Annotated in this window: 47 protein-coding genes (1 of these 47 only partly in view); 28 read left to right on the top strand and 19 right to left on the bottom strand. The window is 66.1% G+C overall.

Annotated elements, in window-relative coordinates; genetic code table 11:
- The 3 genes from ACIBW7_RS23900 to ACIBW7_RS23890 all read left to right on the top strand — a co-directional run.
- Positions 1 to 482, top strand: the 3' portion of a protein-coding gene (locus tag ACIBW7_RS23900; protein ID WP_397049728.1) for a carbon-nitrogen hydrolase family protein. 370 nt of this gene lie to the left of the window's left edge; 482 of the gene's 852 nt are visible here — the last part of the coding sequence; its start codon lies beyond the left edge, outside the window; it ends in the stop codon at positions 480 to 482.
- Between the two features lie 11 nt (positions 483 to 493).
- The gene (locus tag ACIBW7_RS23895; protein ID WP_397049726.1) at positions 494 to 1,138 is read left to right on the top strand and encodes a phosphoribosyltransferase; all 645 of its coding nucleotides are present in this window, start codon (positions 494 to 496) and stop codon (positions 1,136 to 1,138) included.
- A gap of 211 nt (positions 1,139 to 1,349) precedes the next feature.
- The gene (locus ACIBW7_RS23890) at positions 1,350 to 4,742 is read left to right on the top strand and encodes an AAA domain-containing protein (protein ID WP_397049724.1); all 3,393 of its coding nucleotides are present in this window, start codon (positions 1,350 to 1,352) and stop codon (positions 4,740 to 4,742) included.
- A gap of 120 nt (positions 4,743 to 4,862) precedes the next feature.
- Here the strand turns inward: ACIBW7_RS23890 and ACIBW7_RS23885 are convergent, their stop codons facing one another.
- Positions 4,863 to 6,050, bottom strand: a complete 1,188-nt coding sequence (locus tag ACIBW7_RS23885; protein WP_397049722.1) for an amino acid deaminase/aldolase — start codon at positions 6,048 to 6,050, stop codon at positions 4,863 to 4,865.
- A gap of 39 nt (positions 6,051 to 6,089) precedes the next feature.
- A complete protein-coding gene (locus ACIBW7_RS23880; protein ID WP_397049720.1) occupies positions 6,090 to 6,569 on the bottom strand; it encodes a TetR family transcriptional regulator in 480 nt (159 codons plus the stop codon).
- Between the two features lie 419 nt (positions 6,570 to 6,988).
- On the opposite strand from ACIBW7_RS23880, the gene ACIBW7_RS23875 reads away from it, so the two are divergent.
- Positions 6,989 to 7,735, top strand: a complete 747-nt coding sequence (locus ACIBW7_RS23875) for a tyrosine-protein phosphatase (RefSeq protein ID WP_397049718.1) — start codon at positions 6,989 to 6,991, stop codon at positions 7,733 to 7,735.
- Position 7,736: 1 nt separating this feature from the next.
- On the opposite strand, the gene ACIBW7_RS23870 is transcribed toward ACIBW7_RS23875, so the two are convergent.
- Both ACIBW7_RS23870 and ACIBW7_RS23865 read right to left on the bottom strand, forming a co-directional pair.
- Positions 7,737 to 9,005: a class I adenylate-forming enzyme family protein gene (locus tag ACIBW7_RS23870; RefSeq protein WP_397049716.1), complete on the bottom strand. Its 1,269-nt coding sequence runs from the start codon at positions 9,003 to 9,005 to the stop codon at positions 7,737 to 7,739.
- Between the two features lie 165 nt (positions 9,006 to 9,170).
- On the bottom strand, positions 9,171 to 9,965 hold the full coding sequence (locus ACIBW7_RS23865) for an enoyl-CoA hydratase/isomerase family protein (protein ID WP_397049714.1): 795 nt from the start codon (positions 9,963 to 9,965) through the stop codon (positions 9,171 to 9,173).
- A 38-nt stretch (positions 9,966 to 10,003) separates the two neighbouring features.
- Here ACIBW7_RS23865 and ACIBW7_RS23860 point away from each other — a divergent pair, with 38 nt between their 5' ends.
- The 6 genes from ACIBW7_RS23860 to ACIBW7_RS23835 all read left to right on the top strand — a co-directional run bounded on the left by ACIBW7_RS23860 (position 10,004) and on the right by ACIBW7_RS23835 (position 21,257).
- Positions 10,004 to 11,029: a glutathione S-transferase family protein gene (locus ACIBW7_RS23860; protein ID WP_397049712.1), complete on the top strand. Its 1,026-nt coding sequence runs from the start codon at positions 10,004 to 10,006 to the stop codon at positions 11,027 to 11,029.
- Positions 11,030 to 11,141: 112 nt separating this feature from the next.
- Positions 11,142 to 11,873 carry a hypothetical protein gene (locus ACIBW7_RS23855; protein ID WP_357470981.1) on the top strand — a complete coding sequence of 244 codons (732 nt, stop codon included), beginning with the start codon at positions 11,142 to 11,144 and terminating at the stop codon, positions 11,871 to 11,873.
- A complete protein-coding gene (locus tag ACIBW7_RS23850; RefSeq protein ID WP_397049709.1) occupies positions 11,870 to 12,844 on the top strand; it encodes an ABC transporter ATP-binding protein in 975 nt (324 codons plus the stop codon). The genes ACIBW7_RS23855 and ACIBW7_RS23850 overlap by 4 nt, the downstream gene beginning before the upstream one ends.
- Complete coding sequence (locus ACIBW7_RS23845) at positions 12,841 to 13,623, top strand: ABC transporter permease (protein WP_397049707.1); 783 nt, start codon at positions 12,841 to 12,843, stop codon at positions 13,621 to 13,623. The genes ACIBW7_RS23850 and ACIBW7_RS23845 overlap by 4 nt, the downstream gene beginning before the upstream one ends.
- A gap of 110 nt (positions 13,624 to 13,733) precedes the next feature.
- Positions 13,734 to 17,387: an ABC transporter ATP-binding protein gene (locus ACIBW7_RS23840; RefSeq protein WP_397049984.1), complete on the top strand. Its 3,654-nt coding sequence runs from the start codon at positions 13,734 to 13,736 to the stop codon at positions 17,385 to 17,387.
- 96 nt (positions 17,388 to 17,483) lie between these two features.
- Positions 17,484 to 21,257: a multifunctional oxoglutarate decarboxylase/oxoglutarate dehydrogenase thiamine pyrophosphate-binding subunit/dihydrolipoyllysine-residue succinyltransferase subunit gene (locus tag ACIBW7_RS23835; protein WP_397049705.1), complete on the top strand. Its 3,774-nt coding sequence runs from the start codon at positions 17,484 to 17,486 to the stop codon at positions 21,255 to 21,257.
- Positions 21,258 to 21,410: 153 nt separating this feature from the next.
- Here the strand turns inward: ACIBW7_RS23835 and ACIBW7_RS23830 are convergent, their stop codons facing one another.
- From ACIBW7_RS23830 to ACIBW7_RS23820, 3 genes are all read right to left on the bottom strand, one after another.
- Entirely contained in the window at positions 21,411 to 22,388 is a 978-nt protein-coding gene (locus tag ACIBW7_RS23830) for a hypothetical protein (protein ID WP_397049703.1), read from the bottom strand.
- Positions 22,389 to 23,756: 1,368 nt separating this feature from the next.
- Positions 23,757 to 25,394: an alkaline phosphatase D family protein gene (locus ACIBW7_RS23825; protein WP_397049701.1), complete on the bottom strand. Its 1,638-nt coding sequence runs from the start codon at positions 25,392 to 25,394 to the stop codon at positions 23,757 to 23,759.
- Between the two features lie 311 nt (positions 25,395 to 25,705).
- Entirely contained in the window at positions 25,706 to 26,332 is a 627-nt protein-coding gene (locus ACIBW7_RS23820) for a TetR/AcrR family transcriptional regulator (protein ID WP_397049699.1), read from the bottom strand.
- 68 nt (positions 26,333 to 26,400) lie between these two features.
- Between ACIBW7_RS23820 and ACIBW7_RS23815 the strand changes: the two genes are divergently transcribed.
- The 4 genes from ACIBW7_RS23815 (at position 26,401) to ACIBW7_RS23800 (ending at position 31,709) form a co-directional block, all read left to right on the top strand.
- Entirely contained in the window at positions 26,401 to 27,942 is a 1,542-nt protein-coding gene (locus tag ACIBW7_RS23815; RefSeq protein WP_397049697.1) for a flavin-containing monooxygenase, read from the top strand.
- Entirely contained in the window at positions 27,939 to 28,769 is an 831-nt protein-coding gene (locus tag ACIBW7_RS23810) for an SDR family NAD(P)-dependent oxidoreductase (protein WP_397049695.1), read from the top strand. Before ACIBW7_RS23815 ends, ACIBW7_RS23810 begins: the two co-directional genes overlap by 4 nt.
- Before the next feature lie 27 nt (positions 28,770 to 28,796).
- On the top strand, positions 28,797 to 29,723 hold the full coding sequence (locus ACIBW7_RS23805; RefSeq protein WP_397049693.1) for an alpha/beta hydrolase: 927 nt from the start codon (positions 28,797 to 28,799) through the stop codon (positions 29,721 to 29,723).
- 195 nt (positions 29,724 to 29,918) lie between these two features.
- The gene (locus ACIBW7_RS23800; RefSeq protein WP_397049691.1) at positions 29,919 to 31,709 is read left to right on the top strand and encodes an AMP-dependent synthetase/ligase; all 1,791 of its coding nucleotides are present in this window, start codon (positions 29,919 to 29,921) and stop codon (positions 31,707 to 31,709) included.
- A 69-nt stretch (positions 31,710 to 31,778) separates the two neighbouring features.
- Here ACIBW7_RS23800 and ACIBW7_RS23795 read toward each other — a convergent pair whose 3' ends face one another.
- Positions 31,779 to 32,654 carry an alpha/beta fold hydrolase gene (locus tag ACIBW7_RS23795; RefSeq protein WP_397049689.1) on the bottom strand — a complete coding sequence of 292 codons (876 nt, stop codon included), beginning with the start codon at positions 32,652 to 32,654 and terminating at the stop codon, positions 31,779 to 31,781.
- Between the two features lie 87 nt (positions 32,655 to 32,741).
- Here ACIBW7_RS23795 and ACIBW7_RS23790 point away from each other — a divergent pair, with 87 nt between their 5' ends.
- Positions 32,742 to 33,299: a CGNR zinc finger domain-containing protein gene (locus tag ACIBW7_RS23790; protein ID WP_397049687.1), complete on the top strand. Its 558-nt coding sequence runs from the start codon at positions 32,742 to 32,744 to the stop codon at positions 33,297 to 33,299.
- A gap of 57 nt (positions 33,300 to 33,356) precedes the next feature.
- Entirely contained in the window at positions 33,357 to 35,225 is a 1,869-nt protein-coding gene (locus tag ACIBW7_RS23785) for a molybdopterin-dependent oxidoreductase (protein WP_397049685.1), read from the top strand.
- Positions 35,226 to 35,405: 180 nt separating this feature from the next.
- Here ACIBW7_RS23785 and ACIBW7_RS23780 read toward each other — a convergent pair whose 3' ends face one another.
- The 3 genes from ACIBW7_RS23780 to ACIBW7_RS23770 form a co-directional block, all read right to left on the bottom strand.
- A complete protein-coding gene (locus ACIBW7_RS23780; protein WP_397049683.1) occupies positions 35,406 to 36,887 on the bottom strand; it encodes a DHA2 family efflux MFS transporter permease subunit in 1,482 nt (493 codons plus the stop codon).
- Positions 36,888 to 36,944: 57 nt separating this feature from the next.
- Complete coding sequence (locus ACIBW7_RS23775) at positions 36,945 to 37,637, bottom strand: PadR family transcriptional regulator (protein WP_397049681.1); 693 nt, start codon at positions 37,635 to 37,637, stop codon at positions 36,945 to 36,947.
- A 217-nt stretch (positions 37,638 to 37,854) separates the two neighbouring features.
- The gene (locus ACIBW7_RS23770; RefSeq protein ID WP_397049679.1) at positions 37,855 to 38,754 is read right to left on the bottom strand and encodes a glycine betaine ABC transporter substrate-binding protein; all 900 of its coding nucleotides are present in this window, start codon (positions 38,752 to 38,754) and stop codon (positions 37,855 to 37,857) included.
- A 210-nt stretch (positions 38,755 to 38,964) separates the two neighbouring features.
- On the opposite strand from ACIBW7_RS23770, the gene ACIBW7_RS23765 reads away from it, so the two are divergent.
- From ACIBW7_RS23765 to ACIBW7_RS23750, 4 genes are read left to right on the top strand one after another with little or no spacing between them, the layout of a single operon-like run.
- Positions 38,965 to 39,897, top strand: coding sequence for an ABC transporter substrate-binding protein (locus ACIBW7_RS23765; RefSeq protein ID WP_397049982.1), 933 nt, complete (start codon positions 38,965 to 38,967; stop codon positions 39,895 to 39,897).
- Positions 39,858 to 41,054 carry an ABC transporter ATP-binding protein gene (locus ACIBW7_RS23760; protein WP_397049677.1) on the top strand — a complete coding sequence of 399 codons (1,197 nt, stop codon included), beginning with the start codon at positions 39,858 to 39,860 and terminating at the stop codon, positions 41,052 to 41,054. Before ACIBW7_RS23765 ends, ACIBW7_RS23760 begins: the two co-directional genes overlap by 40 nt.
- The gene (locus ACIBW7_RS23755; RefSeq protein WP_397049675.1) at positions 41,051 to 41,713 is read left to right on the top strand and encodes an ABC transporter permease; all 663 of its coding nucleotides are present in this window, start codon (positions 41,051 to 41,053) and stop codon (positions 41,711 to 41,713) included. The genes ACIBW7_RS23760 and ACIBW7_RS23755 overlap by 4 nt, the downstream gene beginning before the upstream one ends.
- Positions 41,710 to 42,426: an ABC transporter permease gene (locus ACIBW7_RS23750; protein WP_397049672.1), complete on the top strand. Its 717-nt coding sequence runs from the start codon at positions 41,710 to 41,712 to the stop codon at positions 42,424 to 42,426. Before ACIBW7_RS23755 ends, ACIBW7_RS23750 begins: the two co-directional genes overlap by 4 nt.
- Positions 42,427 to 42,429: 3 nt before the next feature.
- Here ACIBW7_RS23750 and ACIBW7_RS23745 read toward each other — a convergent pair whose 3' ends face one another.
- A complete protein-coding gene (locus ACIBW7_RS23745; protein ID WP_397049670.1) occupies positions 42,430 to 42,867 on the bottom strand; it encodes a MarR family winged helix-turn-helix transcriptional regulator in 438 nt (145 codons plus the stop codon).
- 89 nt (positions 42,868 to 42,956) lie between these two features.
- Between ACIBW7_RS23745 and ACIBW7_RS23740 the strand changes: the two genes are divergently transcribed.
- Together ACIBW7_RS23740 and ACIBW7_RS23735 are read left to right on the top strand one after the other, a co-directional pair.
- Positions 42,957 to 43,592 carry a maleylpyruvate isomerase family mycothiol-dependent enzyme gene (locus tag ACIBW7_RS23740; protein ID WP_397049668.1) on the top strand — a complete coding sequence of 212 codons (636 nt, stop codon included), beginning with the start codon at positions 42,957 to 42,959 and terminating at the stop codon, positions 43,590 to 43,592.
- A 151-nt stretch (positions 43,593 to 43,743) separates the two neighbouring features.
- Positions 43,744 to 44,160, top strand: a complete 417-nt coding sequence (locus ACIBW7_RS23735; protein ID WP_063047190.1) for a CBS domain-containing protein — start codon at positions 43,744 to 43,746, stop codon at positions 44,158 to 44,160.
- Between the two features lie 66 nt (positions 44,161 to 44,226).
- Here ACIBW7_RS23735 and ACIBW7_RS23730 read toward each other — a convergent pair whose 3' ends face one another.
- From ACIBW7_RS23730 to ACIBW7_RS23715, 4 genes are all read right to left on the bottom strand, one after another.
- Positions 44,227 to 45,423 (bottom strand): NADP-dependent malic enzyme, encoded by a 1,197-nt coding sequence (locus tag ACIBW7_RS23730; RefSeq protein WP_397049666.1) that lies wholly within the window; start codon positions 45,421 to 45,423, stop codon positions 44,227 to 44,229.
- Positions 45,424 to 45,897: 474 nt separating this feature from the next.
- Positions 45,898 to 47,469, bottom strand: a complete 1,572-nt coding sequence (locus ACIBW7_RS23725) for an FAD-binding protein (RefSeq protein ID WP_397049664.1) — start codon at positions 47,467 to 47,469, stop codon at positions 45,898 to 45,900.
- A 51-nt stretch (positions 47,470 to 47,520) separates the two neighbouring features.
- The gene (locus ACIBW7_RS23720) at positions 47,521 to 47,781 is read right to left on the bottom strand and encodes a hypothetical protein (protein WP_397049662.1); all 261 of its coding nucleotides are present in this window, start codon (positions 47,779 to 47,781) and stop codon (positions 47,521 to 47,523) included.
- A gap of 2 nt (positions 47,782 to 47,783) precedes the next feature.
- Positions 47,784 to 48,638: a PHP domain-containing protein gene (locus ACIBW7_RS23715; protein WP_397049660.1), complete on the bottom strand. Its 855-nt coding sequence runs from the start codon at positions 48,636 to 48,638 to the stop codon at positions 47,784 to 47,786.
- 62 nt (positions 48,639 to 48,700) lie between these two features.
- Here ACIBW7_RS23715 and ACIBW7_RS23710 point away from each other — a divergent pair, with 62 nt between their 5' ends.
- Positions 48,701 to 49,777 carry a magnesium and cobalt transport protein CorA gene (locus tag ACIBW7_RS23710; RefSeq protein WP_397049658.1) on the top strand — a complete coding sequence of 359 codons (1,077 nt, stop codon included), beginning with the start codon at positions 48,701 to 48,703 and terminating at the stop codon, positions 49,775 to 49,777.
- A 3-nt stretch (positions 49,778 to 49,780) separates the two neighbouring features.
- Here ACIBW7_RS23710 and ACIBW7_RS23705 read toward each other — a convergent pair whose 3' ends face one another.
- The 3 genes from ACIBW7_RS23705 to ACIBW7_RS23695 are packed head-to-tail and all read right to left on the bottom strand — an operon-like array spanning position 49,781 to position 51,827.
- The gene (locus ACIBW7_RS23705) at positions 49,781 to 50,362 is read right to left on the bottom strand and encodes a suppressor of fused domain protein (RefSeq protein ID WP_084509616.1); all 582 of its coding nucleotides are present in this window, start codon (positions 50,360 to 50,362) and stop codon (positions 49,781 to 49,783) included.
- A 4-nt stretch (positions 50,363 to 50,366) separates the two neighbouring features.
- The gene (locus ACIBW7_RS23700) at positions 50,367 to 50,858 is read right to left on the bottom strand and encodes a general stress protein (RefSeq protein ID WP_327093533.1); all 492 of its coding nucleotides are present in this window, start codon (positions 50,856 to 50,858) and stop codon (positions 50,367 to 50,369) included.
- A gap of 12 nt (positions 50,859 to 50,870) precedes the next feature.
- Entirely contained in the window at positions 50,871 to 51,827 is a 957-nt protein-coding gene (locus ACIBW7_RS23695; RefSeq protein ID WP_397049655.1) for an HpcH/HpaI aldolase/citrate lyase family protein, read from the bottom strand.
- Positions 51,828 to 51,891: 64 nt separating this feature from the next.
- Here ACIBW7_RS23695 and ACIBW7_RS23690 point away from each other — a divergent pair, with 64 nt between their 5' ends.
- From ACIBW7_RS23690 to ACIBW7_RS23670, 5 genes are all read left to right on the top strand, one after another.
- Positions 51,892 to 53,199 carry a magnesium transporter MgtE N-terminal domain-containing protein gene (locus tag ACIBW7_RS23690; RefSeq protein ID WP_397049653.1) on the top strand — a complete coding sequence of 436 codons (1,308 nt, stop codon included), beginning with the start codon at positions 51,892 to 51,894 and terminating at the stop codon, positions 53,197 to 53,199.
- Entirely contained in the window at positions 53,189 to 53,782 is a 594-nt protein-coding gene (locus ACIBW7_RS23685; protein ID WP_397049651.1) for a DUF1003 domain-containing protein, read from the top strand. The genes ACIBW7_RS23690 and ACIBW7_RS23685 overlap by 11 nt, the downstream gene beginning before the upstream one ends.
- 358 nt (positions 53,783 to 54,140) lie before the next feature.
- Entirely contained in the window at positions 54,141 to 55,385 is a 1,245-nt protein-coding gene (locus ACIBW7_RS23680) for a lytic murein transglycosylase (protein WP_397049649.1), read from the top strand.
- Between the two features lie 140 nt (positions 55,386 to 55,525).
- Complete coding sequence (locus tag ACIBW7_RS23675; protein WP_397049647.1) at positions 55,526 to 56,389, top strand: lytic transglycosylase domain-containing protein; 864 nt, start codon at positions 55,526 to 55,528, stop codon at positions 56,387 to 56,389.
- Positions 56,390 to 56,409: 20 nt separating this feature from the next.
- Positions 56,410 to 57,546 (top strand): Mrp/NBP35 family ATP-binding protein, encoded by a 1,137-nt coding sequence (locus ACIBW7_RS23670; protein ID WP_397049645.1) that lies wholly within the window; start codon positions 56,410 to 56,412, stop codon positions 57,544 to 57,546.
- Positions 57,547 to 57,671: the final 125 nt, after the last annotated feature.

The raw sequence follows: 57,671 nt of genomic DNA, 5'->3' as shown, positions 1-57,671 counted from the left end.
CGACATACCGCAAGGTGCATCTCTACGACGCGTTCGGATATCTCGAATCCGATGTCGTCGAGGCGGGTGCGATCGAGGCTCCGGCCACCTTCACGGTCGGTGGTGTGACATTCGGCATGCAGACCTGTTTCGATCTTCGCTTCCCGGAAGGCTGCCGTCGCGTCGCCGCCGCCGGAGCCCAGGTGCTGGTACTGCCCGCGCAGTGGATTCCCGGTCCGGCGAAGGTCGATCAGTGGACGACGCTGCTGCGCGCGCGTGCCATCGAGAACACGGTGTACGTGGCCGCCGCCGATCAATGCGCGCCGCGCGGTGCGGGCGCCTCGATGATCATCGATCCGGCGGGTGCCGTCCTCGCCGAACTCGGCGACGAACCCGGCGTACTCACCGCGGATATCGACCTCGAACAGCTGGCCGCGGTCCGCCGTACCAACCCCAGCCTGGCATTGCGACGATTCGCGATCACCGAGCGCGCACCGGAGTAGCGTTAATTCGGATGATCTACTCCGATCGGACAGCGGCCGGTCGCGCGCTGGGTTTGGAACTCGGCCACCTGCGTGCGATGCAGCCGCTGGTGCTCGGACTGCCTCGCGGCGGGGTTCCGGTCGCAGCCGCGGTGTGCGGGGTCATCGGGGGCGATCTCGACATCATGCTGGTCCGCAAGCTCGGTGTGCCCTGGCAGCCGGAACTGGCGATGGGCGCAATCGGCGAGGAAGGGATCCGGGTCCTCAATCAGGATGTGTTGTCGCACACCGGGATAACGACGCGCCAGATCGCCGAGATCGAGGATGTGGAACGCGCCGAACTCGAGCGCCGACGCGAGATGTGGCGCGGTGATGCCAAGCCGATCCCGATCTCCGGCCGCACGACGGTGATCGTGGACGACGGCATGGCGACCGGGGCGACGGTGGCCGTCGCCTGCCGGGTGGCCCAGCTGCACCAGCCGACGCGGATCGTGGTCGCGGTGCCGGTGTCGTCCACCGAGGCGTTGCGCCGGGTGGCCGCCGAGGCGGATGAGGTGGTCTGCCCGTGGGTGCCGCGCTCGCTCGGCGGTGTCGGCATGGCGTACCGCGACTTCCATCAGTTACAGGACGACGAAGTCACTGTGCTACTCGCTGCGAAGCAGTCGCGTCGGGGTTGAGTTGGCGGAGTGAGGTGCGCCAACAGGTCTTCGAGGAGGCCGCCGTCGATTGTGGTCGCGCGCTGGCTGCGTGGTCGGACCGCACCAACGGCTGGAACCGACGACGCCCGAGAAGGGCAATGTCCGCTACTCGGCTAAGCGGCGCTGGACATGCTTTAGCTACAGTGTTGCCGTCCGTGTCCGGCGAAGACACAGGAGGCCGCGTTTGATCGTGTTCGGTGATCGTGTCGTCTGTTCCGCCGTCGACCTGGTGCGCGCGGCGCAGTGTGAATTCGAGTTGCTGCGTGCCCTCGATACCGAACTGGGCACCATCGCGGGCGCGGCGGATGTGGCGCCGGATCATGCGCGGCGCAGCGCATTCGACGATGCGCGCGCACGCAGGCTCGCGGACTTCCGTGATCGGTTCGGCAGTCCGATGGTGGAGATCCATTGCGCCGCGCACGATCCGGCGGCCGATCCCGAAAGCTATATCGCCGTGCTGCGGGCCGCCAATGCCGAGACGGTCGCGGCACTGCGGGCCGGTGCGCACGTGATCCACGGTGCCACCTTCTTCGACGGAAAATTCGTCTGTACCAGCGATTTTCTGGTTCGGGCCGGTCATCGGGTGCGCTATACCGTGCACGGCACCGCGGCGGGACCACCGGATCGGATCGACGCGGCACTCGAACTCGCCGCCTGCGCCGACGCTTTGGACCGCAGCGGCGCGCTCACCGCTCCCCTGGTCCGGTTGTACCTGGACGAGAACAGCGAGACCCTCGCGCTCACCGATCTGCTGCCGGTGTATCTGGCTCGGCGCGGTCGGGTGGAACGGATCCTGGAAGACAAACTGAGCGAGTTGCTGCCCGTGCAGTGGGGCGATCCACGCTATCTCGCCTGCGGCCACTGCCCGACCTGCACCAGCGCGATCTCGGCGGCACGTGACCTGCTGCTGGTCGCCGGTATGCCGCGCACCGCGCGGGCCAGGTTGCGCGAAGCCGGGGTGAGCACCATCGACCGGCTGGCGAGCAGCACCGCGACCGTGCCCGGCCTCCCGCCGCGTACGTTCAGTGCATTGCATCGTCAAGCCGAAATCCAGCTGGCTCGAGAAGATTCCGGGCAGCCGACCCACACGCTGGTCGACGCGATCGCGCTGGGCGCGCTGCCGCCACCGTCACCGGAGGATCTCTCACTCACCATCGAAGAGGGCCCATCGGGTCGGCTGCTCGGTATCGAGGTCGGCGGCAACGGCACCGTCCATCTGGCCTTCCGCGCCCCTTTCGGCGCAGCGCGCGCACCGTATCGGGCGATGACCGATATCGCCGACGAGGAGGCCGGACAGCGGCGCGCATTGGACGAGGTGCTCGACTTCGTCGCACAAAGGCTGCGGATGTATCCGGATATGCGTGTGTACCACTACACCTCCGGCGTGCGCTCGGCGCTGCTGCGATGGACCGGTCGGTACGGTGTCGGTGAGGAGACCGTCGAGGATCTGCTGCATGCCGGTGTGCTCGTCGATCTCTATCCGATCGTGCGCAATGCCCTGCTGATCGGGGAACGCTCCTATCGGCTGAGTCGACTGCGGCGGCTGCTGCCGAATGCCGCGGGCCAGGAACGCGATTGCGTCACCGTGCTGCGGCTGCGCGACTGGCTGCTGGATCGGATCGCCGAACGGCGCGTGGACTCGGATGCGGTGCTCCTGGATCAGGCGAGTTCATGGTGCCTGGTGCCGAGTCCGGAGGAGCCCGATCCGCTGCCGCCGTCGCGGCCGTCGTCGATCGAGGCCGCACTCGCGGAATTCGCGGCGGCGCAGGGCGAGCCACGCCATCCCGCGGCATTGATGGCGGCTGCCCTCGGCTATCACCGGCGCGAACGGCAGCCGCTGTGGTGGGCACATGCCGACCGGCTCAGTCATCCGGTCGACGAATGGGCCGACGCGCCAGGGGTATTGGTGGCCGATTGGGGCTCGGTCGACACCAAATGGCATCGCAGCCCACACCAGCCGACGATGCGCAGATACCTCACGCTCACCGGACGGATCGGCATCGGCTGGGGCGGTAGCGATACCGCGGGCGGCGCGGCGACCGGCACGGTGCTTACGCCGGGCGCCAAGGTGTACACGTTCTACGATCAGCCGGTCGCCGCCGGGATGATCACCGCCGTCGGCCGACGCGCGACCGCCACCGCGACCGTGCTCGGCTGCTCGGTGGACGCGAACTTCGACGACACCGTGCGGCTGGAGGAACTACTGCCGCACGGCTGCGAACCTTACGACGAGCTGCCGACCGCGATCGCACCCGGCCTGCCCGCCTGGGACGAGAATATCGAGACCGCGGTCGAATTCGCCGCCCAGCAACTGCTGATGGCACTACCGGAGATCCCGGCGGGCGCGGTCTTCGACATCCTCGCCCGCCGGCCCCCGCGCCTGCGGCGTGCCGAGCGGCTACCGGATGTGCACGGTGACCACGCGGCGGCCATCAAGGCCGCGCTGCGCGATCTCGACGATTCCTACCTCGCGGTGCAGGGTCCGTCGGGCACGGGCAAGACCTCCACCGTCGCCAGGGCGATCGAACGTCTGGTCACGCGGCACAAGTGGCGCGTCGGCATTGTCGCGCAGACGCATTCGACGGTGGAGAGCCTGCTCGACATGATCGTCGCGATGGGCGTGCTGCCGGAACTGGTGGCCAAGAAGGATGCCGAGGCGGTGGCGCCGGAGTGGTCGGTGATCGACGGCACGCGCTATCCGCGGTTCCTGGACAATGCGGTCAACGGCTGCGTAATCGGCGGTCTACCGGCCGATTTCGCCGATGACGCGGTGGTGCCCGGCGACAGTCTCGACCTGCTGGTGATCGCCGATGCGGGCCGCTTCCCACTCGCCGATACCATCGCCGTCGCGGTGAGTGCGCGCAAGCTGCTGCTGGTCGGCGATCCGGCGCCGTCCGCGGCGCGCAGCGCGCATCCGGAACCGGTCGACGAATCGGTGCTCGGCTGGCTCACCGAGGGCCGCCACACCCTGCCCGCCGACCGCGGCTACTTCCTGGACCGCACCTGGCGGATGCACCCGCGCGTCTGCGATCCGATCTCCCGGCTGTACTACGACAACCGGCTGCGCTCCAACGAAACCGTCACGCTCGCACGGCAGCTGGAGGGCATCGAACCCGGCGTTGAGACGGTGCTGGTGGCACACAGCGGCGATTCGACCGAATCGGTGGCCGAGGCCCGCGAGGTGGTCCGTCGGGTACGTGCGCTGCTCGGGGTCTCCTGGGTGACCGGTGCGATGACGCGACGGCTGCATCCACACGACATCCTCGTGGTCGCGCCCTACAGCGCCCAGGTCGGACTGATCCGAACGCTGCTTGCCCGGGCCAAGATCGAGGATGTACTGGTCGGCACCGCCGAGCGGTTCCGCGGTCGGGAGGCGGCGGTGGTGCTCATGTCGATGACCACCTCCAGCCCCGCCGACGCGCCCTACGGTATGCGATTCCTGCTGTCGCGCAGCCTGGTTCAGGCGACGCTGTGTCGGGCCATGTGGAAGGCCGTCATCATTCGGTCACCATTGCTCACCGAATATCTGCCGAGTACGCCGGACGATCTATCGGATCTGGCGACATTCCTACAACTCAGCTGAATATTTCTTTCAGCATTTGCTCGGTTCGTGACCGAAATATTCAGTCCGGACCGGTTGGTTCTTTTAGTGGAATTCGATCTTGAAATTGCGGTCACGCCCAATTCGCAATCAGCAGCCGGCTCAGCCGAAGCAGTTGCCCTCACCGCGATAAGTGGGCACCGTTGTCCGCGTGCCGTCCGCATCGACCAAGTGGACGTGGTTGAACCGTTCGCACATCTCCCCGGCCTTGGCATGCCGGAACCACACTCGATCGCCGATCCGCAGTTCGGCGGCTCCGGAAAGGGGCGTCTGTACCTCACCTGCGCCCTCGGCACCGAGCAGCTTCAAGCCGGTGGGCCACGCCGGCTTCGGCACCCGCGACGCCCCGGCCGGACCGGAGGCGATGTACCCGCCCGCGAAAACCGTTGCGATGGACCGGGTCGGCTTGCGCAGCACCGATGTGGCGAAGAACAACGCTGGACGTGGAGTGAAGGCGCGGTAGTGATCGAAGAGCGTCGGCACATACAGCCCGGAGCCTGCGGTCACCTCGGTGACATCCGGATCGGTGACGCTGACCTCGATGGATCCGGAGCCACCGCTGTTGACGATCGCCAACTTGCCGACCACCGAGCGCACCGCGTCCAGAACTTGTCTGCGCCGCTTGCCGATTTCGGCCGCCGAGGCCCGCTTCACCAGGCGCACAGCGATATTGGAGTCGGGTAACCCGGCGATCTGTGCCTCGTATGTCATCACGCCGACCACGTCGAATCCGCGATTCACAGCCGCACGCGCGAGCGCGGCGGCCTGTTCGGGAGTGCGTACCGGCGAGCGCCGAACACCCAAGTGCAGCGGTCCGATTCGCAGCGAGGCGTCCACATCGAGGCAGATCCGGGGCCGCACCAGATCGGTGCCGATCGCGGCGCGGATCAGGTCCAACTGCGCGACATCATCGACCATCAACGTAATGGATTCGCGCAGCGTGTCATCGGGGGCGAGTTCGGCGAGCGCCGCGCGGTCGACGGTCGGATAGCCGAGCAGCACATCGCGCGCGCCGAGGCGGACCAGCCAGATCGCCTCCGCCAATGAGTAGGACATGATGCCCGCGAAGCCGCCGGACGCGGTGAGCCCGGCGCCGAGCACCTCTTCGAGCACCGCGCGACAGCGCACCGATTTACTCGCAACTCGGATGGGCACTCCACCCGCGCGACGGACCAGGTCAGCGGCGTTGGCGCGCAGCGCGGTCAGGTCGAGGGCGGCCAGCGGCGGGTCCAGCTCGGCCGTGGCCGCATGCAGTGCGACAATCGGCGACGTATCTGTCACCGGACCCACTCAACCACCAAACTGGTCAAACGTCCAGTATCGCGGAGATCAGACTTCGGCGGCCCGGGTGGCCAGGCTGCTGACCAGGTCGTCGAGCACCACCAGCATCGTTTCGTCATTGCAATCCGCGAGCCAGCGCAGCACCGTGCCCTGCAGCATCGAGACCACATAGGCCGCGATGGCATCCGTCGGCTCCAACCACTGCGCACCCGAACGTTCGGCGCAGAGGTCCAGGAAGCTCGCGACCTCGGAATCCATCTCTTGAAACAGAGCCGTGGCCTGCGGGTCGGCGACACATTCGGTCTGCGCCTCCCACCGTTCGGCCAACTGATGCGCGGTCGCCTCGTACCTGCGAGCCTGCCTGGCCGGAGCCGCCTTGACCAGCGGCCAGTACGCGCTCACACCGGCATGCAGCAGCACCCGAAGTGCTCGCACTCCGGTGAAATCGAGCGAGGCGGCCGCCTTCTCGACGGCCTCACAGATGGTCGGCCGCAGCCTGACTGCCGCTATTTCTCCACGTACGCTCAACGATGACTCCCTCGAGGAAAGAACTCGCGCACCCTCGTTGGCGCGACTCGCTGACCATGACAGGCGGCTCTCATGAATCCCCTGCTAGGGAATTTCCTGGATGCCCAGTCCAACATTCATCAATGGTAGAGGGTTTCCAGGGTTTAAGAATGGGTTCGATGGGTATTTCCAGACTGGAAGAATGTTTTGTTACCCAACCGGAATCCCGCCGCGATCGAGCGGTGTTCACCGGAATCGCCTCCCCTGGTGCCACTCTCGCGTCTGCCCAACGCAAGATAGACCATCGACCAGACTACGGTACGAGCCGGTACCGTACCGGCACCCTGTGGTGTATCACACACCAATACCTCGCAAACTGGACGGCCGATGGTTCCGCGATCGACACCGTGCCGACACCGCGAGGTAGCTAGCCTGGACCGGTGACTCTCTCGCCCTCCGCCGACCAGTTCTATCTGACCGGCACGTTCAACTTCCGCGATCTCGGCGGTCTGCGCACCGTCGACGGCGCGCGGATCCGCCCCGGCGTGCTGTTGCGCTCGGCTCAGCTGAGCGGCCTCGATCTGCCCGGACACGCGATCCTGCGCGAACTCGGCGTCACCGATATCTTCGACCTGCGCGGGCCGCGCGAGATCGAGCACATCGGCCACGACAATCTGCCCGAGGGCGTGCGACTGAATGTCACACCGTTCGACACCCGGATGGCCGAGGCGCCGCCGCACGATGCGCAGACCGACGCCGCCTTCCCGCACATGCTCGAGGTCTACCGTGACTTCCCGGCCCGGCCCGAGGCCAATGCCGCGATCATCGCCATCGCCGAGACGATCGCCCACGGCGACGGCGCGGTGCTGGTGCATTGCGCGGCGGGTAAAGACCGCACCGGCTGGGCGATCGCGACTCTGCTGCGCGCGGTCGCGGTCGGCGAGGCCGATGTGCTCACCGACTTCATGGCCAGCAATGACGCCGTCCCCGCCCTGCGCGCCATGATGGCGCCGAAACTCACTGCGGGAAACGAACTTTCCATCGATATCCTCGGCGTACGCGAGGACTACCTGCGCACCGCAACGGATGCGGTGCACGAAAGCCATGGTGATTTCGAGACCTATCTGACCGCCATCGGATTCACCGCCGAGTTGCGCGCGCGATTGCGCGACCGCATGCTCGAGTGAGTCAACCCGCCTGCGCCTGCTCGCGTCGGACCAGACCGTCGGCGTCGATGTTGACCTGATCGCCGGTGTGGAACCAACTTCCGGTGAAGCGGTCCGCGGTGGTCTCCGGATCGTTCCAGTAGCGGTGGGTGACATTCGGTCCGCGACACAGCAATTCGCCATGTCCGGTCTGCGCCTGCGGCCCCCACAGCGCCAGCTCGGTACCGCCGAAGGGGAATCCGAGCACCGGTTCCGCGCCGGGCGCGGTATCGGTGTCGTCGTCGACGACCAGGCCGATGCCGCTGGTTTCGGTCGCGCCCCAGACCGACCACCGCCGCGCGGCCGGGAACATATCCCGCAGGGGGGCGGCCAGATCCGCGGGATCGGTGGGAGCGGCGGCACGTTCGCCGCGATGGCCCGCATTGCTGACCCGGGCGATGCCCTCGGTGCACAGTCCCTCGGTGCGCAGCGCCGCGAGTTCGGGCAGCAGGCGCGCGAAGATGCGCGGTGTCGCGGAAACCATATCGATCCGTTCGGAGACAATGGTTTCCGCGAGACTGCGACTATCCGGCGCGAGGACGACGGTGCCGCCGACCGCGAAGGTCGGCAGCAACTGGTCCACACAGCCGCTGGCATGCGCCAGCGGTAACAGCACCAGATTGCGCAGTCCATCGGTCGGCAGATCCAGCGCCGCGACTACGGAGCGGATCGCCGAGAGCAGATTTTCGTTGGTCAGCTCGACGCCCTTCGGCGCGACGGTGGCATTGACCGGACACGGCCCGGTGCCGCTGGTGTAGCAGAGCAGCGCCAGATCGTTCAGGGCCGCACCGTCATCGATGAAGGCGGCGCCGTCGGGCAGTTCGCCACTGCCGCCGCCGAGTACGAAATCGGTACTGCTGTCGGCCATCACCCGCTCGGCCACCGCTTCGGGCAGTCCGTCGTGCACGAGCACTGGGACCGCGCCGCTGAGCAGCGCCCCGAGGAATGCCTGTACCCAGCGCGCGCCCGTCGGCATGTGGATGGCGACCCGGTCGCCGAAGCCGATGCCGTGTTCCTGCAGACCGCCCGCGATGCGGGAGGCGGAGTGCCACAGTTCCCGATAACTCAGCCGGGGGCCGCCGATCTCTACCACCGCCTCCCTGGTCGAGAAGGCGTGCACCTGCAGATCCAATAGTTCGGTCAGTGCCGGGGTGAGGTTGCCGTAGCGCAGCACGCCATCGGCGCCGCGGGCCAGCGGGGCATCGCAAGCATGCGGACGGTTGAGTGGATATTCGACCAGAAACTGCGACATGGGTCCTCCGCACACGCCTCGAGCCTGCAGGCTCTTGCGACTATATGACGCGAGTCACATTTTCGCTGGCATAGGCGGTGAACTCGCCGACGCACGTTCGAGCGCGGGGCTGATGACGGACTCCGTCCGGCAGCGCCCGACTATGCGACGAACGTGTGCTGGCTGTCACCGGCCGGTGTAGGTCGCCTTTCCCGGTCCGACCTCCAGGAAGCTGCGCACTGCGCCGCGCAGATCCGCGGTGTCGAACAGTGCACCGGACACCTCCGGCGTCACCGAATCCGCGTGCGCCACACCGCCGGATCGCCACGCCTCGATGATCTGCTTGGTCGCGGCATGCGCCCGGGTCGGGCCCTGGGCCAGGCGATTCGTCAAGTCCTTTGCGGCGGCATCGACATCCTCGTGGATGGCGTTGACCACGCCCCATTCGGCCATGGTCGCGGCGTCGTAGAGGTCACCGGTCATCACGAATTCGCGGGCGCGGCCCGAACCGGCGCGCTCGGCAAGTCGCTGTGGCCCGCCCATCGACGGTGTCAGGCCGACGACCGTCTCCACCAGCCCGAATTTCGCCTTCGGCGCGGCAAGGATGATGTCGCATGCCAGCGCCATTTCGAACGCGGCGGTGAGAGTCAGGCCGTGCGCGGCGAAGACCACCGGACACGGCAGCGCCTCCAGCGGATGGATGATCTGCGCGAACAGAGTGCGCCACAGTTCAGCGCCCTGCTCGATAGTCAGCCCGTCGAAGACATGCACGTCGACGCCACCCGAGACCAGCTTGCCCTCGGCCCGCAGCAGCACCGCGCGCGGCGGGTTGGCCGACAGCTCGGCGAGATCCTCGACGAGCGCGTCGAGCATCGATCGGTCGAAAAGATTCAGCGGCGGATTGGCCAGGGTGAGGGTCGCGACCTCGGCGCCGGCGTCGGTGGTTTCCCGGGTCAGCCTGGTGGCCTTCGTATCACTCATCCGGCAAGAGTAAGGCGTCGATCTGCCAGACTAGGCGAGTGACCAAGTCGGTATCGGAAAACGGCTCCTACGTCGAAGCCGGTGAGTTCAAGCGGGATACGAACTACATCACCACACGCATTACGGCTGATGGCCGGGACGGGTATCCGGTCGAGCCGGGCCGCTATCGGCTGATCGCGGCGCGGGCCTGTCCGTGGGCCAACCGCACGCTGATCGTGCGCAGATTGCTGGGGTTGGAAGACGTCCTATCGCTCGGGTTGTGCGGGCCGACGCACGACAAGCTGAGCTGGACCTTCGATCTGGATCCAGGTGGAGTGGATCCGGTGCTCGGCATCCCTCGGTTGCGGGACGCGTATCTCGCGCGGTTCCCGGATTATCCGCGCGGCATCACGGTGCCCGCGATCGTGGACGTCCCCACCGGGCAGGTGGTGACCAATGACTACGCGCAGATCACCCTCGACTTCTCCGGCGAGTGGACCGAATTCCATCGCCCCGGCGCACCGGCGCTGTATCCGCAGGAGTTGCGTGCCGAGATCGACGAGGTGAACCTGGCCGTCTTCCACGATGTCAACAACGGTGTCTATCGGTGCGGATTCGCTGGTACGCAGGAGGCGTACGAGGCGGCCTACGATCGGCTCTTCGCTCGGTTGGACTGGCTGTCCGAACGGCTCACCACCCAGCGTTACCTGGTGGGCGACACCATCACCGAGGCCGATATCCGGCTGTTCACCACGCTGGTCCGCTTCGATCCGGTCTATCACGGCCATTTCAAGACCAACCGCTCCAAACTGAGCGAAATGCCGGTGCTCTGGGCCTATGTGCGCGATCTCTACCAGACGCCCGGATTCGGTGACACCATCGATTTCGGGCAGATCAAGGCGCACTACTACGTGGTGCACACCGATGTGAACCCGACCCAGATCGTGCCCAAAGGTCCGGAGCTGACCAACTGGCTGACCCCGCACGGCCGAGAAGCGCTGGGCGGCAGGCCATTCGGCGACGGCACCCCGCCGCCACCGCCACCGCTCGCGGAAAGGGTGTCTGCCCTGCGCGAACCGGCGTGATCGAACCGACACGCTGGGAACCCGGCCGACCGGGTACATCGTTGTCATGACGAGTTGATGGCGACCGGTGCAATAAGGTCGTTCCGTACGGGCGGAAGAGGAGGATATCGCCGTGTTCAAAGGCACGTTCGAGAAGACGGTGGTCCAGCTACTCGATACCGGGTCCCGCCTGCAGGCGCCCGCGGTCGCCAAGTACGTGGACCGGCTGCGGCGTTCGCACCCGTCGGAGAACCCCGCGCAGATCATCGAGCGGCTCGAGCACCAGTACCTGCTCGCGGTCACCGGCAGTGGCGGTGCGGTCGGCGCGACGGCCGCGGTGCCGGGAGTCGGCACCATCGCGGCACTCGCGGCGGTCAGTGCCGAGACCACCTTCTTCATGGAGGCGTCCGCGGTGTTCACGCTGGCCGTCGCGGCCGTACACGGCATCTCTCCCGAGGACCAAGAGACCCGGCGGGCGCTGGTGCTCGCGGTCGTGCTCGGTGAGAGCGGGATGGAGATCGTCGAGAAGACGGTCGGTCATTCGGCGAAGAACTGGGGCACGCTGTTCGCCAATAAGATTCCCGGCCTGTCGAGCATGAACGATTCGCTGCTCAAGCGATTCATCATCCGCTTCATCACCAAGCGAGCCGCATTGATGGCGGGCAAGGTGGTGCCCGCCGGTATCGGAGCCGTGATCGGCAGCGTCGGCAATCGGGCGCTCGGTAAGACCACGATCGGCAACGCGCGCAAGGCATTCGGACCCGCGCCGGTGACCTGGCCCGCCGATCGGCAGCTCGTCATCGACGCCGATCCGCTGCCCGCCCTGGATCCGGCCAAGCCGCAACCCCCGACCACGCCACGATGAGCGCGGGCCGACCGCTCGCCTTCTCCGTCCGCGGCCTGACCAAGCGCTACGACCTGGTCACCGCGGTCGAAAACGTGAGCTTCACCGTGCCGTCCGGCACCACCGCCGCCCTGGTGGGTCCGGCGGGCGCGGGTAAGTCGACGATCCTGCGGATCCTGCTCGGTCTACATCAGCCGACCTCCGGAACCGCCGCGGTCGGCGGGCCGGGCTCGCGGCGGCGTGACGGATCCGCGGTTGTCGTCGGCGGCATGTTGCAGCCACGTGGGCTGCATCCGGCTCGAAGCGCGCGTGATCATCTGCTGGTCTATGCGGCGGCCGCGGGAGTCGAGGACGCGCGGGTCGACGAGGTGATCCAGGTGGCCGGCCTCGGTGAGTTGGCGAGGACACGGGCAGGCGAGCTTTCGGACGGATCGCAGACCCGGCTGGCGCTGGCAACCGCGTTGCTAGGGGACCCGCAACTGCTGATTCTCGACGAGCCCTTGGCCGGTCTCGACGCGGCGGAACGCGCCTGGCTGGCGGACTTCCTGCGGCGGCACACCCGTCGCGGTGGCTCGGCCCTGCTGTCCAGCGAAAGCCTCGCGAACGTGATTCCGATGGCGGACAACATCATTGTCGTGAGCGAGGGCTCAGTGGTCTATCAGGGCACCCCCGCCCGGCTTCGGCGCGGACACCCCGATCGGCTGGTCGTCGCCGCATCCACCCCGATCGCACTCGCGACCATGTTGGCCGCACAGGGCTTCACCGATGCGGTGATCCGCCCCGACGGACGCCTCGCCGTCGCCGAAGCGACCGAAGCGCAAATCCGCGCGGCGGCGACGGCGGCCGGTGTGCGCGTGGACAATATCGCCGCCGACCAGATCCATCCCGACCGAGTGCTCGCCTCATTGGTCAAACCGGCCCGCCCACCCCAGCCCGCCCCCTATGCCGGGATCGCACCGCAGCAACCGACCCCCTACGGGATTACACGATGATCGCCGCTCTGCCACCGGACCTCGTTCCGGCCGTCAACTCCGAGGTCCGCAAGGTCAGCACGCTGCGCGCAGGCCGAATCCTGGCCGCACTGATTCCCGCGGTCGCCCTCGTAGCGAGCACGGTGACCGCACTGCTCGCTGGACCCGCCGATCCGAAATCCAATCCGGCCACGGGCGCGGCGACCATCGGGCTCTATATCGGTCTCGCGGTCGCGATCGTGGTGGCCGGCGCCTTCGGCGCGGCCGGTGCGGGAGCCGAATACCGTTACGCGACAATGCCGACCACCGCCCTGTTCACCTCCGACCGGGACCGGCTCGTCGCCGCGAAGTTCCTCGTCACCGCGGGCTTCGCCCTGGCGGCGACCTTCGTCGTCGAACTCATCGCCTTCGCCTGCCTGCTCGGTTTCGGCCGCGGCAAATTCGACTTCGGAGTGCGCTTACTCGCCGTCCTCGGCGGCGGGCTACTCGCCGCGGCCTGCTGGTCCCTGATCGGCGCCGGCCTGGGCCTGCTGCTGCGCACCTCCACCATCGCGGTCGTGGCGATGCTCGGCTGGCTGGTGATCATCGAACCGTTGATCTGGGTCGTCGCCAAGGCGATCGGTTTCGCCGGAGTGGTCACCGTCCTGCCCGGCTCCGCCACCGTCAGCACCGTCGCCGTCGGTTCCTTCAAAGACAGCGACTTCCTGGCCCCCACACCTGCCGCCCTGGTGGTCCTCATCCTCTGGACTATCGCCGCCGCCGGTGGGGCCTGGTGGTTGCTGCGCACTCGCGACATCTGATCCGGCCCCGGCCGCGGGGAACAAACAGCGGTGCGGCACGTGTCATTACCGTCGGTACCAGCACGACGAGACGGGTGAGCAGCGGAGTGACCGAGCGCGATACGGGTTGGATGCGCAGATTGTGGACCGAGTGTTGGGGCCACCGGGGAACGGTCACGGGCATCGCGATCGCACTGACGGCCGGAGCACTGGTCGAGATCTCCGCGCCACTGCTGACCAAACGCGCGGTCGATGCGGCCGGAGTCGGCGACACCTCCGTCATCGGGATCATCGCGGCCCTGCTCGCCCTTGTCGCATTCGGCCGCTTCTCGGCGGCCTTCGGACGCCGCATGTTGGCCGGACGGCTTTCCCTCGATGTGCAGCACTCGCTGCGTGTCAGCCTGCTCGCCTCGCTGCAGCGACTGGACGGCGTCGGGCAGGACGCGCTGCGCACCGGACAGGTGGTGTCGCGTTCGATCACGGATCTGCAGTTGGTGCAGGGCCTTTTGGCGATGACGCCGCTGTCCGGGTTGGCATTGCTGGAGTTCCTGCTGGCTGCCGCGGTGATGGTGTGGCTGTCGCCGCCGCTGGCCGCCGTCGCATTGCTGGTGGTTCCGGCAATCGCGGTGCTGGTGTATCGGATGCGGCCGCGCCTGTACGCGGCAACGTGGTCGGCGCAGCAGCGAGCCGCCGAGGTCGCGCAACATGTCGAAGAGACCGTCAGCGGCGTCCGGGTGGTCAAGGGCTTCGGACAGGAAGCTCGGATGGTGCGCGTGCTGGAGGACCACGGGCGCGTTCTCTACGCCGAGCGCATGCGCGCCGCCAAGATCAATGCGCGCTTCGCACCCGTGGTGACCACGATTCCGCAAGCCGGGCTGGTCGCGGTGATCGTTGTCGGTGGGCTGCTCGCGCTGCACGGCGTCATCGGCATCGGCACCTTTCTCGCCTTCTCCGCATACGTCACCACCATGACCGTCACCACCCGCACCATGTCCTCGGTGGTGATCATGGCCCAGCTGACCAGGGCCGCCGCCGAGCGCGTCTACCAGGTCATCGACGCCGCGCCCGAAATCGCCGACCCGCCCGCTCCCGCCGAACTCCCCGATGGGCCCTTGGGTATCGAAATCGATTCGCTGACTTTCGGATTCGAGCCATCGCAGCCCATCCTGCGTGACCTCGACCTGACCGTGCAGCCCGGCGAAACTGTTGCCGTCATCGGGCCCGCGGGCTCTGGAAAGTCAACGCTGTCACTGCTACTCCCCCGCTTCTACGCCCCGGAGTCCGGCACCATCCGCCTATTCGGATCCGCGGAAACCACTGAGCAGGTGGATATCGCCGACCTGCGCGCGTCCGATTTACGCAGCGCGGTCGGGGTGGTGTTCGACGACCCGTTCCTGTTCAGCGACACCATTGCCGCGAATATCGCACTCGGCCGACCGGCGGCTACCGATGCCGAAATCCGCTATGCCGCGAAGCTTGCCGCCGCCGACGAGTTCATCACCGAACTCACCGACGGCTACGACACCGTGGTCGGCGAACGCGGATTGACGCTCTCCGGCGGGCAGCGGCAGCGAATCGCTTTGGCCAGAGCGTTATTGGCGCGGCCACGGATTCTGGTGCTCGATGACGCGACCTCCGCGGTCGATGCGGTGACCGAGGCGGCCATCTTCGAGAAGCTGCCCGATGCGGGCGGACGCACCACACTGATCCTGGCGCATAGGGAATCCACACTGGCCCATGCGGATCGGGTGATCCGGCTCCCCGGACCGATCTCATATGCCACCGATGCAGCCACAACCGCCGACACCCCACCGTCAGCCGGTTCCCGACGCACCGCAATACCCACCAGCGGCCCAGGCGGATTCTCCGGCGCCGCAGCCGATCTCAGCGAAACCCCCGAATTGCGCCGCACCATCGAACGTCTGCCACCGGCCACCGAACAACCCGACCTCGACGACGAACAGCTGCGTCAACCGGATCCCGGATTCCGACTCGCTCGCCTGTTGCGTCCGGTGCGCTGGCTGGTCCTGACCGTAATCACCCTGCTCGCACTGGACACCCTGATCGGCGTCGCCTTTCCACCGATCGTCCGCTATGCCATCGATTCCGGCGTGAGCGGCCATGACTCGAGCGCACTCGCCCGGGCGGGCGCGCTCGGCGCGGTCTTGGTCGTGCTCGGTCTCGCGGTAGGTGCGGCGACCACCGTCCTCACCGCCCGCAGCGGCGAACGCGTCCTCTACGGCCTCCGCGTGCGCAGCTACGCCCATCTGCAACGGCTGGGATTGGACTACTACGAGCGCGAGCTGTCCGGTCGCATCATGACCCGGATGACCACCGATGTGGACGCACTCTCGACCTTCCTGCAAACCGGCGTCGCGACCACGCTGATCGGCGCGCTCACCCTGGTCGGTATCGCAGTGGCGCTAGTGGTCATCGATGCCTCGCTGGCCGCGGTGGTGCTGATCGCGCTGCCGCCGCTGCTGGTGGCGACGGCACTGTTCCGCCGCGTCTCCTCCACCGCCTACACCGTCTCACGCGAACACGTCTCGACCGTCAATGCCGATTTCCAGGAAAATGTCGCCGGACTGCGCGCCGTCCAGGCCAACCGGCACGAGCCGATCGCCGCCCGCCGCTTCGCCGAATACTCCGATCGCTACCGCGCCAGCCGGATGCGCGCCCAGCGCGCGATCGCCATGTACTTCGCCTTCGTCATCGCCTGGGCGGATCTGGCGCTGGCCGCGGTCGTGTACTTCGGCGCGCGCGAAGTCGCCGACAACACCACGACCGCGGGCACTCTCATCGCCTTCGTGCTCTACCTGCAGCTGCTCTTCGGCCCGATCCTGCAGTTGTCCCAGGTTTTCGACGGCTACCAGCAGGCGCGCGTCGGCCTGCGCCGCATCGGCGACCTGCTGCGCACCCCGTCCTCGATCGCCGCCGATCCACCGGACGCGATCGGGATCGACCACGGATTGCGCGGCGAGGTCGTCCTCGACGACATCCGATTCCACTATCCGAGCACCGAGAAGGCCGCGCTCGACGGAGTGTCACTGCGGATTCCGGCCGGATCCACGCTGGCTTTGGTCGGACCGACGGGCGCGGGCAAATCGACCATCGTCAAATTGCTGGCCCGCCTATACGATCTGCCCCGCGACAACCCGGGTGCGATCGCCGTCGACGACATCGACATCCGCGACTACCGGCTCACCGACTACCGCGCCCGGCTCGGCATCGTCCCCCAGGAAGCTCACCTCTTCACCGGCGATGTCGCCAGCAACATTGCATTCGGGAAACCTTCCGCGACCGAAGCGGAGATCGCGGCGGCCGCCACCGCGGTCGGTGCGGCCGACATGATCGCCGCGCTACCGCAGGGCATGCGTCATCCGATCGGCGAGCGCGGCCGCGGCCTCTCGGCGGGCCAACGCCAGCTGATCGCACTCGCCAGGGCCGAGCTGGTCCGTCCGGATCTGCTGCTGCTCGACGAGGCCACCGCCACCCTCGATCCGGAGACCGAAGCATCGGTGCTGGTAGCGAGCCGATCGCTGACGCGTGGCCGGACCACCGTCGTCGTGGCGCACCGGCTGGGCACCGCCGCGCGAGCCGATCGGATCGCCGTCGTGGAACGCGGACGAATCGCCGAAATCGGGCCGCACGACACATTGGTTGCGGCCGGTGGCCGCTATGCCCAGCTATGGGCGGCGGCCAGCGAAGCGGGGGGAATATTCTCGGGTGAGGACGGGTCGTCATCTTTGGGATCGGGGTTGTCCGGTGGTCAGTCGATCCACTGATTTGCTGCTGGGCCTATCCTCAGAGAGGGCGCATCGGCGCGCATCCGCTGATCCCCGTGCCGGGCACGTCACAAACGTCGCAGCGCGAAGAACGAAATGAGGCGAACACCTGCTGTGAGCAGCTCAACTTCCCAGTTCGGACAGAACCAGTGGCTAGTCGATGAGATGTATCAAAAGTACAAACAGGATCCATCTTCCGTCGATGAAAGTTGGCACGAGTTCCTCGCCGATTACACGCCCGAAGTCCCGGGTGATTCAGGTAACAGCGCCGCGCCAGCGGCCGCGCCCGCGCAGGTGGCCACCCCGGCACCGGCCCCCGCGCCGGTGAACGCGGCCCCCGCCGCTGCGGCCCCCGCTCAGGCAGCCCCCGCGCCCGCCGCACCCAAGCCTCCCGCGCCCGCGAAGCCCACCACCCGCGCGCCGCAGACGACGCCCGCGCCGACCTCGAATGCCGCGCCCACCTCAGGCGCGCCGAAGCCCGCCGACACCGCTGCCGACGAGGCAAAGGTTTTGCGCGGCCCGGCCGCCGCCGTGGTCAAGAACATGTCCGCGTCGCTGGCCATCCCGACCGCGACCAGCGTGCGCGCCATTCCGGCGAAGCTGATGATCGACAACCGGCTCGTCATCAACAACCACCTGGCCCGCACCCGCGGCGGCAAGATCTCCTTCACCCACCTGCTCGGCTACGCGATCGTGCAGGCGGTCAAGTCGTTCCCGAACCTGAACCGGCACTTCGCCGAAATCGACGGCAAGCCGAACTCGGTCACTCCGGCACACACCAACCTCGGTCTCGCCATCGACCTGGCGGGCAAGGACGGCAACCGCTCGCTGGTCGTCGCGGCCATCAAGGGCTGCGAGACCATGAAGTTCGGGCAGTTCCACACCGCCTACGAGGACATCGTGCGCCGCGCCCGCGACGGCAAGCTCGGCATCGACGACTTCACCGGCGTCACCATCTCGTTGACCAACCCGGGCACCATCGGCACCGTGCACTCGGTGCCGCGGCTGATGCCGGGCCAGGGCGCGATCATCGGCGCCGGCGCGATGGAGTACCCGGCCGAATTCCAGGGCATGAGCGACGAGCGCATCAACGAGCTCGGCGTCGGCAAGCTGATGACCCTGACCTCGACCTACGACCACCGCATCATCCAGGGCGCGGAATCCGGCGACTTCCTGCGGACCATCCACAACCTGCTGATCAGCGACGAGTTCTACGACGAGATCTTCCACGGCCTCGGCGTGCCCTACGAGCCGGTGCGCTGGCGCAAGGACGTCAAGGAACGCGGCGTCGACAAGAGCACCCGCGTGCTCGAGATGATCGCGGCCTACCGCAACCGCGGCCACCTGATGGCCGACACCGATCCGCTGCGGCTGGTCAAGGACAAGTTCCGCAGCCACCCGGACCTCGATGTCACCCAGCACGGCCTCACCCTGTGGGACCTGGACCGCACCTTCGATGTCGCGGGCTTCCACGGCCAGGAGCGGATGAAGCTGCGCGATGTGCTCTCGGTGCTGCGCGATGCCTACTGCCGCCACGTCGGTGTGGAGTACACCCACATCCTGGAAACCGAGCAGCTGCAGTGGATTCAGGAGCGGGTCGAGCAGAAGCACGTCAAGCCGACTGTCGCACAGCAGAAGTACATCCTGAACCGGTTGAACGCGGCCGAGGCCTTCGAAACCTTCCTGCAGACCAAATACGTCGGCCAGAAGCGCTTCTCGCTCGAGGGCGCCGAAGCCGTCATCCCGATGATGGACGCCACCATCGACCAGTGCGCCGAGCATTCGCTCGACGAGGTCGTCATCGGTATGCCGCACCGCGGTCGCCTCAATGTGCTCGCCAATATCGTCGGCAAGCCCTACTCGAAGATCTTCACCGAGTTCGAGGGCAATATGAACCCGGCCGCCACCCACGGCTCCGGCGACGTGAAGTACCACCTCGGCGCACGCGGCACCTACCTGCAGATGTTCGGCGACAACGAGATCGAGGTCTCGCTGACCGCCAACCCCTCGCACCTCGAGGCGGTCGACCCGGTGCTCGAGGGTCTGGTCCGCGCCAAGCAGGATCTGCTGAACAAGGGCGACGGGCCGGAGGGCTTCTCCGTCATGCCGCTGATGCTGCACGGTGACGCCGCATTCGCGGGTCAGGGTGTGGTCGCGGAGACGCTGAACCTGTCGGGGCTGCGCGGCTACCGCGTCGGCGGCACCATCCACATCGTGGTGAACAACCAGATCGGCTTCACCACCGCACCGGAGAACAGCCGCTCCACCGAATACTCGACCGATATCGCGAAGTTCATCGGCGCGCCGATCTTCCACGTGAACGGTGACGATCCGGAGGCCTGCGACTGGGTCGCGCGCCTGGCGGTCGACTTCCGCCAGAAGTTCCGCAAGGACGTCGTTATCGACATGGTCTGCTACCGGCGTCGCGGCCACAACGAGGGCGACGACCCGTCGATGACCCAGCCGGAAATGTACGACGTCATCGACACCAAGCGCTCGGTGCGCAAGGCCTACACCGAAAGCCTGATCGGCCGTGGCGATATCTCGCTCAAAGAGGCTGAGGACGCGCTGCGTGACTACCAGGGTCAGCTGGAACGGGTCTTCAACGAGGTTCGCGAGCTGGAGAAGTATGTCCCGGAGCCGAGCGAATCGGTCGAGGACGACCAGCAGGTGCCGGCTACGGTCGTGACGGCCGTGGACAAGACCGTGCTGCAGCGCATCGGCGACGCCTTCCTCGGTGTCCCCGAGGGCTTCAATGTGCACCCGCGCGTCAAGCCGGTGCTGGAGAAGCGACGCGAAATGGCGTACGAGGGCAAGGTCGACTGGGCCTTCGCCGAGTTGCTCGCCTTCGGCACGCTGATCGACGAGGGTCGCGCGGTGCGCCTGACCGGTCAGGACTCGCGTCGTGGCACCTTCACCCAGCGCCACTCGGTGATCATCGACCGCAAGACCGCCGAGGAATACACGCCGCTGCACAACATCGGCAGTTCCAACCCGGGTTGGTTCGCGGTGCACGACTCGGCGCTGAGCGAATACGCCGCCGTAGGCTTCGAATACGGCTACTCGCTGGGCAACCCGGACGCACTTGTGTTGTGGGAGGCGCAGTTCGGTGACTTCGTCAACGGTGCGCAGTCCATCATCGACGAGTTCATCTCCTCCGGTGAGGCCAAGTGGGGTCAGCTGTCGGAGGTCGTGCTGCTGCTGCCGCACGGTCACGAGGGTCAGGGCCCGGACCACACCTCCGGTCGCATCGAGCGCTTCCTGCAGTTGTGCGCCGAGGGCTCCATGACGGTCGCCGTGCCGTCCACCCCGGCGAACTACTTCCACCTGCTGCGCCGCCACGCACTCGACGGCATCCGCCGCCCGCTGATCGTCTTCACCCCGAAGTCGATGCTGCGCAATAAGGCTGTGGTCTCGGACCTGAAGGACTTCACCGAATCGAAGTTCCGCTCGGTCTTCGACGAGCCCACTTACGAACAGGGCGTCGGCGACCGCAACAAGGTCAAGCGTGTCCTGCTCACCAGCGGCAAGCTCTACTACGAGCTGGTCGCCGAAAAGGCCAAGCAGAAGCGCGAAGACGTCGCGATCGTCCGCATCGAGCAGCTCTACCCGCTGCCCAAGTTCCGCCTCAACGAGGCACTGGCCGGCTATCCGAACGCGACGGATATCGCCTGGGTCCAGGAGGAACCGGCCAACCAGGGCGCCTGGCCCTTCTTCGGCCTGAACCTCCCGGAACTTCTCCCGGAGCGCTTCACCAAACTCCGCCGCATCTCCCGCCGCGCCATGTCGGCCCCCTCCTCGGGTTCGTCGAAGGTCCACGCTGTGGAGCAAGCCGAAATCGTCGGCGAGGCCTTCGAGCCGACCGCGTAGTTTCGCCACCCACGCCGGGCCGAGTCCACTCTCCCCAGAGTGATTCGGCCCGGCGTTGCTATTCAGGCGTCAGCTACGATTCGGCCGATATCAACGAATGAACATGCCTCGGGCGCGAAACCAGGTGAAGCACAACGCAATATGCGTTGCGTGTCATGATTCCGATTCGATCAGCACATGCTCCAAATGGGCGGTATCGTCGGAGTCCTCATCGACACCGACCACTGCGACGAACTCGTGATCACCGGCACGTCGCTGCAAGGGACTCCAGGAGTTGGCGAGATACCAGCTTGCCCCGGTGGTACCACGCGGGCCTAAGCCCGCGCAGAATATCCAGTATCGGTCGGGGTGCAGAACCGGGCTCGGTCGCACCCGGGCGATGAGGCCGATACTGTGATCTCCGCGCGAGTCGTACCGGCTGCCGTCCGTCAACTCCAATTGCACGAAACGGGAACCGCCTTCGGCACCACTGCCATTGAGAGTGAAAAGCGGACGATCGGCGCTTTCGAGGTACATACGTGTGCAGTCGTTGCAAGTCAGTCCAAAGCTGATATAGGGGCGGTCACTGCGCGCAACGATGTCCCGGTCACTGCGGATCTCAGCAAAGAGGCCAGTGTGGCGCTGGAGCACAGAAAATACGTAAAGCAGCCCGCGAACTTCCTTCTCCGGTAAGGCAGCCAGCACATCGGAGCGATGATCAGCCGCAAATGCGCGGACCTTCCCGAATGCGCACCCATTGGGAGCCTCGACCGAATCGAGTGCATGCAGGGGCCGCAGTGGTAGCTCGAAGGTCGGGTACACGAGAGTAATCCCGTTGGTGATCATCTCGGCCCCCAGAAATGCCCCGAGCTCGATATCCGTTCCGGGAGGATCCATCTCGTGCGCGGCGACCGGTGCGCCATCCGCCATCTGAAACAAGCTCTCGATCGTCCAGCCAGGGAACATCCTGGCCAGCACCCGGCAATGGTAGTCGCGGGGGAGCCCGATCATCCCGCCCGAAAGCCACTGGTAGAACTGTGTCTTCGCGGGCCCGTAACCAGGAGGAATGGGCGGATCGAGCTGCGCGGCGTACCTATCGTACGCGGCCATGAAATCCGAATGGCTCTTGAGATGCTGCTGCGCCAGCAGCATCTTCAGAACGGTAGCCAATGAAACCCCCTTACCCCTGAAATCACCGCCCTGGTGACGGCGACTCGATCTACAAACGCAGCTCGCACGGGACATCAACACTGTCCGGTGACCGCCCGGACGCAGTACCGCTCGGACAAGGCGTAGGAGACTCTGTTACCGATCCCGCTCACCGTGGCCACGGTGAGCTGTACCGTCCCCTCCCGGCCGGGGCGAGCGCAAAAGCTGCATGTCCGGGTCGATGGTCAACGCGGTGGCCCGCAATGCTGCCGACGAAAGCGATCGCAGTGGCAGTCGACAGGCCTGTCCCGATGAGGCTGGGGCCGTAGCGCCGCCTGCGCCAGGCCATTGGATGGGACTGGCGCTGTTCACGGCAGGTATCGCAACGTAACAGACACTGTTGCTGGGTCCCTCCGCGGGGGTGGTGACCTGCACCGTACCCGCAGGCGCGATGGCGGTGACCTACGTATCGGAGTCGATGGTGAAAGTGGTCGCGGTAGTACCGAATCGCATGATCGAAGGACCAGTGCAGCCGATACCCATCACAGAACGTTCGCGTCTCCCGATGTGGGCCCCGACGTCGGAGAGCGGGAGGTGATGGTAGGCATGACGTGGCTCCTTTGCCGCGATGGTGATTCCCCGACTGCACTGGATGGCTACTTCCAGTAAGCCTCCTACTCTGTTGCAGGGCAATGCATCTCTGATCCGTTTTCGTCCGTTTTCACACTTAGACCTTGCCTCCCGTCGATGTAATTCATTTCCCGGTGCAAGTCATTAGCGGGCGACATACCGGACCGAGCCCGACCGACCGCGGCAACCTCGGGAAATTCCCATGGACAGCGGGATCCCCATGATCGGACAGCATGTGCGGCTTCGAGTGGCCGCGAGCACCAACGACAGTGCGGCGCTGCCGCTGCCTCCGATGGTTGCGCGCCATCGCGGTAGTGCGTTCGCAGCGCGGACCGCGCCGCCGCAAACCGGGCGAAGCTGCGCCGAGACGAACGCCGAAGTAACTATTTCCGCTCGGCCGAATAGCGCATCCATAAAGCATGGGTCTCGATCACGCTGTGTCCGTGCGAAATATGGTTCGACGCCAACCGATTCTCGGTGCATCGGAAATCACCTCCGGATTCCTTTCGGTTTCGGGTTGTCGAAATATCCCGGATCGACGCGCGCTTCGACGACTCACCCACGACGACATTGCGCACACGATCGGACGTAGTGCGGCGGCGGGACCTCACGATCACCGGTGCGGGGCTCACCGGCCAACGATTCGGCACTACCGCAACGACTTTCATCATCGACTCGCCGACGCAGATCACCGCCGTCGCCCCAAGGGGCTCGGTCGGTACTGTCCGTGTTACCCAGCCATCATCGTGGGCCCGGCGATATCCCGGTGTCTCCAGCGGCGGGAGCATCGTCGGAATGGGTCCGCGAAGCCGCGATGACCCCCGGGAGCCGGTCTTGCACGACGAAACTCGCGCGGGTGTGGATCGAGGCGCCGGGGCGGCGGATGTAGGGGACGACGCGGAAGTCGGCGTGCCACAGGGCACGGTCGAGGGTGACTCGGACGTATCCGCGTTGGGAGTTGAAGAACTTCATGTCCGGGTTGGCGGTGAGGAGGTTGCGGCCGGTGGGGTTCATGTCGGTGCCGTCGCCGCCGGTGGTGATCGAGGTGCCGGTGAATTCGGCTGCTACGACTGGGGATTCGGGGGTGTCCGGGCGGAGATCGGCGGCGTAGTTGTGGTGGCGGTCGCCGGTGATGACGACGAGGTTGTGAATGTCACGGGTGGCGGCGGTGGCTAGGACGGTGTTGCGGTCGGCTACGTAGGCGTCCCAGGCGTCGGTGCCGAAATTGGTACCGGGCCCCGGGTCGTAGTCGGATTTGGCCATGGCCACCTGGTTGCCGAGGATCTGCCAGCGGGCGGTGGAGTGGGTGAGGCCGTCGAGCAGCCAATCTCGTTGTGGTGCACCCAATATCGAGCGTTCGGGCGAGAGTCGGTCGGGACAATCGTCGCCGATATTGCCCTTACCGCAGGTCCCGCCGGTGCGGTACTGGCGGGTGTCGAGCATGGTGATGTCGGCGAGGTCGCCGAAGGTGTAGCGCCGATGGATGCGCATGGTCGGGCCGGACGGCAGGGCCGCGATGCGCAGTGGCTGATGTTCGTACATCGCTTGGAAGGCGGCCGCTTTGCGGCGGCGGAACAGGGCGGGTATGCGGTAGATGTCGAGACCGAGGCCGGGGTTGTCGGCGGACCAGTTGTTGTCGATCTCGTGGTCGTCGAAGGTGACGAGCCAGGGAAAGGCGGCGTGCGCGGCGCGCAACGGTTGTTCGGCCTTGGCCTGAGCGTAGCGGAGCCGGTAGCCGGGCAGATCGACCGCTTCAGCGGCCAGATACGGCTCCACCGACATCCCCTCGCGGCCGCGGTTCCAGCCCCTTTCGTAGATGTAATCACCAAGGTGCACAACCAGATCGAGGTCTTCGGCGCTCATATGCTCATAGGCGGTGTAGTAGCCGGAGGCCCACGATTGACAGGATGCGAACGCGAATCGCATGCGCGCCGTGGGCTGCCCGAGCGGCGGAGCCGTTCGGGTGCGACCGATCGGCGAAATTGCCGAGCCCGCCCGAAATCGATAGAAGTACCAGCGATTCGGCTCCAACCCGCGCACTTCGGGATGCACGGAATGCGCGAGTTCGCGCGTGGCGACCGCCGTCCCCCGGGCAACCACCTGCTGAAACTGTTCGTCGTGTGCGACCTCGTACTCCACGGTGACCGGATGCTGCGCCATCCCCCCGAGCCCGTCCGGCGCCAGCGGATCGGGCGCGAGCCGCGTCCACAACACCACCCCATCCGGCAGCGGATCCCCCGAAGCCACCCCCAAGGTGAACGGGTCCCCCAACCACCGCGGTGCCCGAAACCGCCCACTGCTCGCCGCAGACGCCCCCACCAACACCGCAACCGATCCAGCGGTCCCGAACCGCAACAACTCCCGCCGCGACAGACCCATACGTCAGGGTATCTCCAGGCGCTTCGCCGAATCCGCATTCCGACCGGGTATGGATCCAACAACGGGCGCGCCAGCAAGACGCGGGCCGATCACGCCTGTCCGGCGGCACCAACCGATCGAAGACCGAGTCGCCGAGTTCAGTCCACCCATTGGAATATCGGAGCAGGGCGCGGGGCGCAGACCACCGATGTGCAGATCGCCGCAGTGGCACTACTTCACGACGACACCGACTTCCGCACCATCCGTCGAGCGGTACCAGATCTCCAGCAGATCCGAATCGAACCGGAGTAGCAATCACACGAAGGCGGTGGCTAACCGCGGAGAGCGGCGGCCAGTGCGGGATTCAGCGAAAGAGCCAGGGCGAGTAGGGATTCGACCAGCAGGTCGACCAACTGTTCGCGGGTGATGGTTTCGTGGCGGAGCCAGGTGAGAGTGGTTTCCTCTACAAAGGCGATCCAGCCGCGCATGGCGAGAGTGAGGCGGGGGCGGTCGGTGTCCGGAATGTCGACGGGCACTTCGGTCAGGATGATGTCGATGATGGCGTTGCGGGTCTGGTCGACGAGTGGGAGCACCTCGGCGCTCACACTCGCCGGGCCGCGCAGCAGCGATACGTACGAATTGCGGTTCTCGCCGACGTACTCGATGTAGCGCTCGATCGAATCGCGCAGCATCTCGAATACCCCGAGGGTGCGGTCTGGTGCGACGCGCTCCATCAGCTCGGCATTGGCATGGCGGACTATCGCCAGCTGGAAGTCCTGTTTGGTCGGGAAGTAGTGGAAGAGCAGGCCGCGGGAGATCCCGGCTTCCCCGGCGATTTCGGTGATCGAGATGTCTTCGATGGCGCGGTCCCCGAGCATCTTCGCGCCCAGGGTGATCAGTTGTAGACGGCGTTCGTCCGGGCTGAGCCGGGTGCGCTTGACGGTGCCTCGACTACTCACGGACCCATCTTACTGAACGCTGCTCAATACTGTTGACTCATGCTCAATAGGACCGTAGTCTGGATTATATGAGTCGCAAGGTTACAGACAAAGCTGTCGGCAACCGGCCAGCCCGCCACGTCAAGACCATCATCATCGGCAGCGGTTTCGCTGGTCTGGGCCTGGCGATCCGGTTGAGCAAGCAGGGCCACAACGATTACCTCGTGCTGGAACGCGGCAGCGATGTCGGCGGCACCTGGCGCGACAACACCTACCCGGGCGCCGCCTGCGATGTGCCGTCACACCTGTACTCGTACTCCTTCGCGCTGAACCCGAACTGGTCGCGCTCGTTCTCCAAGCAGGGCGAGATCCAGCAGTACATCCAGGGCGTCGCGCGCGAGTACAACGTGCTCGACAAGCACCTGTTCAACTGCGACGTGACCGCGGCCCGTTGGAACAACGCCACCAACCTGTGGCATATCGAATCGACCCAGGGCAGCTTCACCGCCGACACCGTCGTGTCCGCCGTCGGCGCGCTGTGTGAGCCGGCGCTACCGGATATCAAGGGCATCAACGGTTTCGAGGGCGAGGTCTTCCACTCCGCCCGCTGGAACCACGACGCCGATCTGACCGACAAGCGCGTCGCCATCATCGGCACCGGAGCCTCGGCCATCCAGATCGTGCCGTCCATCGCCCCGAAGGTCGCGCACCTGGACGTATACCAGCGCACCGCGCCCTGGCTGCTTCCCCGCATGGACCGCCCGTATACCCTGCCGGAGCGTCTCGCCTTCCGGCACATCCCGGGCTTCCAGCGACTATCCCGCGCGGCCATCTACGCCGCGCGCGAAACCCAGGTCGTCGGCCTGGCCAAGGTTCCGGCACTGATGCAGGCCTTCGAGCTGATCGCCAAGGCCAAGCTGCAGCTGGAGATCCGCGATCCCGAGCTGCGCAAGAAGGTCACCCCGAACTTCCGGATCGGCTGCAAACGCATGCTGATCTCCAACGACTACTACCCGGCGCTGAGCCGCCCGAATGTGGACGTGGTCACCGACGGCATCGCCGAGGTGCGCGCGAATTCCATCGTCACCAAGGACGGCACCGAGCGCGAAATCGACGCACTCATCGTCGCGACGGGTTTCCACGTCACGGATTCGCCGACCTACAACGCCATCTCGGGCAAAGACGGTCGCACGCTGGCGGAGGTATTCGACGAGATCGGCCAGCAGGGCTACAAGGGTTCGGCCGTCGCCAACTTCCCCAATATGTTCTTCCTGCTCGGCCCGAATGTCGGCCTCGGCCACACCTCGATGGTGTACATGATCGAATCCCAGATCAACTACATCGCCGACGCTCTGGCCACCATCGATCGCCTGGGCCTGCGCACCGTCGAGGTGAAGCGCGCGATGCAGGACGCCTACAACCAGGATCTGCAGGGCAAACTGGTGAAGAGCGTGTGGAACACCGGCGGCTGCGCCAGCTGGTACCTGGACAAGCACGGCAACAACACCACACTGTGGCCGGACTTCACCTTCGAATTCCGCAGGCTGACCAAGAATTTCGACGTGTCCGCGTATGAAACGACGACCGTCGACAACGCACGAAACGATTTGAAAGTGGTGGCAGCACAGTGAGCAGTGACGCTTACTTCAAGGGCAAGGTCTGCGTGATCACCGGGGCGGGTTCCGGCATCGGCCGCGCCCTCGCGGAGAACCTGGCCAGGCGCGGCGCCAAACTCGCGCTCTCCGATATCGATACCGAAGGCCTGGCCGAGACGGTGCGCCGTTGCGAGGCGTACGGAGCCGAGATCAAGTCCGACCGGCTGAATGTGGCCGAGCGCGAAGCGGTACTGCTGTACGCCGACGCCGTGAAGGCGCACTTCGGCAAGGTGCACCAGATCTACAACAACGCAGGCATCGCCTACCACGGCGAGGTGATCCGCTCGGAGTTCAAGGACATCGAGCGCATCATGGACGTCGACTTCTGGGGCGTCGTCAACGGCACCAAGGCCTTCCTGCCGCTGCTGATCGAATCCGGCGAGGGGCATGTCGTCAACGTCTCCAGCCTGTTCGGTCTGATCGCGGTCCCGGGCCAGAGTGCTTATAACGCAGCCAAATTCGCGGTGCGCGGGTTCACCGAATCGCTGCGCCAGGAGATGCTGGCCGGCAAGCATCCGGTCAAGGTGACCTGTGTGCATCCCGGCGGCATCAAGACCGCCGTCGCCCGCAATGCGACCTATGCCGAGGGCATAGACAGCCAGAGTGCCGCATCGCTGTTCGACAAGAAGCTGGCCATTCACACACCGGAAATGGCCGCGCAGACAATTACCGAGGGCGTCCGCAAGGGACACGGCCGCGTGCTGATCGGCTGGGAGGCCAAGGTGCTCGACCTATTCGTCCGGGTCACCGCCTCCGGTTACCAGCGCATCGCCGCCGCGGTGAACCGTCCATTCCTACCCTGAACCAGCGCGGGGAATCGAGGAAAACCCATGCGTGACATCAACATTCCGCTACCCATCGCGCGGGCGCTGCTCAGTCCGATCTTCCGGGTCTCGCTGAACGCGCGACTGCCCTGGCAGATGCAGCGGCTGCTGCTCGATATCGGTTCGCGCGCACAGTTTTTGCCATCGGGCACGACCGTGCACCGGCTCCGCCTCGGCGGACGACCGGCGGAACGAATCACCGCCGGCTCGGCCAGGCCGAATCTGAACGCGGGCGCAGTGCTCTACCTGCACGGCGGCGGCTATGCGGTCGGATCGCCGGCGACGCACCGTTCGCTGGCCGCCCGGCTGGCGCACGAAACTGCTTGCGCCGTCTATGTTCTCGACTATCGACTGGCGCCGGAGCATCCGTTCCCGGCCGGACTCGAGGACGCCGAATCGGCCTTCCTGGAACTGGTCGGCAATATCGGTTACCGCCCCGAACAGATTGCGCTGTCGGGTGATTCGGCGGGCGGGGGGCTGTCGCTGGCCACCGCGCAGCGGCTCATCGCCGAACACGGCTACACCCCGGCGGCGCTCGGCCTGATCGCGCCGTGGGTGGATCCGAATCAGGTCCCGGACAAGTTCCGCGATCTGGTGATCAACCGGCCGTGGTCGCGCGCGTGCGCCGCGGCCTATCTCGGCGACGGGGACGGCAAGGACACCGGCTACGCACCGCTACACGGTGAACTGCGAGGTCTGCCGCCGACGTATGTGCAGGTCGATGTCAGCGAACTGCTGCATGCGCAATGTGTCGAATTCGTGACGGCACTGCGGGTTGCGGGCGTCCATACCAGGTTCACCGAGAGCGAGGGGCTATGGCACGTCGCGCAACTGCAGGCCGCGCTCGTCGGGCCCGCCGCGGCGGCACTGACCGAACTTGGCGACTTCCTGCGGGAAGCGGTCCAGCCGATCTCGCTGCGCGACCTAGGATAGATAGTGGCTCACCTGCGCTAGTTCGAACACACCAAACGTAAGACCGACTCCGTCCGACGACAACACATCGGGGCCCGACGGGACTGCAGACAGGCCACCGAATCCGAACCGGACCGGTTTTCCGGTGGCCGGAATGACGTCCCGGTCACAGGTGTCGTAGATTACTGGCGAGTAAACCCACGTGGAAGGGCACTGATGCGAGAGTTCGAAGTTTCGGCTTCCTACACCATTCCGGAAGACGCGAACAATTCCGATAACGTCTTCCGGCATGCCGAGCAGTCGCCCGGCGCGGTGCTGTTCAACGTCACCGAAGGTGGCGGCTCGCGGGATATCAAGGCTGCGGAATTCGCCAAGACGGTCACCGATGTCGCCAAGGGCCTCATCGCCTCCGGTCTCGAACTCGGCGATCGCGTCGCCATCATGGCCCCGACCCGCTACGAGTGGGTGCTGCTCGACTTCGCCATCTGGGCAGCCGGCGGTTGCACCGTCGCCATCTACGACAGCTCGGCCGCCGAACAGGCCAAGTGGATCCTGCAGGACTCCGCCACCAAGCTGCTGGTGGTCGACAGCGATAAGCACCGCAAGGTCATCGATGAGATCGAGGCTGGCGCGCTGCCGGATCTGAAGGAGACCCTGCAGATCGACAAGGGCGCCGTCGACGATCTGATCGCCCGCGGCGCCGACCTCGACGACGCGAGCGTGCACGCGCGCCGCGCCGAGGTCAATGCCAAGTCCCCGGCCACCCTGATCTACACCTCGGGCACCACCGGCCGACCCAAGGGCGTCATGCTCTCGCATTCGAATCTGTACGCGGAGTCGAAGTCCGACCGGATCGCGCTGAACAGGTACGTCGCCGAGGGCAAGAAGACGCTGATGTTCCTGCCGCTGGCGCACGTCTTCGCGCGTGCCGTCACGCTGGCCGCATTCGACGCCAAGGTGATCGTCGCGTTCACCGCCGACTGGTCCACCCTGGTCGAACAGTTCGGCAGCTACCGCCCGCACTTCATCCTCGCGGTGCCGCGCGTCTTCGAGAAGGTGTTCAACAGCGCCAAGCAGAAGGCGCACGACGGCGGTAAGGGCAAGATCTTCGACGCCGCCGCCGAGACTGCCATCGCCTACAGCCAGTCCCTCGACAACGGTGGGCCCGGCCTGGTGCTCAAGCTCAAGCACACGGTTTTCGACAAGCTCGTCTACAGCAAGCTGCGGGTCGCGCTCGGCGGTCAGTGCGAGGCCGCGGTCTCCGGCGGCGGACCGCTCGGTGCACGCCTGGGCCACTTCTTCCGCGGCGTCGGCGTGACCATCTACGAGGGCTACGGCCTCACCGAGACCACCGCCGCCATCACCGTGAACACCCCCGGCAATATTCGCGTCGGCACCGTCGGCAAACCGATCGAGGGTCACGCGGTGAAGATCGCCGAAGACGGCGAACTGCTGCTGCGCGGATCGGTTGTCTTCAACGGTTATTGGGGCAATGCCGAGGCCACCGAGGATGCGTTCACGGACGGCTGGTTCAAGACCGGCGACCTGGGCGCCGTCGACGGCGACGGGTACGTCACCATTACCGGCCGCAAGAAGGAAATCATCGTCACCGCGGGCGGTAAGAACGTCTCCCCCGGTCTGATGGAGGATTCGCTGCGGGCCCACCCGCTGATCAGCCAGGTCATGGTGGTCGGCGACGGACAGCCCTTCGTCGGCGCGCTGATCACCCTCGATCCGGAGGCGCTGCCGGGCTGGAAGGAACGCAACAACCTGCCCGTCGAGACCCCCATGGAGCAGGTGATCGAGAATCCGGCGCTGGTCGCGGAGATCAATGCGGCGGTCGCGGAGACCAATAAGAAGGTCTCGCATGCCGAGGCGATCAAGAAGATCCGCATCCTGCCCGTCGACTGGACGCAGGAGACCGGTGAGCTGACGCCGAAGATGTCGCTGAAGCGGGCCGTGGTGATGAAGCAGTACGCGTCCGAGGTGGAGAAGATCTACAGCTGACGCCGGGTTTGCAAAGGCGCCGCCCGCGAGTTGCGGGCGGCGCCTTTGCTTTCGGTTGTTCTGAGCCGATCACCGCCGCACAGTGCGACCGTCCAGGAAACCGGCAATCAGCGGCGCGATCTCGGCCAGATGAGTTTCCAGGGCGAAATGGCCCGTATCGAAGACATGCAGCTCGGCGTCCGGGAGATCTGTGAGATAGGCGTGCGCGCCGGGCCCGGGGAAGAAGGGGTCGTTCGAGCCCCAGACGATGAGGGTCGGCGGGGTGTATTTGCGCAGCCACCGCTGCCATTCGGGGTAGGCAGCGACATTCGACTTGTAATCGAAGGCGAGGGCTACCTGGGCCTCCTTACGGCCGGGCAGGTCGAGGAAGTACTGATCGAGAACCCACGATTCGGGGCTGAGCACGGTCGGGTCCGGGACGCCCTGCTCGTACTGGCCGCGGGTTCCTTCCAGAGTGAGTAGACCGCGAATCGTATCTTCTGCTCCTTCGTCCTCGGGCCGCAGTGCCGTGAAGTCGCGAGCGAGATCCGACAGTCCCGCCTCGTAGGCATTGCCGTTCTGGACAATGAGGCCGTTGATCCACTCGGGGTGGCGCAACGCGATGCGGAAGCCGACCGGAGCGCCGAAATCGAAGACGTACATAGCGAACTCGCGCAGTTCCAGCCGTTCGACGAAGCCCTCGACGACATCGGCCAATCGCTCGAACGAGTAGTCGAAATCGGCTGGTGCGGTGGTGTTTCCGAAGCCCGGGTAGTCCGGGGCGAGCAGCCGGTACTGCGCGCCGAGCACATCGAAGAGCCTGCGGAACTGGTGCGAGGCCGACGGAAAGCCGTGCAGCAGCAATAGCACCGGAGCGTCCGCGCGGTCAGGAACCGATTCGCGGTAATGGACCTCGACGCCGCCGACATCGGTGTGGCGGTGGTGGATGACGGGCAGCTCGATCATGCTTCACATGCTTTCATTCCGTGATGTTGCATTAGTTCTAGCGGATCGACTTCTAATGTGTCAACTGATCGATATAGCATTAGATTCATGAGTGAAGCTCCGCTCGTCGGCGAGCCGTTGGCATTGGACCTGGTCAATACCCGACCGACCGGTGTCGATCTGCTGGCGACCCCGGATGACCTCGCAAATTGGCTTGCGCTGCAGGCCGAAAGGTTCCCGGAGCCGGCTATTGCACACCCCACTTCCGCCGACCTCGCCGCCGTTCATTCGGTGCGCGACCACATCAGCGCCGCCCTCGACGCACTGCTCCACGATCGTCGCCCGCCCACCGATGCATTACGCGGACTCAATGCCGCGCAGGCCGCCGCGCCCGCGATCCGACAGCTCGAATGGGGCGGCGATGCGGTGATCACGACCGTGCGCCGCACTGGCACGGCGGCCGAGAAGCTGGCCGCCATCCTGGCCGAAGCCGCCGCCGACCTGCTTGTCGATCCATCGATCGGCAAGCTGAAGCGCTGCGAGGCCGACGACTGCGTTCTGCTGTTCCTGCCCGCACACCCGCGCCGTCGCTGGTGCTCACCCGAACGCTGCGGCAACCGGGTCCGGGTTGCCCGGTACTACCAGCGGCACAGGTCCGCGGACTGACGTTCACGTCACCGAATGGTCATACTCCCCGTCCACCCCCGGCAGTAGGCTCGGACCATGGCTGAACTGCGCTTTCGGGTGGCGGCGGGCATTGTCGCCGCCGGTCTGGCATTCGGCGTGTCCGAGCTCGTGGCCGCCTTCATCGGCCCCGACAGCGCACCCCCGAACGCTCTCGGCTCCACCGTCATCGACCACACCCCGGACGGCCTGCGCGAATGGGTCATCCAAACCTTCGGCACCAATGACAAGACCCTGTTGTTCGTTTGTATGACACTCGTGGCCGTGCTGGCCGCCGGATTGATCGGAGCCATCGAACGAACAGATCACCCGCGAGGATCCTGGCTCCTGGCCGCCCTCGGCCTGCTCACTGCGGTCATCGCCTTCGGCCGCACCGGACTCTCCGCCGCCTGGCCCACCGTAATCGGCGTCGCCGCAGGCATTTACGCCCTCCGCGCCCTCACCTCCCGAATCGACGACGCAGCCGCCGCTGCACACATGGCCCGGCCCGCCGCGCCTGCTCCTGTCCCAGTGATCACACCCGGCGAAGACCAAGCGGTCAGGCCGCAGACAACGGCCGCGTCGGCAACGCCGAAAAACACTGCCGCCGAAGCCGACTCATCCAGCACCGACACGGCGGCCGCGCCCAGTGAGGGCGCCGCGCAAGATAGGGAGAGCGCGCCGGCATCGTCATCGACGACACCGGAACCGACTGCCGGCCACCGTGACTCGGCCGACCAGGGCACGACGAGGATCACTGAGGCCAGTTCGGTCCCGGCTGAAGAACTGGCGTCGAGTAGCGGCGGGAAGGCGGCCCGTTCGACCGCAGCGGCGGCCGAGAAGGAACCTGCGGCTTCGCGGCCACAGCGGCGACAGGTGTTGCGGGGCATTGCGATTACGGGTGGGCTGGCACTGCTGAGTGGGGTGGGTGGGCGACTGATCGGGGCACAGCGGCAGGATGTTTCCGGTGAGCGGGCGGCGATTCAGTTGCCGGAGCCGAGTGGGCCGACCGTTTCGCTCGCACCCGACGCGGATTTGAAATTGCCGGGGCTGACGCCGTATCTGACGTCCAATAGCGACTTCTATCGGATCGATACCGCGCTGATCGTGCCGCAGGTATCCGTCGACGATTGGTCATTGCGGATCCACGGGATGGTGGATCACGAAATCCAGCTCAGCTGGGACGATCTCGCCAAGCGGACACCGGTCGAGACGCTGGTGACGCTGGCCTGTGTATCGAATCCCGTCGGTGGCGATCTGATCGGCAATGCAAGCTGGCGCGGCTACCGCCTGGACGAGCTGCTCGCCGAGGCCGGACCGCATCCGGATGCCGATATGGTCCTGTCGCACAGCATTGATGGCTTCACCGCGGGCAGTCCGCTGGCCGTACTCACCGACGGCCGCGATGCGCTGCTCGCGGTCGGCATGAACGGCGAACCCCTCCCGGTCGCACACGGCTATCCGGCCCGACTGGTCGTCCCCGGCCTCTACGGATACGTCTCCGCCACCAAATGGGTCACCGAACTGGAGATCACCCGCTTCGACCGCGCCACCGCCTACTGGACGCGTCGCGGCTGGTCCGCCTACGGCCCCATCAAGACCGGCACCCGCATCGACACCCCGCGCGCCCGCGCCAAACTGCAACCGGGCAGCGTCGCCATCGCCGGCGTCGCCTGGGCCCAACACCGCGGCATCCGGGCCGTCGAAGTCCAAATCGACAACGGCCCATGGCAACCCGCCCGCCTGTCCACCGAACAATCCATCGACACCTGGCGCCAATGGGTCTACGACTGGAACGCCACCCCCGGCCCCCACACCATCCGCGCCCGCGCCACCGACGGCACCGGCGAAACCCAAACCGAAGCCCGTGCCCCCGTCGTCCCCGACGGCGCCACCGGATATCCGTCCACCACCGTCCAGGTCGGCTGACGATTACAGCGCTCCGCCGTATTCGATTGGGCGCGGGAAGAGAATCTGCAGCCAGACCGAACGAGCCTCAGACCACCGTCGACCTACCGATTCGGATAACCATCGATTGGACCCAGCTGACAGGTCTGGCCCGCTGACGGGTGTGCCCCGTGCGCGAATTACGCACGGGGCACCTCGAACTCAGACGCCGACAGTATCGGCCTTGGCCAGGTCGGTCTTCAGGCCGGATGCGGCGGATCGACCGTGGCGGATGAAGAGGGCCGAGGCGATTACGCCGATCAGGAGGATGCCCGCGGGGAGCAGGATGGCTTGGCTGAGGGCGGTGCTGAAGGCGTCCTTGACGAATTCGGGGATGGGCCCTTGGCCCGCACCGCCTTCGGAGACCTTGCCGCCGCCGAGGCCATTTGCGCTCATGCGGGCCGCGACCAAGGCGCTGATCGCGGCGCTACCGAGTACCGAACCCACCTGCCGGGTGGTGTTGTAGACACCCGCGCCCGCACCGGCCAGCTGGATCGGCAGGTTGTGCGTGGCGGTGGAAGCCAGTGGCGCCCAGATGCAGGCGTTGGCGAAACCGGCCAGCGCGGCCGAGAGCAGGAACCATACCAGTGAGGAATGCGGTGTCATCACTGCCGCGAACCAGAAGATCGACACCGAGAATCCGATGAATCCGACGGTGGGCACAAGACGCGGGTGCAGCTTGTCGGAGACCTTACCGATGATCGGTGCGAAGACGCCGGTGACGATCGCCATCGGCGCGAATACCAAGGCGGACTTGGTCGGTGACATCTCCCGCACCGCCTGCAGGTAGAAGTACGCAGGCACCATGAACGAGGTAACCGCGGCACCCATGGCCGCGATGGCCACATTCGACATCGCGAAGTTGCGATCACGGAACAGCCCCAATGGCAGCAGCGGCTCACCGGTATTGCGCGACTGATTCACCAGGAACACCGCGAGCACAACCACACCCGCGCCGATCATCAGCCAGATGCGCAGCGACCAGTCGTAGGTATTGCCCTCCTGGATACCGAAGACCAGCAGGAACAGACCGATACCGCTGAGCACCACACCGGGGATGTCGAACTTGTGCTCATGCGTCGGCAGCGCCGGAACCAGCCAGACCGCGAGCGCGAATGCGACGACGCCGACCGGAACATTGACGATGAAGATCCACTCCCAGCCGAGCCCATCGACCAGCACACCGCCGAGGATCGGGCCGACCAGTGTGGCCAGACCGGCGACACCGCCCCACAGACCCATGGCCGCACCGCGCTTATCCGGCGGGAAGGTCCTGGTGATCACCGCCATGGTCTGCGGTGTCATCAACGCGGCGCCGAGACCCTGTACGGCCCGCGCGGCGATCAGCATGGTGATCGATCCGGACAGACCGCACCACAGCGAGGCGGCGGTGAAGACGGCCAGACCGATCAGGTACAGGTTCTTCGGCCCGTAACGATCACCGAGCCGACCGGTGACCAGCAGCGGCACCGCATAGGTCAGCAAGTACGCGCTGGTCACCCAGATGACCTGGGAGATGTCGGCCTGCAGATTCGTCATGATCGCCGGATTGGCGACCGCGACGATGGTCATATCCAACAGGATCATGAAGAAGCCGACGACCAGCGCGAACAGCGCTAGCCACGGATTACGTTGTGTGGTCATGGATTTGGTTCCTATCTCGGATGTCTGTTCCGGAGGACGTGCGCACACCGGTACACATCAGGGCGATGACGCGCTGGTCTCGTTCCAGCGACGCGGCACCGGGGGTGGTTCGGAATGTTCCTGGTCGGACCAGGGATGCTGATGTTCGGTTATGCGGACGCCGGTGGCCGGGTCGAATTCGTCCCATTCCATCTCGCCGCTGTCCAGTTCGGAGATCAGGTTGTCGACCCACGCGATCTCGGCGGCGATGGTGGCATGCAGGTACGGGAGCACGATCCAGTAGCGCCGCGGCACAGCGTGCACACCCGCCCACTGGCTCATCATGTCGATATCGGCGAGGTCCTGCGCCAATCGCTCGACCCGCTCCCGCAGTAACGCGAGCACTTCCGGCGCGGGCAGGTTGTGCGCCTCCGCGAGCGCGACCGGGAACACCGGGTACTCCCGCCCGGGATTGCGCAGGATCTCGGCGATCCGGGAACGCAATGTCGCCCGGCCGCTTTCGGTGATCCGGTAGGTGGTGCGCTCCGGCCGGTTCCCGTCCCGGTCGACCCCCTCGGCCTGCACCATTCCTTGGTCGGCCAAGCGCGTCACCGTGTGATAGAGCGAGCCCGGACGCACTTTCACCAAGATGTCCTCCCGACGGGCGATCAGCAGTTGATACGCCTCGTAGGGATGCATGGGCCGCTCGTCGAGCAGCGCGAGCACGGCGATCGCCAATGGCGTCACCGACGGGCGCGCGTGCTGCCCCATTTTCGGTCACCTCCTGCACAACACTCGCGGATGCGAGATCGAATTCCCGGAACACGGTAGCCATGGCCACCGACATACTCCACATCAAATACTCCACATGGAATATACGGTGCGGAGCAATCCGCCCACAAGACCGCAGTATCGAGCGGAAAAGTGATGGGCGACATAGCAAACGGCCCGAGCGAAAACGCTCGGGCCGTCATGACCAGGGGTTTTGCTAGAGCGCGTGGTTGTCCAACCAGGTGCGCGCCACCTCCGCGGCAGCGGCACCTTCGCGGACCTTGCGGATCATCTCCGCCAACTCATCGGTCGTGAGCTCACCCGCGACGTAGTTCAGCTTCTTGATCTGCCGATCATCCAGCAGACCTTTGCGATAGACCGCGAGCACATTCTCGGCACGCACCGCGTAGTCGTTATCGGCGAGAACCGTCAGCCCATCGGTCGCACCGGAGGTGAGCGCGGGCGGACCGGTCAGGATTCCGGCCTGGATTTCGCCGTCCAGCAATGCCTTTCGCAGAGCCGTCGCATCGGGATAGGGCCTGGTACCGGCGAAGTCGCAACCGGCAATCCGCACGGGCGCCGCCGTTTGCAGCACACCCGGCACCGACGCCACCCCGGCCTGGATTTCGCCACAGCGCGGCGCGAGCGCGCCGAGCGACCGCACGTCCTTGCCCGCGGCTTCGGTCAGCAGCACCCGGGCTCGCATATCCGTGCCGTCGGCCGGATCGGAGACCGCGAGTCCTTCCGGCAGCGACCGGTTCAACTCCTCGGTCACCGACAGCCGAACGGGTGCGGACTTGTCCGCCACCTCGGTCGTCACCTCGGGCTTACGTGCCTGCGCATCGGCATTCAGAAAGGTGAGCAGTTCACCGCTGTGTTCGCCGACCACCGTCACCGTGCCCGCATCCAGTGCGGCCAGATAGTCCGCCCGATTACCGAGATCGGCGGTGACCGAGGTGCGCGCACCGGTCCGCGCCAACGCGCCCGCATAAATTTGCGCAAGCAGATTTGATTCCATCGAACCGCCCGCGCCGACCGCTATCGTCGGGCCGGAATCGTCGCTTCCACAGGAAACAGCCAGCCCTACGGCCGTGACGACCACGATCCGTGCCAGCATCCGCCTCGACGCGACCGACCCCATCCGGCGACACCAACCTTCGGTAGTGAACAGGAACTGCATGCAGCGGGCAATATGAACAACCAGAATGTACCGGGTGGCCGTGCGAGCACGGCTTCTCGCACCGCCCGTCATGCCGGAAGGACTCCAGTGAAAACCACGATCAACCCCGATGCCGCGCGGCCCGGGCGGTTCGCGCTGCGGCTGACGCTGCGCGCCGCCCGCATTCTCGTCGCCGCCGCGGCATTGGCCGCCGCCATGATCCTGTCCGCCTGTGGTAACTCCGATCCGCTTGCGGCCAAGGGCAATTGCGAGGGCGACGGGCTGACCGTCGGCTCGGCGAACTTCCCGGAATCGGAAACGGTCGCGAATATCTACGCGGAAGTGTTGCGCGCCAACGGATTCAATGTCGACACCAAACTCAATATCGGTAGCCGCGAAGCGTATATCCCGGCACTGCGCCAGTGCGCGATCTCGGTAATTCCGGAGTACAACGGCAACCTGCTGCAGTACCTGGACAAGAACGCGACCGCGGCAAGCGCAGCCGATATCGACGCCGCCCTCACCAAGGCACTCGGCTCCGATCTCGCCGTCGGCACCCCGGCCCCGGGCCAGGACTCGGACGCGGTCGTGGTCACCAAGGCCACCGCGGAGCGCTGGAACCTGCACAGCATCGCCGATCTGGCCGCACATTCGGCCGAGGTGAAATTCGGTGCGCCCGCCGAATTCCAGGAGCGCGCGGGCGGTCTGCCCGGTCTGAAGAAGAACTACAACCTGGATATCGCCGCGAACAATTTCGTGCCGATCGCCGACGGCGGCGGACCCGCGACGGTGCGCGCATTGGTCGAGGGCGCGGTGACCGCGGCCAATATCTTCACCACCTCCCCGGCGATCGCGCAGAACAATCTGGTGGTCCTGGAGGATCCGAAGCACAACTTCCCCGCCCAGAATGTCGTGCCGCTGTTCAACTCCGCCAAGAAGACCGATAAGGCGCTCGCCGCGCTCAACGCGGTCTCCGCGAAACTCACCACCGACGAACTGCTGAAGCTCAACGAGGCGGTCTCCGGTAGCAGCAAGACCGAACCCAAGGCTGCAGCACAACAATGGGTCGCCGCCCAAGGGCTGAACAAGCCCACCGGGTAGGAGCCAGCGTGTCCGATATCGAATTCAGCCGTATCAGCAAGACCTATCCGGACGGCACGCACGCCGTCTCCGAACTCGATCTACGCATCGAATCCGGTTCGTTCACCGTCTTCGTCGGGCCGTCGGGCTGCGGCAAGACCACCTCGATGCGCATGATCAACCGGATGATCACACCCAGTTCGGGAACCATCACCGTTGGCGGCGCGGATATTTCGACGGTGAATCCGGTCGAGTTGCGGCTCGGTATCGGATACGTGATCCAGAGCGCCGGACTCCTGCCGCATCGCACCGTCGTCGACAATGTCGCGACCGTGCCTGTGCTGCAAGGAGTTCGGCGCCGCGCGGCCCGCACGGCGGCACTCGAGGTGCTGGACCGGGTCGGGTTGGACCGATCGCTGGCCAACCGCTATCCCGCCCAACTCTCCGGCGGACAGCAGCAGCGGGTCGGGGTGGCCAGGGCACTGGCCGCGGATCCGCCGGTGCTTTTGATGGACGAACCCTTCAGCGCGGTCGACCCGGTGGTACGCGAGGAGTTGCAGGCCGAAATGCTGCGGCTGCAAGCGGAATTGCGCAAAACCATCGTCTTCGTCACCCATGACATCGATGAGGCGGTGAAACTCGGCGACCGGATCGCGGTATTCGGACCGGGTGGCGTCCTACAGCAGTACGACGAACCACAGCGCGTACTGGCCTCGCCCGCAACAGATTTCGTGGCCGGCTTCGTCGGACGTGATCGCGGCTATCGCGCACTGTCGTTCCGCAGTGCGGATAGTCTGACACTGCACGAGATTCGCACCGCGACCGAACCCGAACTCGCCGAATTGCGGTTGGACCGGGGCGAATGGGTATTGGTGGTCACTGATTCCGGTGTTCCGCGCGGGTGGATCGATGTCACCGGCGTCGAGAGCATTCGGGCCGGGCGGGCATTGCACGACAGCATCTCCGCGGGTGGATCGCTCTTCCCGCCGGACGGCGACCTCCGGCAGGCACTTGACGCGGCGATCTCCTCACCGTCGGGAATCGGTGTGGCCGTTGACGATTCCGGTGCGGCCCGGGGCGGTGTCAGGGCTCCGGAGGTACTCGAGCAGCTCGCCGGGCAGCGCACGGTGGAGGACGACGAGCGCAATCGGCATTTCTTCGAAACCGAAAACGCATGAAGTATCTGATCGACAACTTCTCCGAGATCATGGGTTTCACCAAGACCCATCTGTATCTCGCGTTGGTTCCGCTTGTGCTCGGGTTGATCATCGCGATTCCGGTGGGTGCGTTGGTGCGCCGGATCTTGTGGCTGCGACGCGTCACGGTGACAGTGGCCAGTCTGTCGTACACCATTCCGTCGCTGGCCCTGTTCGTGATCATTCCGCCACTGGCCGGAATTTCGACCATCGATCCGCTGAATGTGATCATCGCGCTCACCGTGTATTCGACGGCGCTGCTGGTGATCGCGGTGCCGACGGCACTGGATTCGGTGTCGCCCACCGTCATCGACGCCGCGGACGCCGTCGGCTTCAGTTCGCTGCGGCGCACCGTGACCGTCGATATGCCTTTGGCCATACCGGTTTTCGTGTCCAGCCTGCGCGTTGTGGTGGTCACGAATATCGCCATGGTTTCGGTCGGCGCGCTGATCGGTGTCGGCGGGCTCGGCAAACTCTTCACCCAGGGCTATCAGCGCGACTATCCGGACGAGATCATCGCGGGCATCATCGTGACGCTGGCGCTGGCACTGATCTTCGACCGCCTGGTGTACGCCATCGGACGATGGGCGACCCCGTGGACGCGCGCGGACACCAGGACGGCGAAAGGAGCTGCGGTATGAACCTTTTCATCGATGCCTGGCACTACTTCACCGACGGCGCGAACTGGAGCGGCCCGGCGGGTATCCAACACCGCATCGCCGAGCACCTCTGGTACAGCTTCCTGACCGTCGTCGTCTCCGCGGCCGTCGCGCTCCCGCTCGGGCTGGTGATCGGGCACACCCGTCGCGGTTCCGCGCTGCTGGTCGGATTCGCCAATGCCATGCGCGCCCTGCCCACTCTCGGCCTGCTCACCTTCCTGGTCCTCGGCCTGGGACTCGGCCTGATTCCGCCGTTGCTCGCACTCGTCACGGTCGGCATCCCGCCGCTGCTGGCCGGTGCCTACGCCGGAATCGCCAATGTCGCGGCCGATGTCGTGGACGCATCACGCGCGATGGGCATGACCGAGCGCCAGATCCTGTTCCGCGTCGAGGTCCCCAACGCACTGCCGATCCTGCTCACCGGCCTGCGCGGGGCCACCCTGCAGGTCATCGCCACCGCCACCATCGCCGCCTTCGTCAACCTGGGCGGTCTGGGCCGCTACATCTTCGACGGCATCGCCGTCTACCGCTACGACCGGGTCCTCGTGGGAGCCCTGCTGGTCGCGGTCCTCGCCATGGTCGTGGACGGCCTGCTGGCTTTCGTGGTCTGGGCAAGCGCTCCCGGCACGGGCCGCCTGCGCCGCACCTCTCAGCTGCCCGTCACCCCTGCCGGAATCCTGCAGACCGCGGACTAGAACTCAGGCATAGGGATCGGTGATCTCGCGCAGCCGGGCCAGCGTCTCGCGCAGCTGCCGCATGCGCTGCGCACCGAGGTGCGTCGCCCACTCGGCCTCGATCCGATCGGCGACGGAGTTCGCGTATGCCGCCATCTTCGCCCCGCGTTCGGACAGCACGACCAACCGTGCCCGACCGTCGCTCGGGTCCGGCACTCGCCGCACGTAGCCGGCGCGCTCGAGCTGATCGACCAGGAATCCGGCGGTTTGCTTGGTGACCTGGGCCTGCTCGGCCAATTCGGTCAGGCGGCTGCCATCGGGACCGATGCGCGCCGCGAGCCGCCCCTGGGCGACGGTGACATCGTCGTATCCGGACTCGGCGAGATCGGCGAAGATCCGGTCTTCCATCGATCGGTGGGCAATGAACATCAGCAGGCCCACATTCATATCGTCGTCGGCCATCCCACTCCTTGACGTTGATCAGATAAGCTTACTATATTGGTAAGTCTATCTGACCAATCTTACAAGAGGTCCAAACCCGGGAGCGCACCATGGACCGCGAAACATGTTGGCAGACCATCGAACAGCAGCGGCGCGCGATTGCCGACCTGCTGGCCGACCTTTCGGCCGACGAGTGGGAAACACCGTCATTGTGCGCGGGCTGGCGAGTCCGGGAGGTCGCCGCACACATCGCGCTGACACCGCAGCCGCCCCCGATCGGCGTCATGGTCCGCACCGGGATCCGCGCGCGCGGCAACTACAACCGGTTCATCGATGACCTCACCAGGCGCTACGCGAAACATCCAGCCGCAGAACTTGTTTCGGCGATCCACGGCAACGCCGATTCCCGGAAGCTGCCCAAGCTCACCAACTATCGCAATATCCTGTTCGACACGATGGTGCACGGTCAGGACATCGCGATTCCGCTCGGTCGCACAATCGAGATCGAACCAGCGGCCGCGGCCGCCGCGACCGCCCATGCGGTAACCGTCGGATGGCCGGTATGGGACAAACACCGCCTCGACGGCATCCGCTTGGTCGCATCCGACGTCGACTGGACCCACGGCAGCGGACCGGAGATCCGCGGCCCGATCACCGCACTGTTACTCCTGGCCACCGGCCGCACAGCGGCAATGGACCTGCTGGCAGGCGACGGCGTCGCGCCGATGACCGCTCGCCTGCGCTGACCGCCCCGGCATTGACCAATGATGTGACATGGGTCACGATGTGACGTGGCCGCAGGAGTTTGCTTCGCGGATGCTCGACGCACGATAGCGGAGCCGAATTCTGCGGGATCACTCATCCGAGACCAGGAGGCGTACCGTGAACAGTCGCTCTATGAAGGCGCGCGACATCATGCACGAAAACGCGGAGTGGATCCCCGCCGACGAAACGCTGGATCGGGCCGCGCAGATGATGCGCAGGCTGGATATCGGCGCACTGCCGATCGGCAGCGACGACCGGCTCGTCGGGATGCTGACCGATCGCGACATCGTCGTGAAATGCATTGCGATGGGCCATGATCCGAGCAAGGTACGGGCCGGGGATCTGGCCGAGGGCACCCCGCGCTGGATATCCGCCGATGCCGACGTCCGCGAGGTTCTCGACATGATGGAGCACGATCGGATCAAACGGCTGCCGGTGATCGACAACAAGAAGCGACTCGTCGGCATGATCTGCGAATCCGATATCGCCAAGAACCTCAGCGACGCCGAAATCGCAGAATTCGTCTCGGCCGTCTTCGTTCCGCACTGATCAACCCGCACAACGCAATACGGGGCTGCCCACTTGAGTGAGCAGCCCCGTATTTCCGGGTCGGAATTACGCGACGCCCTCCGCGCGGGCGGCGGCGGCCACGGCCTCGGCGACGGCCGGGGCGACGCGCGGGTCGAGCGGGCTCGGCACGATCTTGTCCGGAGCGATCTCATCGGCGACCACCCCGAGGATGGCATCGGCGGCGGCGATCTTCATGCCCTCGGTGATGCGACGCGCGCCCGCGTCCAGCGCGCCCTTGAAGACGCCGGGGAACGCGAGGACATTGTTGATCTGGTTCGGGAAGTCGCTGCGCCCGGTGGCCACGATCGCGGCGTACTTGTGCGCGACATCGGGGTGAATCTCCGGGTTCGGGTTCGACATGGCGAACACGATCGACTCCGGCGCCATCGAGGCGATCAATTCCTCGGCGATGGTGCCCGCGGAGAGTCCGAGGAACACATCGGCGCCGTCCAGCGCCTCGGCCGCACCGCCGGCGAGGCCGCGCGGGTTGGTGCGCTGTGCCAGTTCGGCTTTCACCTCGTTGAGGTCGCCGCGCTCGCTGTTCACGATGCCCTTGGAATCGAGCACGGTCACGTCCTTGACGCCCGCGGCGAGCAGGATGTTCGTGCATGCGACACCGGCCGCGCCGGCGCCGGACACCACGACCTTCATGTGATCGATGGCACGCCCCTGCACCTTGGCCGCGCCGTTGAGGGCTGCGAGCACCACGATGGCGGTGCCGTGCTGGTCGTCGTGCATGACCGGGCAGTCCAGGGCCTCGATGAGCCGCTGCTCGATCTCGAAGCAGCGCGGCGCCGAGATGTCCTCCAGGTTCACCGCGCCGAAGCTCGGGCGCAGCCGGATGATGGTCTCCACGATCTCGTCGACGTCCTTGGTGTCCAGGACGATCGGGATCGAGTTCAGTCCGGCGAACTTCTTGAACAGCGCCGCCTTGCCCTCCATCACGGGCAGCGAGCCGCGCGGGCCGATGTCACCGAGACCGAGCACCGCGGTGCCGTCACTGACCACCACGACGAGCCGGTCGGTCCAGGTGTAGCGCTTGCACAGCGCCTCGTCTTCCGCGATGGCCAGGCTGACCTTCGCCACACCCGGGGTGTAGGCGATGGAAAGGTCGCGCTGGGTGTCCAAGGGTGCGGTGAGTTCGACCGAGAGCTTGCCGCCTAGGTGGCCCGCGAAAATTTCTTCCTGGGTGATTTCGGAAAGGCTTGCGGTGGCATTCGCTGCGTCAGTCACAGATGACACGATTTCACTCCTGATCGGGTCGGACAAGCCGGGGGGACGGTTACCGCCGGGTACATGGGTATTAGCTATTTCACACGCTCATCGAGTGCGCTGACCGGGACATTTCGGGTCGAGCCGAGATCATCGGATATGCGACGATCTACTACCGAAACGTGGCGCGGCACTGATCCGCAGAGCGAAGGTCGGACGGGTGTGTCCGTATAAAACGTGCAGGTCTTTTCGACCGACCTGCAAGCAGTCGCTAACGATGGGGATCCTCGGGTCGCGACGGTGCGTCGCGAGGCGGTGATCGCCGTTGTCCCCGAACCCGGCGGTGGCGTAGGCGGGAATCCGCAACATTCTGCCAGCCGGGAGGACGCATTGCCAAACCGGCGTGTCGTGTCCCGGTCGAGCGTCATCTTTCGAGGGTAGGTCGCGGGAATTACCAGGGGGTAAGCAGAAACTCGCAGTTCGGCAGCCGTATCCGGTGAGCTGTCACAACGCGAGCGGATCGACCGCGGTGAGTTCCGGCCGCGCCGGAGGCTCGGGCGTCATATCGGCAACCCCGGGGCGCACCCATACCGCCTCGAGTCCGCCGGAGGTCAGCCGCACCCGCCAATCCGCCGCTGCGCCGGGATGATCGGTGCGCCGGTGCATCCCGCGACTCTCCGTGCGCGCGAGCGCACTGTATTTGGTCCAGCGCGCCACCGCGAGCAGCGCCGCCGCCTGCCTGGCGCGCAACCGGTCGACACCGAAGCCACCGAGATCGAAGTCGGCGCCCGGCCACATGGCGTCGAGTTCGCCGATGCTGTCGCGCAGACTTCCGGCGCTGCGCCAGTAGCTGCGCCGCAATGGCAGCGTGTGCTCCTGCACCAACCCGACCACCGCGCGCGGATCGATGCGGGCCACCGGATTCAGTCCCGCACCGGCCACCTCGCGCACCGGACCCGTCACGCCGCGCCCACGCGCGAAGCGCGCGGCACCCTTTCCGGCCCACACGCCCGAGGCCATGGCCCATGCTCCGCCCTGACCACCGAAGCCGCTGACCGCGCCGGTGATCGGCTCGCGCGTCATCACATCGCCCGCACCGTAGAGTCCGGCCACCGTGGTCGCGCAGTCGGTCCCACCTATGCGCAACCCGCCGGTCCCGCGGACCGTTCCCTCCAGCACCGCGCGCAGCGGTACCCGGCGGGTGTGGTCGACCAGCCCCTGTCTGGAGAGCCAGCGCCGGACCGGGTACGGCACATCATCCAGGGCCGCGTAGATCCGGCGGCCATCCGCGATCGCGGTGAATGCCGCCGAGCGATGACCGGTGATCTCCGCACCGGATTCGTCGTAGAGCGTCGCGAAATGCAGTGCCAGCCCGGGGGCGAAGGCGGAGTCGCGGGGTGCGGGTGCAACCGGTACGAGACCGTAGGCGCTGGAGAATTCCATGCCCGACAGTTGTGCGCCCGCCTCCGCCGCCAGCAGTAGTCCGTCGCCGGTATCCACATCGGTGCCCGCGCCGCCGGAGAGGAAGGCGCAGCCGCCGGTGGCGACGACGACCGCCCCGGCTCGGATGGTCCAGGTCCGAAAGCCGTTGTGCTGCTGCACACCGACCGCGCCGGCGACCACGCCGTCGCGATCGACGAGCAGTTGCAGGGCGGGATGATGATCGAGAATGCGCACTCCGGCTTCGAGCAGGCTGCGGCGCATCCGGCGCAGATAGCCTGCGCCGTCGAGGCATACGCGCAAGGGTGTTGCGCCGTTCCCCTCACCGGGAAACCGATAACCCCACGCCACGAGCTGTTCGACCCGCCGATGCGTTTCGTCGAGTACGCGCAGCATCCATTCCGGTTCAGCGAGCCCGCCGCCGTGTGCGTATGCGCGCCGCACCGCCTCATCTCGCGCGGTCCCCGGCGGGATATTCCACAGCGAGGTCGTCCCGGCGGCGGTCGGCCCGCTCGCACCGCAGCGGCTCTTGTCGACGAGCGTCACCCGAGCGCCCGCGGTGGCGGCGGAGATGGCGGCCCAGGTCCCGGCGGGACCACCGCCGAGGACGAGCACATCCGTCTCGAATTCCGTCACAAAGAGAAATGTTCGGCCACAATTCACGCGACCGCAACCATTACCGATTTATCAGCTCCACCACTGCGTCCACAGCAATATCCCGGCGACAATAAAAACGACCACCGATCCGGAAAAAGCTGCCAATCCCCGATGACGATCTGAAAAAATCTGTGCGCCGAGGCCGATCGCCGAGGTGGCGACATGCCACGTCACCGATTCGCCGCCGGGTCCGGGAAAGCCGCGCCGAGCAGCGATTACCGCGGTGCCGATAACAACGAGGGCCAGCACGAACATCCCACCGGCGACGATTCCGCTGAGTCCGCGCAGCACTCTCACGAGGCGATCACCGGCACGCCCGTCGCTTTGCCCGCGAGTTCCTCGAATTGCGCGGGGTCGGTGGTGAATTCACCTAGCCGGATGGTTTTGTTGGATCCGTGATAGTCCGACGAACCGGTGGTGATGAGACCGAGTTCGGCGGACAACTCCGTCAGCAGCGCGCGATCGGCCGCGGAATGGTCCGGGTGATCGATCTCGAGCCCGCCGAGTCCGAGTTCGGCCAGTTCGCGAATATCGTCGATCGCCAGCAGCCGCCCGCGCTTACGCGCCCGAGTGTGCGCGAGCACGCTGACCCCACCTGCGGTCGCGATCATTTCGACGGCCCGGCGCAGCGGTGTATCCGCCTTCTCCGCGTAGTAGGGGCCGTGCGGGGCCAGCAATTCGGTGAAGGCCGCGTCCACGGTCGGCACCACACCGGCCGCGACGAGTGCGCGCGCCAGATGCGGACGCCCCGCCGACGGTCCGGCCGAGGCCAGGACCGCATCCGGATCGATGGGCAGTCCGTCCTCGCGCATCCGCTCGGCCATCGCGCGCAACCGCTCCACGCGTTCGGCGCGCAAGCGTTCCCGCTCGTCGGCGAAACACCGGTCGGTCGGGTCGAAGAGGTAGGCCAACAGATGCACCGGGACCGGCCACCCGTCCTCACCGAGCCCGATACACGACATCTCCATGCCGCGTACCAGCGTCAATCCGTTCGGTAGCGCGTCGACCGCTTCGGCCCACCCCGCGGTGGTGTCGTGGTCGGTGATCGCGACGACGTCCAGGCCGGCCGCTGCCGCGTTGCGGACGAGTTCGGCCGGGGTGTCGGTACCGTCGGACGCGGTCGAATGGGTATGGAGGTCGATGCGCACGCCTTCTTTCATACCGTGCGCTCACCCGGCGCACGCACGCGCACGCGACGTAGCATCGGTCGGTGCCATCAATTCCGCCGCTACCGTCCTTCCGGAGCCAGAGCCGAGCACGTACGCAACTGCCCCGCATCCCGGTCCCCACAGCGCGTGCGGTGGTCGACTGTGCCGTGTACGTCGACGGCAGGCGGCTGCCCGGCCACTTCAGCCATGCGGACGCGATGGCCGAGGTCAACAATCGCGGAACCGGATTCGTATGGGTCGGACTGCACGACCCGGACGAGTACCAGATGGCCGATATCGCCGAGGTCTTCGACCTGCACCCGTTGGCCGTCGAGGACGTCATCCACGCTCATCAGCGGCCGAAGCTGGAGCGCTACGACGACACCCTGTTCCTCGTCTTGCGTACCGTCAGCTACGTCCCACACGAAATCCATTCGGTCAGTGAGATCGTCGAGACCGGCGACATCATGGTCTTCACCGGACCCAATTTCACCGTGACCGTTCGGCACGGTGAGCACACCGGACTCGCCGGTGTCCGAAAGGAATTGGAGGATCACCCCGACCAGCTCATGCTCGGTCCCGGTGCGGTGCTGCACGCGGTCGCCGACCACGTTGTGGATTCCTATGTGGCGGTGGCGCAGTCGGTCGAGAACGATATCGACGAAATGGAAGAAGAGGTCTTCACGCCGCGCAGCACGGTGGCCGTCGAATCGATCTACCAGCTCAAGCGAGAGGTTGTGGAGCTGCGTCGGGCGGTGAATCCGCTCGGCACCGCGCTCGAGGCACTCGGCCGCAACACCACGATGCCATTGCCCAAAGAGATTCGGCGTTATCTGCGCGATGTCGCCGATCACCACACCGCGGTGGCCGAGCGGATCAACGATTTCGACGAGGCGCTCAGCGCTCTGATCACCGCGGCGCTAGCCAAGGTCGGTGTCCAGCAGAACACCGATATGCGCAAGATCTCGTCCTGGGTCGCCATCGCGGCGGTGCCGACGATGATCGCCGGGATCTACGGCATGAACTTCGAGCATATGCCGGAGCTGAAACAGGTGTGGGGCTATCCGGCCGTGTTGCTGCTGATCGTAACCATCTGCACCGGTCTGTACGTCAACTTCCACCGCAACAACTGGCTCTGAGAACTACAGCGACGCAGCGCCTCTGGCCGGATCGTGCACATCGATCCCGGCCTCGGCCCACGCATCACGCAACGCCTGCGCCCCGCGCACCCGCACCCAGGCCGCCTCGGTCGCGGTCACCGGAACCACCGCGAAATATCGCACCGGTTCGGCGGGTTCGGGCAGCGCGACCTCGGGAATATCGCTGTCCCCCAACAACACCGCGGTAAACGGCGCATCCCGCCACATCGGCTCGCCCAGATCGAGCAGCGCATCGGCTTGCAGCACAACACCTTCCACAGCGGGCGCCGCGACCAGCACGCCGAGGGTGCGGGCGAGTCCGGAACTCGGGCCGACCCCGGCACGCAGCGTCAGCACCAATTCGGCCCGCGGCCCACGCACCGGGTCGGCGTGCAGGTCACTGGGATCGCCCATGGGATGACGTGATCCACCGAGGGTCACGTAGTGCACCAGCTCGTCGCCGGGAATGCGCAGAATCTCGATGGGCTCCAGGCCCAGGAACGTCACCGACGCGGAGTCGACACCCGTCGAGGCGGCACCGAAGTGATCCAGCACCTCGGTGCGGACCTTGTCCACAACTTCCATGCGCTCAGATCGCCAACCGCGCCAGCATGTCCCGAGCCTGCTCGGCCGACTTCGGGTCGCACAGCACGTCATAGCGGCCCGCCACCAACTGCATGGTGGAGGCGAAATCGCGCTGTCCCCTGGTCGCCGCGTAGGGGATCGAGGTAGAGATGACGCCGAAGATGATGCCGCCGACCAAGCCGACCAGCACCGGCGCGAAACCGCCACTGGTGGTGAACAAGCTCAATAGCAGGCCGAGGAACAGGCCGAGCCACGCGCCCGAAACCACCCCACCGCCGATCACCTTGCCCCAGGTCAGTCGGTACAGCACGCGCTCGACCTGCATCAGATCCACGCCGACGATGGTCACGTCTTGCACAGGGAACTCGTTGTCGGCCAGGAAGTCGACCGCCTTCTGCGCCTCGGCATAGGTCGGATACGAGCCGACCGGCCAGCCCGATGGCGGCGTCGGCAGGCCCTGGCGCGCGCGATTCGAGTTCCCCAAGGGATTCGTCATATCTCTATTCTGCTATTCCGAACCGGAGTTCGGGGGTGTGAAACGCGTGGTGCGCGTCATCCCCGCAGCTCGGCCCTTATCAGCGATTACCTGAGCCATCTTCGCGCTGGCCTCGTCGATCATTTCGTCGCCGAGCATTACCGCTCCGCGCGCACCGCCTTTTTCCGAGGTGTGGAAGGCATAGGCATCAAGAATCAGCTCGGCGCGGTCGTAATCGGCCTGGCGCGGACTGAAGATCTCGTTCGCGGCCTCGATCTGTCCGGGATGCAACACCCATTTACCGTCGAAACCGAGTGCCGCGGTGCGCCCGGCCGCCCTGCGGAATCCATCGATATCCCGAATTTGCAGGTAGGGGCCGTCGATTGCCTGCAGGCCGTGTGCGCGGGCGGCGAGCAGGATGGTCATCAGAATGTGGTGGTAGGCATCGCCGGTGTCATAACCCTCGGGCTGTTCACCGACCACCAGCGTGCGCATATTGATACTGGCCATGAAGTCGGCCGGGCCGAAGACCAGGGTCTGCACCCGCGGGCTCGCGGTGGCGATCTCATCTATATTGCGCAACCCCATGGCGTTCTCGATCTGCGGTTCGATTCCGATCCGACCGACCTCGAGCCCGCCGGCCTTCTCCAATTGCGTGAGCAGCAGGTCAAGTGCCCGCACCTGACCGGCATCGGTCACCTTCGGCAGCAGAATCGCGTCGAGTGCCGCGCCCGCGCCCTCGACCACGGTGATCACGTCGGCGTAGGTCCACTGGGTGGTCCAATCGTTGACCCGCACCACCCGCAACTGATCGCCCCAGCCGGTGTCGTTCAGCGCGGCGACGATATTCGCGCGGGCCTCGGCCTTGGCGGCGGGGGCGACCGCATCCTCCAGATCGAGAAATACCTCGTCGACCGGCAAGCCCTTGGCTTTATCGATCATCTTCTTGCTGCTACCGGGGCAGGCGAGCACCGAGCGGCGCGGCTTCATGATCACTCCCGTCGATCGTGGCATGGTGTGAGTACCGGTCGGCGAACCCTCTAACCTGACAGCCATGGCAGCAACCAGGGTGTACGTCGCCAGGCTCGCCGGACTGGTGGTACTCGGCCCGGACGGCGAGTCTATCGGCCGCATCCGCGACGTCGTCGTGGCCGTCCGCTACGACCGCCAGCAACCCCGGGTGCACGGCCTGGTTGTCGAATTGCCGTCCCGGCGCCGAATATTCGTACCGATGCTGCGGGTGACCACGATCGAACCCGGAGTCGTCGCGCTCAATACCGGCACGGTGAGCCTGCGCCGCTTCACCCAGCGTCCCGGCGAGATGCTCGCACTCGCGCAGATCGTGGATTCTTCGGTGCGCGTTGATGATCCGGATCTGCCGGATCTCGCGGATGTCGATGTGCTCGTGGTCGATCTGGGCATCGAACAGACCCGGACCAGGGACTGGCGGGTCACTAGGGTCGCGGTGCGCGGGCATCGCAGGCTCGGCCGCCGCCGGACCGTGCACGTAGTGGACTGGATGCAGGTCAGCGGGCTGACGCCGTACGAGATCGGCAGGCCGGGCCAGGACGTCACCCAGTTGCTCGAGCAGTTCGAGGGCCTGCGCCCCGCCGACGTCGCGCATATGCTGCGCGAACTTCCCGAGAAGCGGCGCATCGAGGTGGCTGTCGCACTCGACGACGAGCGACTCGCCGACGTCGTGCAGGAACTTCCCGACGACGACCAGGTCGATCTGCTCGGCCACCTCGAAGTGCGCCGTGCCGCCGACGTGCTCGAGGCGATGGATCCCGACGACGCCGCCGACCTGCTCGGCGAACTGCCGAAGGGTGAGCGGGAATCGCTGCTGGCACTGATGGATCCTGAGGAGTCCGAACCAGTCCGCAGGCTGCTCGAACACTCCCCCGATACCGCGGGTGGTCTGATGACACCGAAACCGGTGGTCCTGACGCCGGCCACCACTGTCGCCGAAGCGCTTGCCCGAGTGCGCAATCCGGATCTGACGCCCGCGCTGGCCACTATGGTGTTCGTGGTGCGGCCGCCGACCGCAACGCCGACCGGCCGCTTCCTCGGCTCGGTGCATTTGCAGCGACTGCTGCGCGAACCCCCTGCACACCTGGTCGGCGGCATCCTCGATACCGATCTGGCCCCGCTGCGTCCCGATGCCCCGCTCGGTGCGGTGACCCGCTATTTCGCCACCTACAACCTGGTCTGCGGTCCGGTGGTGGACGAGGAGAACCATCTGCTCGGGGCGGTCAGTGTGGACGACGTGCTCGATCATCTACTACCGGAAGATTGGCGCGAGCAAGAAGATACGGCCCACGAGGCGGTCGCAGGTCACGAGGGGGTAGTCGATGCCGAGTGAGAAGACTCCGGCGCGCCAGCGCCTGGAAACGCCGATGGAATCGCGGTTCCGCTTCGACTACGACGCCGAGGCGCTGGCCCGCTCCAGCGAACGGGTCGCCCGATTCCTCGGCACCGGACGCTATCTCGCGATCCAGACGATCGTGGTGATCGTCTGGATCCTGCTGAACATCTTCGTGATCGCGCTGCGCTGGGACCCGTATCCGTTCATCCTGCTCAATCTCGCGTTCTCCACCCAGGCCGCCTATGCCGCGCCGCTGATCCTGTTGGCGCAGAACAGACAAGACAACCGCGACCGCGTGTCGCTGGAGGAGGATCGCACCAGGGCCGCCCAGACCAAGGCCGATACCGAATTCCTTGCCCGCGAACTCGCGGCGCTGCGGATCGCGGTCGGCGAGGTTGCTACGCGCGACTACTTGCGTAGGGAATTGGAGGAAATGCGAGAGGTGCTGGACCGGATCGAGGCCGCGCAGTCACCGGATTCCGAGTCGAGCCCCGATAGACCGCCCAAGGCCAACCGCAAGAAAAGCTCCGGCAGAAAGCCGGGCACAGTTCAGGTTTCACCGCCAGTTGCTGACGATTGACAGGAAATGCTCTACAAGGTTGTGACCCACGGGTAACCTGGACGACGTTGTCCCGAGCGGACGGGCAGGGGATGTCCCGGACAGGCGCTCTCACGACGTAGAGGATTGGTGTGGCCGAATGCGAATCTCTGCTCCGATAACCGTCTCGGCCCTGGTCGTCGCCGGTCTTGTAGCCACAGGCTCGGGTACCAACACCACACAATCCACCACTCCCGATACCGCACCCGAGGCTTTGCTCGCGGCGTCGAACGGCCCGTCCGGCGCCGATGGAACATCCGGCAACACCAGTGAAGCCGCATTGTCCCGGACAGTTGGTCTCCTTCCGGTAACGCCGGAGGCTCCCCGCAAACTTCGAGCAATGACTCCGCTTGCGGATGGCACCCCGCTGTTCGCGGGTTCGGTGCCGTTGCACGACATCGCCCTGCCTGCCGCCGGCGGCGCGCTCGGGATCCCGGAAATCGTGCTCGCGGCCTATCGCAATGCCGAACTCGCGCTGGAATCCTCGATGCCCGGCTGCGGTCTGTCGTGGAGCCTGCTGGCCGGGATCGGGCGGATCGAATCGCTGCACGCGGGCGGCGGGCGTACCGACGCCGCGGGTACCACCGTGACACCTATCTTCGGACCCGCGCTGGACGGCTCGCTACCGGGCAACGAGGTGATCAAGGCCGCCGACGGCAGCGCGGTGCGCGCCATCGGGCCGATGCAGTTCCTGCCCGGCACCTGGAGCCGGTACGCCGCCGACGGCAACGGTGACGGTATCGCCGACCCGCACAATGTCTTCGACGCCTCGCTCGGCGCGGGCAAGTACCTGTGCTCGGGCGGATTGGACCTGCGCGATCCGCAGCAGGAACTGCGCGCGGTGCTGCGCTATAACAACTCGCTCGCCTACGCCGCCAATGTGCTGAGCTGGTCGGCGGCCTATCGCACCGGCGGCACTCCGAGCCAGGTGAGCATCTCCCCCGATCTCATTCCGCCAGGTACCGCACCGATCACGACGGGTGCGGACATGTTGGCCGCATCCACGTCGGCACCGAAGACCACCACCACAACCGAACTGCCGCAGAATACGGTGATCATCCAGACGCCGACCGAGGTGATGATCACCATCCCCGGTCTGCCACCGATCCCGTGCGGCATCTTCTGTCCGCGGCCGGTACCCAAGCCGCCGTGCGCTCCGCAGCAGGTGGCTCCGGCGCAGCTGCCCGCGCCCGGTGATCCGGCACAGTCGCCCATTGCGCCGGCGCAGACCTACGGTGCTGTGGAAAACGGCGAGCCGAAGGATCCTCAGCAGCAAGACCAGCAGCACCCGGATCAGCAGCAGCCGCAACAGCAACCCGCCAATTGCGCTCCAGCCCAACCGGATGCGGCCCAGCCCGGTGCGCCCCAGCCCGGTGCGGCCCAGCCCGCGCCCAATGCGCAGCCCCCCGCGCAATCGCCGGGCGAACCGCAGAGTTCCCCGGAGAAGACGCCGGAGCCCGGCGTGGCCGAAGCGCCGGAGCCGACGCAGACCGAAGCAGCTACCCCGCCGCCCGCACCGGGCATCACGCTCCCGTTCGGCATCGTGATCCCGCTGCCCGCCCCAGCACCGGCCCCGCAGGGCTGAGACCAGGCCTGATATCGAACAGATGACGCCACACCGAGACCCGATAACGAAGCAGTAACAAAAAGGTCTCGAATGCGGTACCCTCTACTTCGTCCATCACGAAGGGCTCGTTATCGAGTCAATGGGAGGGTCACCGCACAGTGGGGCGTCACCGAAAGCAGTCGCCTGCGACGATCAAGCGCAGCTCCGTTATCGCATTGACCGGATTGGTCCCCGCTGGACTCGTGGCCGTCGCCGCGTCCGCGGGCACCGGCGATCCGACCGCATCGTCTGTCCTGCAACACATTCCGGGGGACGATCAAGACGACCAGGCGGCCAGACTTTCGGTCGCCGCGGAACCGGCGGCGACCGAATTCGTCGCGAACGCAATGGCAAAGCAGGCACCGAGTGCGCCGCCGATCGTGAAAACCGTTGCGCTGCCGGATGGTAGGCACCCGGCCGCCCTGCCAGCCGGTCCGCTCGGCATTCCCGGCGTGGCAGTCGCGGCTTATCAGAATGCCGAAAACATACTCGCCGCGGAGAATCCGGTCTGCGGAATCCCGTGGTATCTGCTCGCCGGTATCGGCCGGGTCGAATCGACGCACGCCTTCGGTGGTAAGGCCGACGCGGACGGCAATCCGCTGACACCGGTCTACGGTCCGGTGCTCGACGGCAGCCTCGCGGGCAACCACGTCGTTCGCGATACCGACGGCGGCGCGCTGGACGGACTCAGCGGATACGACCGTGCCATCGGCCCGATGCAGTTCCTGCCGGAGACCTGGAAGCGCTACGGCGCCGACGGTAACGGCGACGGCATCGCCGATCCGCAGAATCTTTTCGACGCGGCACTGACCGCGGGCAGGTATCTGTGCGACGGCGGGTTGAATATGCGCGATCTCACCCAGCAGACCCGGGCAATCCTGCGCTACAACAACTCCATGGCCTATGTCGCGAATGTGATGGCGTGGGCCGGGTCCTATGCCTCCGGTACCGCACCGAAGCCCGGGGACCTGCCGCGAATCTGAGACAACGTAAAATTCATGCCATGCCAGTGGTAACGGAAGTGGATGTGCGGGGAGCCCTCGCGAAGGTCGACGACCCGGAGATCCGCAAACCGATCACCGAACTGGGCATGGTGAAGAGCATCGCGATCGGTGCCGATAGCAATGTCCATATCGAGGTCTACCTGACGACGGCGGGCTGCCCGCTGCGCACCGAGATCACCCAGCGGGTCACCAAGGCGGTGGCCGACGTAGCGGGCGTCGGCGCGGTCACGGTCGACCTCGATGTGATGAGCGATGAACAGCGCACGAATCTGCGCAAGCAGTTGCGCGGCGACTCCGCCGATCCGGTCATCCCGTTCGCCCAGCCCGGTTCGCTCACCCGCGTGTACGCGGTGGCCTCCGGTAAGGGTGGTGTCGGGAAGTCCAGTGTCACGGTCAATCTCGCCGCCGCGATGGCCGCGCGGGGTCTCTCGGTCGGTGTGCTCGACGCGGACATCTACGGTCACTCGATTCCACGGATGCTCGGTACCGACGCGCGGCCGACTCAGGTCGAGCGGATGATCATGCCGCCGCAGTCGCACAATGTGAAGCTGATCTCCATCGCGCAGTTCACCCAGGGCAATACGCCGGTGGTGTGGCGCGGGCCGATGCTGCACCGGGCGCTGCAGCAGTTCCTCGCCGATGTGTTCTGGGGCGATCTCGATGTGCTGCTGCTGGATCTCCCGCCCGGCACCGGCGATGTCGCGATCTCCATCGCGCAGCTGATTCCGAATGCGGAGATCCTGGTCGTCACCACGCCGCAGCCGGCGGCCGCCGAGGTCGCCGAACGCGCCGGCGCGATCGCGCTGCAGACCCGGCAGCGGATCGCGGGCGTCATCGAGAATATGTCCTGGCTCGATCTGCCCGACGGCACCCGGATGGACCTCTACGGTTCCGGTGGCGGCCAATCCGTCGCCGACCGTCTCACCCGGGCCGTCGGAGCGAATGTGCCACTGCTGGGCCAGATTCCGATCGAGCAGGAGTTGCGCGAGGCGGGCGACGAGGGCACTCCGATCGTATTGCGCGATCCGGAGAATCCGGCCGCCAAGGTACTGCTCGAGGTCGCCGACAAACTCGCGGTACGGCGTCGCGGACTTGCGGGCATGTCGCTCGGTATCGATACGACCCGCCACCGGTAACCGCCCGCGCCGCGCGGCCGAGGCGCTGCTGATGTCACCTACAAGCCAGCGGTGCGCGGGCATGTTGCTCGGTATCGATACGACGCGGCACCGGTAGCCACGGGCCGCGCGGCTAAGACACTGCC

Origin of the sequence: Nocardia sp. NPDC049526 (assembly GCF_044465765.1) — a bacterium.
GTDB lineage: Bacteria > Actinomycetota > Actinomycetes > Mycobacteriales > Mycobacteriaceae > Nocardia.
Note: the sequence above shows the minus strand (reverse complement) of the source record. Positions and strands in the feature narration are given on the sequence as shown.

Coding starts and splice junctions, on each gene's coding strand:
- ACIBW7_RS23750 (WP_397049672.1), top strand. CDS start 41,710: ATGAACCTTTTCATCGATGCCTGGCACTACTTCACCGACGGCGCGAAC.
- ACIBW7_RS23825 (WP_397049701.1), bottom strand. CDS start 25,394: ATGGGTCTGTCGCGGCGGGAGTTGTTGCGGTTCGGGACCGCTGGATCG.
- ACIBW7_RS23695 (WP_397049655.1), bottom strand. CDS start 51,827: ATGAAGCCGCGCCGCTCGGTGCTCGCCTGCCCCGGTAGCAGCAAGAAG.
- ACIBW7_RS23760 (WP_397049677.1), top strand. CDS start 39,858: ATGGGTCGCCGCCCAAGGGCTGAACAAGCCCACCGGGTAGGAGCCAGC.
- ACIBW7_RS23870 (WP_397049716.1), bottom strand. CDS start 9,005: ATGTCGCAGTTTCTGGTCGAATATCCACTCAACCGTCCGCATGCTTGC.
- ACIBW7_RS23790 (WP_397049687.1), top strand. CDS start 32,742: ATGAGTGAAGCTCCGCTCGTCGGCGAGCCGTTGGCATTGGACCTGGTC.
- ACIBW7_RS23670 (WP_397049645.1), top strand. CDS start 56,410: ATGCCAGTGGTAACGGAAGTGGATGTGCGGGGAGCCCTCGCGAAGGTC.
- ACIBW7_RS23845 (WP_397049707.1), top strand. CDS start 12,841: ATGATCGCCGCTCTGCCACCGGACCTCGTTCCGGCCGTCAACTCCGAG.
- ACIBW7_RS23745 (WP_397049670.1), bottom strand. CDS start 42,867: ATGGCCGACGACGATATGAATGTGGGCCTGCTGATGTTCATTGCCCAC.
- ACIBW7_RS23785 (WP_397049685.1), top strand. CDS start 33,357: ATGGCTGAACTGCGCTTTCGGGTGGCGGCGGGCATTGTCGCCGCCGGT.
- ACIBW7_RS23830 (WP_397049703.1), bottom strand. CDS start 22,388: ATGCTGCTGGCGCAGCAGCATCTCAAGAGCCATTCGGATTTCATGGCC.
- ACIBW7_RS23775 (WP_397049681.1), bottom strand. CDS start 37,637: ATGGGGCAGCACGCGCGCCCGTCGGTGACGCCATTGGCGATCGCCGTG.
- ACIBW7_RS23840 (WP_397049984.1), top strand. CDS start 13,734: ATGCGCAGATTGTGGACCGAGTGTTGGGGCCACCGGGGAACGGTCACG.
- ACIBW7_RS23770 (WP_397049679.1), bottom strand. CDS start 38,754: ATGCTGGCACGGATCGTGGTCGTCACGGCCGTAGGGCTGGCTGTTTCC.
- ACIBW7_RS23815 (WP_397049697.1), top strand. CDS start 26,401: ATGAGTCGCAAGGTTACAGACAAAGCTGTCGGCAACCGGCCAGCCCGC.
- ACIBW7_RS23740 (WP_397049668.1), top strand. CDS start 42,957: ATGGACCGCGAAACATGTTGGCAGACCATCGAACAGCAGCGGCGCGCG.
- ACIBW7_RS23680 (WP_397049649.1), top strand. CDS start 54,141: ATGACTCCGCTTGCGGATGGCACCCCGCTGTTCGCGGGTTCGGTGCCG.
- ACIBW7_RS23700 (WP_327093533.1), bottom strand. CDS start 50,858: ATGACGAATCCCTTGGGGAACTCGAATCGCGCGCGCCAGGGCCTGCCG.
- ACIBW7_RS23850 (WP_397049709.1), top strand. CDS start 11,870: ATGAGCGCGGGCCGACCGCTCGCCTTCTCCGTCCGCGGCCTGACCAAG.
- ACIBW7_RS23780 (WP_397049683.1), bottom strand. CDS start 36,887: ATGACCACACAACGTAATCCGTGGCTAGCGCTGTTCGCGCTGGTCGTC.
- ACIBW7_RS23800 (WP_397049691.1), top strand. CDS start 29,919: ATGCGAGAGTTCGAAGTTTCGGCTTCCTACACCATTCCGGAAGACGCG.
- ACIBW7_RS23685 (WP_397049651.1), top strand. CDS start 53,189: ATGCCGAGTGAGAAGACTCCGGCGCGCCAGCGCCTGGAAACGCCGATG.
- ACIBW7_RS23795 (WP_397049689.1), bottom strand. CDS start 32,654: ATGATCGAGCTGCCCGTCATCCACCACCGCCACACCGATGTCGGCGGC.
- ACIBW7_RS23705 (WP_084509616.1), bottom strand. CDS start 50,362: ATGGAAGTTGTGGACAAGGTCCGCACCGAGGTGCTGGATCACTTCGGT.
- ACIBW7_RS23690 (WP_397049653.1), top strand. CDS start 51,892: ATGGCAGCAACCAGGGTGTACGTCGCCAGGCTCGCCGGACTGGTGGTA.
- ACIBW7_RS23835 (WP_397049705.1), top strand. CDS start 17,484: ATGAGGCGAACACCTGCTGTGAGCAGCTCAACTTCCCAGTTCGGACAG.
- ACIBW7_RS23755 (WP_397049675.1), top strand. CDS start 41,051: ATGAAGTATCTGATCGACAACTTCTCCGAGATCATGGGTTTCACCAAG.
- ACIBW7_RS23865 (WP_397049714.1), bottom strand. CDS start 9,965: ATGAGTGATACGAAGGCCACCAGGCTGACCCGGGAAACCACCGACGCC.
- ACIBW7_RS23895 (WP_397049726.1), top strand. CDS start 494: ATGATCTACTCCGATCGGACAGCGGCCGGTCGCGCGCTGGGTTTGGAA.
- ACIBW7_RS23735 (WP_063047190.1), top strand. CDS start 43,744: ATGAAGGCGCGCGACATCATGCACGAAAACGCGGAGTGGATCCCCGCC.
- ACIBW7_RS23805 (WP_397049693.1), top strand. CDS start 28,797: ATGCGTGACATCAACATTCCGCTACCCATCGCGCGGGCGCTGCTCAGT.